Origin of the sequence: Vibrio sp. TH_r3 (assembly GCF_033101115.1) — a bacterium.
Lineage (GTDB): Bacteria > Pseudomonadota > Gammaproteobacteria > Enterobacterales > Vibrionaceae > Vibrio.
Genome location: NZ_JAWMPW010000022.1, coordinates 1 through 53,530, shown reverse-complemented (window position 1 = coordinate 53,530; position 53,530 = coordinate 1). Strand labels below are relative to the sequence as shown.

The window sequence follows — 53,530 nt, the reverse complement described above, 5'->3', positions numbered from 1 at the left end:
CAACGGCATATTTCATTTCTAGGACACAGGGTAGGTTAAAAAACATTCTGCTTCTTTTAACGCTTTTTCCTCTTTTAACCAATGCGGTTGTAAGAAGTATTTCATGGATGATTATTCTCGGATACGATGGCATTTTAAGTAGGCTGATACATGACTTAGGCTTTATAAGTGAACCTATTAGTTTTATGTACTCAAAGCTCGCCGTTATTATTGGTTCGACTTATATATTTCTTCCGCTCATGATTGTCTCTCTGATAGGTGTGATGGATAACATCTCAGAAGAGATAGAAGATGCTTCAATAAGTCTAGGAGCATCTAGGCTTCAGACCTTTTTTAATGTGATTATTCCAAATTCCGTCGCTGGCATTATTGTCGGTATTGTATTGGTGTTCACTGCAACTCTGACTGCATATACAACCCCTAATATACTCGGCGGAACAAGAACAGTGGTTCTTGCTACTTTGGTTCAACAGTATGGAACAACTCTTGGTCGTTGGGAATTGGTGTCTTCAATTTCTATTTTTCTGTTTGCTTTAACCGTTGTGGTTATAACCTTGGTTAATAAATCAGCGAGTTTGGTTGGAGGCAAAAATGAAGAAAAGTAAACTACTCACAGCGTTTGTCTGCCTTGTATTCTTTTATCTGCTTTTTCCTTTGTTTATCACGGTTGTCGCGTCCTTCAATAGTGAAGATATACTGACATATCCTATCGAAGGCTTTTCATTAAAGTGGTATGAAAATGCCTTCAATAGCAGTTATATATCGGGCTTTGCCATTAGTTTCCAAGTTGGGATTGTAGCAACAATCATTTCATTATGTTTTGGTGTGCCTGTCGCTTATGGATTAGCAAAATTTAAGGACCGATTTACCAAGTCGATAAAAAATGTTTTTTTCTCTCCAGTACTCATACCAGGTATTGTGCTGAGTTATTCCCTCTTTTTAGGTTGGGTTTTTATTGCGAAAGAGTTTGATATCAAGCTACCTAAATTACTGGTTCTGATGTCGGCTCACATTATAGTCTTGTTTCCTTATACCATTAGGGTTATTGGTGGTGCCTTTGACAAGTTTGATTTTACTATCGAAGATGCAGCTGAGAGCTTGGGTGCAACAAAGAAAGATTTTATTCTGCATATATTAGTGCCAAGTATTACTCCGGCCATAATATCGGCATCAGTCCTGTCTTTTATTACATCATTTAACGATATCCCTATATCCATTTTCTTGTATGGAAGAGGCTCGACACCACTCCCTATTATTATGATGCAAGATGTTGAAAAATATGGTGATCCCACTGTTGCAGCAGTGTCAGTGATCCTACTGATCATAACAATTGGAATAACATACCTAATTGAAAAGACTTTGGGTCTAAATAACTACGGAAGGTAGAAAAGTAATGGCAAGATTGGTACTTAATGATTTAAAGGTATCTTACGACGGTAAAGTTAATATATTGGAAGACTATAACCTTGAAATAGAAGATGGAAAATTAGTTTCTATTTTAGGCCCTTCTGGTTGTGGTAAAACGACTACCCTAAAAGCTGTTGCTGGATTTTTAGAGGCGGCTGGTGGAGAGATTCTTATTGATAATGAAGATTACTCCAAAGTACCTGTAAACAAGAGAAATTTCGGTATAGTTTTTCAATCTTACGCTTTGTTTCCAAATATGACAGTATTTGAAAACGTATCTTATGGGCTAAGATTAAGGAAAGTTCCGAAAGATGAAGCGAAGAAAATGGTTCTTGATATCCTTGAGACAGTAGAATTACTGTCATTAAAGGATCGAAAGCCTGAAAAATTGAGTGGTGGACAAAGGCAAAGGGTGGCTCTTGCTAGAGCATTGGTTATTTCTCCTAACTTGTTGCTATTAGATGAACCGCTTTCTAATTTGGATGCTAAGTTGCGAATTGAGATGAGATCTCAAATCAAAAGAATGCAGCAGAAGTTCAAAATAACAACCATCCTGATTACCCATGATCAGGAAGAATGTTTTTCTATCTCAGATAAAGTTGCCATTATGAATAATGGCAAGATAGAGCAGTACGATTCACCAGAAAATATTTACAGTAATCCCAAGTCTATTTTCGTTGCAGATTTTGTCGGCTTTAAGAATCTTTTCGATGTCACTAAAGTTGGTGATGGCGTATATAAACTGAGCAATGGCCAAGAGATAGAGGCCGAAGATGTTCAAAATGCCAAGAAAATTGCTATCAGACCTCAAAATATTGCAATAGGTCAGGGGAGCGGATCTTTCTTCGAAGGGGCCGTAACAGTGCGAACGTATTTAGGTGAAGACTATCAATATGAGGTCGCGACGGATTTGGGAGAGATTGTGGTAAACGCTGACAAGGAGGCCGCTTTCAATACTGGAGATATAATCAAACTGCATTTTCCAAAGGATAGTATTTGTGTATTAGCAAGTTAATAACAGTACTTACGTTTGGATCGAGAGATTGATATGGACATGTGGCAAAACGTATTCTAAAACATAGGTCACGAGTAATTACGGTGTTCAACCTTGGTTACTCGTGACAGATAAACCGCATCGTATTCATATTATTCACCAAGAGATTATTGCACAATGAATTGATGCCAACAGCGAATATAGCAATAATCGATGTGTAAGCTCCGATAAATCCACAGAAGTACGTACTTAGCTAAAATAGTAATAGAACAGTAAAATTAAAATTCAAAACTAGGGTTTACCCAAAGTGCTTTGATATTTTAGTTTAACGGTTAACCGGTAGATGTTTTTTGCCATTATCATAATAACGCTCCCATTCTTGCTTTGGCACCATGCTTCCTCCCGTAGCCCATACGATATGAGTCGAATTTTTCATTACTTTGGCAAGCTTTTCACTTGTTAAATAGTCGGAAGACTGCGTCGTTTTACAATAACCAAAAAAACCAGCGGTGGCAGAAGGTTCTAACTTAATGTTTTCAGTATCCCAAGCGAGAGTAAGATAAGGATGAAGCCTTGCATCATCGACTGTAACCACACCATCAATAAGTGGTCGCATTAACCTACAAACAAGACCAGACGGCCGACTAACTGCAAGGCCATCGGCGAGGGTTTTGCCCTCTAAACCATAATCTTTTGCACTGACATGTTCATCCATTCCAGAGCCGAGTCCAATCAGCACCGCTGGTGCTTGTGTTGGTTCAACAAAGATACAACGAACAGCATCGCCAAAAACCAGTTTTAACCCAAATGACACACCGCCAGGCCCTCCGCCAACGCCACAAGGAAGATAAACAAACAGTGGATGGTCAGAATCAATTTGCACATTTTGTTCAGCGAGTTGCTGTTTCAAACGACGAGCTGCAACGGAATAACCTAAAAACAGATCAATAGAGTCTTCGTCGTCAACGAAGTGGCAGTTTGGGTTGTTCGAGGCTTCATTACGGCCCTCAATAACGGCACAACCGTAGTCATCTGAATGCTCTATTACAGTAACGCCTTTTGAACGTAGCAGATCTTTTTTCCATTGACGTGCATCCGCCGACATATGGACGGAAACATTAAAACCCAAGCACGCGCCCATGATCCCAATACTCATTCCCAAGTTGCCAGTCGACCCCACAACCAGAGAATAGTGACGGAAAAATTGACGATATTTCTCTGAGGCAAATATGGAATAATCGTCGTCATCAGACAATAAGCCGTTCTCTATAGCCAGTGTTTCAGCGTGCTTTAACACTTCATAAATACCGCCACGAGCTTTAATAGAACCGGAGATAGGCAAATCACAATCTAATTTTATCATTAAACGGCCAACCGCTGGGAAACCGAACAACGACTCGATGGCTGCTTGCATATCAGGAGCATCAACGATAGCGGATTCAATCCTACCGTGAGCAGCTTTAGTTTCAGGAAAAACAGTTGCAATATAAGGCGCAAAGCGATCGAGCCTTTGTGCGGCATCTATTTCTTCTGCTGCGGTTAAATCGATTAACTGGCGCGCTTCTTCAAACGATATTTTTTCTGAATTCAGCCAAAAACATTCTTTCCCTGCCACGACGCTCTCTTGATTGGCAAAAACTTTTGCGTTTTTTAAACCTTCAGGTGTGTTAACACTCACTAATCAGCTCCATTTTATTCAACGTATTATGGTTTCTTTCATTTAAGAAAGAGAAGGTTGCTTCACAACCGTAATGCTATCTCAAGCCTAGCTGGTCGGCATAATTTCAATGCTTGTTAAGGTTGATGTAACTTGGTTATCAATTCAAAAGATGATATCGGCGATATCTTCCGGTTGAATAGAAAATAATCAACTGAAGCCACTGTTATGTCAATGGCGCGAAACATTAATCTATATTCTGATTAACAAGTGGTTACCGTACCTTTTTTAGTTATTAAGAACAGGTGAATCAATGTATAAACTGCTGCCAAATATCGCTAATTACAGGTAGGACAGATACAACTAATAACAACGACATTGAGAGATTAAACCAACGTAAATATAGATCATTTTGGAGGTAGTGGCGAAGCAATGAGCCAAACATTAACCAAATACCTACGCATGGAAATGAAATGACAAAAAAGGTAATCGCAATTGTTATATTTTGAAACACATAGTGTTCCCCAACGGTGGTAAATGCGGTAATAGCGCCAATAGCAACCACCCAAGCTTTAGCATTTACCCACTGAAATAAAGCACCTTTCAAGAAACCTAGAGGTTTGATTCGTTGGCTCTCTTGGTCAATATTGCGACTTGTTGCAATAAGTAAAGCTAAATACAGTAAATAGGCGGTACCGGTTATTTTTATGAGTAAGCTGAGTTTAGGAAATACATTAAATAGATGACCAAATCCGAATCCTACTAATAACAACATGATAGTAAAGCCGACACAAATACCTGCTAGTAAAGGTAAACTTTTACGAACACCAAAATTAAGTCCGGATGTCATGACCATTATATTGTTCGGACCCGGAGTTACCGAGCAAGAAATGGCAAATAGTACCACGGACAAGATATATTCCAATTTTAGTTCCTCTAGATAGCCGTTATTTGATGTCTTGTATTCATTTATACGATCAACTGAATGTATTGATAAAGCCAAAAGTCGCGATATTGAGTGTATATCAAGGTAACTGATCTCAATGTAATGATAAGAAAACAGGACTCGATTTTATATCGCTTTCTATAGCTTAGGATAGCGTTAGTAGCGTCCCTAAAAACATCGTATAATCAATTTGTTATTAAAAAATAATTCATACATTAAGATAGACGCAGATCTTTCTTTTATACCAATTAACGCAGATACTTACAAAGGGCGTTAACACTATTAGGACTAAACATGAATTTTAATCAAGATTTGGCATGGAACCAACGTCATATGCTACGCACTGCAAATGTCGTCTCACAGCTGCAAAATTGTGCAAACAAAAAGTTAGCCGTCAGTACGCACTTGGATATCAAAATGGTGTCGTTTTATGAAGGATATTTAAAGCAGGGTGGTCAACTATTTATCACAACCTGCAACCCAACTACCGTTCGAGATGAAGTTGTAGAGTATCTCGTTTCGATAGGAGCAGAGGCTAGCGCTTGGAAAAACATGAGTGAAAAAGACTGGCAAGCTTCTTTGCATATGGCTCTGGAATGGCAACCAACGCACTTATGTGAATTTGGTGCTCAACTCGGTGCTATTTATCACGGTAATTCACAATATAACGGTGTCCTGGCTAGCTTAGAAGGAACGGGGTCAGGAGTATCAGCACTAAACAAACTGCAATTAGAACACCCTGTGTTTAACTGGGATGATCTTGATGCAAAAGAGGGGTTACATAATCGCCATATGGTTGGATTGAGCGCATGGCAAGCCTTTATGGAACGTACTCATTTGTCACTTCACGAGAAAAAAGTCGTAGTAATAGGTTATGGCCTAGTTGGCCAAGGGTGTGCTGCGTCGGCAAAATCTTTTGGTGGACAGGTAATTGTGGCAGAAAATGATCCATCTCGCTCTCTTTTAGCCGCCTATGACGGATGGCATACTGCAACACTGAGTGAAGTGATTGATCAAGCTGATGTTATTGTCACTGCAACCGGAGTATCTGGGGTATTGAATGAAGCGATGTTAAAGCAGTTGAAACCTGGTACGTTTTTAATGAATGTCGGACACGTGAACCACGAGATTAGGCTCGATACTTTAACTCAATACCAAGTTGAAGAAATCATGCCAGAAATTTATGAATATCGTGATGGCGAGCATTATTTCTATGCGTTATCGAATGGTGCAATGTTCAATTTAACCGCTGGCTATGGTGACAGTTTGAATGCTTTTGATGTTTCTTTAGCATTGATGGGCGCTGGTGTTAAACACATGTTCGAACATAGTGATGATTTTACAAGTGGTATCCATATGCTGCCTGAGAAAGCTTGGAAACCGGTTCTATAATAGACTGAAAAGCAGACCAAGTTGGTCTGTTTATGGTACTGCCAGGTTACGTGATGCTTTGGCAGTACCGCTATAATAGTCACTATGACGTTCAGTCATTCTTCCCTTAAAAAATCTAATACGTAGTGTTTTAGCGTTATAGTTTTTAGTGTGTTTAGCAAAATTAAAATCGCTTGCGCGAGCTTACTAGGTGTCATTGCGAAAGGGGGGCTTTGGTAAGAAAGTCTATTCTAGTGAGAACATTTACAAGCATAAAATATACAAATGCACCATACTTCTTCAGTAAAACTTAAGAATTATGGTGCAGTATGCTGTAATCAAAATGTTGGGAACCTATATCAGATGAAGTTACTGTTAGTTGAAGACTCTCTTTCTCTTAGAAATAGTTTAAAAATTGGTTTAGAAAATCTGGGTTTTACGGTGGATGATACGGGAGATGGCTCCGAAGGATTAACAATGGCTTTAATGCAAGAGTATGATCTTATGATCTTAGACTTGATGTTACCCAATGTTGATGGGCTTACTATCTTAAAAACAATTCGGCGCAGTAAGAATGCTCTTAAGGTACTTATTCTTTCAGCAAAAGGCGAATCTGAAGATCGTGTTCAAGGACTGATGACTGGTGCTGACGACTATTTAGCAAAGCCATTTTCTTTTGATGAACTGCATGCTCGCCTGTTAGCGTTATCCAGACGGGGAGGGTTATTAACTAATGATAACGTTATTAAAATTAATGACTTTGTTTTAAATACTCATTTGGTCACGCTGTCTTACAAAGAGAAGCGGATCAACTTAACTCCTAATGAATACAAATTGATTGAATGTATTTTTAAACAAAAACATGTGGTGATGTCTCCCGAAAAATTAAGTGAACATATTGCTGGTCAATATGACACGATATCGAAAAATGCAATAGAAGCGCATTTGTCTTCCGCTAGAAAAAAAGCAAGGGCCGCGGGAGGAACGCTACCTATCATAAATAAACGTGGTTTTGGCTATATGGTCGCTTTAGAATCATGAATTCGATAAGAACCAATCTAGTCCGTAGTCTTTCTGTATCTTTATCTCTAATTCTTGCTTTGGTTATGTTAACCATTGATGTTGTGATTGATAGATGGGTCGATAATGAATTTGAGACAGTATTATTAAATAAAGCCTCTCTTCTGGTTACTTTAGTCGAAGAATACAAACACGGTTTGGAATTTGAGTTCTCAGGAGAGTTTATGCCTGAATTTGAAAGGAGCGAGAATCCTGAATATTTTCAGGTTTGGATTGAAGACCGTGTTTTTGAGCGTTCTCATTCGTTGTCTTATTTTCAACAAAAAGACCTGCCATTTAAAGACGTGAACGGCAACAAAAAAAATATCTTTGACATTGTTTTACCTGATGGTCGCGACGGTCGAATTATCTACTACTCTTTTAAGCCACAAGTTGACGCCTCTTTTCGTAAAGAGTTTTATTCCAATCTAGAGCAAAAAGGTATCGAGCAAAAGACGATGACACTTGCGTATGCGGCTTCTATTCAAAAAACAGAGAATATTCTACTTTTTCTCGATGCATTATTTGTATTCGCGACCATATTTGTTGTATTTATTGTAGTTCACGTGGTCAAACGTAAGGTTGATAAAGGTTTAAATCCTCTAAATAAGCTCAATAGTGAACTGAAAAAAATCAGTATCAGCGATACAAATTTAAAACTATCTCATCACGATTTGTCTACTGAACTACTGCCTGTCATGGATAGTATCAATAGTTTTATTGACAAGAATAAAGCGTTGTACCGAAAAGAAAAGAGATTAACTTCAGATATCGCTCATGAGCTAAAAACACCGATTACTGAATTGATCAGTTTGACCGAAGTAACAATGAAGTTTCCTAAAGATAATTTTGATCGTTTAAATTACCAACATGAAGTATTGTCGATTTCATACCGTCTCAAAAATATTATCTCCAATATTTTACTCCTCAATAAAGTCAACGATACAGGTTTACCCAAAAACGATATTTTTGATTATGGGCAAGTAATGACTGCTGTTTGTGATAGGTATGCAAGTGAGAACATAAAAACTTACATTTGTTGCGAGTTAGATCCTGTTGAAAATAACTTATTTGCTGTTGAAATGGTTCTAACTAATTTAATCAATAATGCATTAGAGTACAGTCCTAAAGACTCTATCGTTAACGTTTCTTTTAATGAGATAGATGGAAGCGCTATCATATCTATTTCTAATCAACTTGTAGACATTTTGTTATCTGAAGATTTAGAAAGAATGTTTGAGCCTATGTGGCAAAAAGATTCTTCGCGAACTTCTACTGAACATTTCGGTCTTGGCCTCACTATTGTTGCGTCACTTTGTAAAGCCATTGATGCCGATATTACCGTGTCAGCTATTGGTCATATTATTACGTTCAAAGTTACGTTTAATTGACGGTTTTAAATAATAAATAGACAGTAATGACTGAACATTAAGTTTACTTTAAGTAAACCTTAAGTCTTTGATGCGATTGTTCTTCTTATCTTTTAGAGGAAGTTATCATGCCATCGAAAAACCGAATGTTTTTTAATCGAAACTCACCGACTCTGTCGGTCGTTGTCCCTCTGTACAACGAAGAAAAAGTAGTACATCAATTTCATTTAAGACTTAACCAAGTCATAAAAACGTTAAATATTAAAACAGAAGTCATTTATGTAAATGATGGAAGTAAAGATAGTACCGCAGAACAAATAGGTAACCTTAAAAATTTAGAATACAGCATAGTACTCATTAACCTGAGTCGTAATTTTGGTAAAGAAGCGGCAATGTGTGCTGGTCTTGAAAGAGTGACTGGCGATGCAACGATAATTATAGATGCTGACCTACAAGACCCTCCTGAGCTAATCCCTACAATGATTTCAGCATGGCAAGAAGGGGCAGATGTTGTTGCTATGCAGCGCAGTAAGAGGCACGGTGAATCGTGGTTTAAAAAAACATCAGCGTTATTGTTTTATAAGATTCTCAATCAATTAGCAGATTGTGATATCCCTGAAAATGTGGGTGATTTTCGTTTATTAGACCGAAAGGTTGTGATTGAACTGATACAGTTGCGTGAGAAAAATATTTACATGAAAGGGCTACTTGCTTGGCCAGGTTTTAACCATGTTTTACTACCTTTTGAAAGAGATGAGCGTTTTTCTGGTGACTCAAAATGGCCACTAAAAAAACTCATTGGTTTAGCCATGGATGGAATCACTTCGTTTAGCACTAAGCCACTACAAATCGCGACTTATCTTGGTAGTGCTATTGCCATTTTTGCTTTCGTTTATGGCATTGGCATCATATTCAAAACATTAGTGTTTGGAGAGATGGTGTCAGGTTTTCCAACTATCATGGTTGCCATACTAGCATTAGGTGGGTTCCAGTTACTTTCAATCGGATTAATAGGCTCTTATATAGGTAGAATATATAACGAGGTTAAAAATCGACCTCGATTTATTGTCGCCTCTCAATTACAAAAGTCGGCTTTAGATAGTGAAAAAGTAGTTTCAATAATCGCCAATAGGAAAGAAAACTAATGATTAACCGGTTATCTTATCAGCTATTTTTTGCGATTATCGTTGTGGTTTTAATTCGAGTTCTTTCGCTTCAGTTGTATCCATTAATGGATACAACTGAAGCGAGATACGGCGAAATGGCTCGAATTATGGTTGAAACCAATAATTGGATAACTCCCCAGTTCGATTACAATGTTCCTTTTTGGGGCAAGCCACCAATGCAAACTTGGGTGAGTGCTATATCTGGAAAAGCATTAGGGATCAGCGAATTTTCTTTGAGGCTTCCGCATCTTTTAAGTGGTGTATTGACGTTAGCTTTCGTTGGCTACTTTGCCAAAGTTAAAAGGGTTTCGATCCTATTAACCATGCTGACGCTCGTTACCACCGTAGGTTTCTATATTGCAAGCGGTGCAATTATGACTGATTCACTGCTGACATTATCCATGACAATATCTATGCTAGGATTTTATCAAGCTTGGGAAAATGAAAATCGTTATTTTGCCTATTTAGGGTTTGTTGGCATTGGTTTAGGGTTACTGATTAAAGGTCCTATAATCATAGTATTGGTTGGTCTCACTGTATTGCCATGGATAATTGTTAACGAAGGGTTGTTCAGTGGTATAGCAAAACTATGGAAACGTATTCCACTTATTTCTGGTTTCGCTGTATCTGCACTTATCGCTGTTCCATGGTATCTATTGGCCGAGCAGACGACGCCTGGATTTTTAGATTATTTTTTGATTGGAGAACATTGGTCACGTTTTACCGTTAGTGGTTGGACTGGCGATTTATACGGAAGCGCTCATGATGAAGTCCGAGGTACCATATGGCTATTTTGGCTCTATACGGCGTTTCCATGGTCTCTATTGATTATCTACATGTTAGTAAGACCGTCTAAGCGACGTGCAGCGTTTAAAAATAAATCGGACAAACGTTGGCATTCCTTTTTGCTTTTTTGGCTTGTGTCACCGATGGCTTTATTCTCTTTTGCAGGCAACATATTACCCATGTATGTATTGCCTGGCGTACCTGCTTTAGCCTTGTTTATTGCCTCTGTACAGAAAAACTATGGCCGTGTTGAATATGTGCTCAGCAGCATTGCACCACTTGCAGTCTGTTTACTTATTATTTTTGGTTCAGCTTCATTAAAAGCCAAAAGTGACAAGTCTTTATTATCGAACATCGATAATTCTATTCCGGTTTATTACTTAAATAAACGTTCGTTTTCTGGGCGCTTCTATACAAAAGGGCAAGCTCAGTTGTGGAACAACGAGACTCATTTTGGCAAGTATCCTTATTTTATGGTTGTGACTAATCATCAATTGAAAGCCTCTGTTATTGAAATGGAAGGATGCGCATTACAGAAAAAAACAAGCAAAAGGTCTCTTTATCTATGTTTAGGTTAATAAGATGCCACCAACAATTTAGTTTTTTACTCGTCGGTGGAAGCGCCTTTTTAGTTGATAGCTTGGTGTTTTGGTTATTGTTTACGCTGGCAGAGGTTGGGATATATATTGCTCGTATTGTCGCGTTTAGCGTTGCAGTGGCGATTACGTGGTATGGTAACCGCACATTTACCTTCAAAGAACGCCAGAAAACTAGGGTAAAACAGCAATTGATACGAGCGTTTATTGGTGCTTTGATTTCGCTCGTACCTAATTTAGCCGTATTTTCTGCCTTAATGCCATTTTTCCAGTTCGGGCTGCTAACCTACATTCCTTTTTGCGCAGGTATTGTCGCGGGCACTGTTAGTAATTTTATTTTGAATGATAAATTTGTGTATAAGTGATGTTATGCATTAATACACTGAACTGTTTAACCTCGACATAATTTAATATTATAGAAGAGGTAACAGGTGGTTTTTAAAGCAGTATTGAATGATATTTGTCTTTCACTATAGAAAATAATGCTGAGGAAATAGAGCGATTAATTTTTATAAATCGCATACTTCATAGACACTACCAGGTTATTGATAGCAAGCTGTACCAATCAACATATTTACTAATCTATATTTACTATGCTTTAAATTTACCAATTGCACTAGCAAGTTCTGCTGATTGCATCGCTACAACCGACGCTGATTGGGTGTTGTCTGTCACTGATTGCACATTAATTGATGTTAAATCTCTTATGTTATTGACGTTTCTGGAGATTTCTCCGGAAACTTGGCTTTGCTCTTCCACAGCAGAGGAAATTTGGGTGCTATTATCTAAGATATGTTGCATCTCATTCATTATTTCTTGAATTTTTTTGTAGGCTGAATCGGAAGATTCCACACTTTTTTCGCCGTTTCCGCTACAGCGTTTCATTGTTGAAACCACAGTTTTGGTTTGTGCTTGAACTGAATCGATAATGGTTGATATTTCTTCTGTTGAGTTTTGAGTACGGCTAGCAAGGGTTCTAACTTCGTCTGCCACGACAGCAAAACCTCGTCCTTGTTCACCAGCACGTGCGGCCTCTATCGCAGCATTGAGTGCTAATAAGTTTGTTTGTTCAGCGATGCCTACGATTACTTCTAATACTGAACTAATTTGTTCAGATAAGGTTGATAGTTGATCGACTTCACTACTTGCAGTATGTAGGTCAGTAGACAATCCTGAAATGACATTTTGTGTATTTTCGATTTCTGATAATCCTAACTGAGCAATCTCGTAACTTTTTTGTGTATTTGTCGCTGCATTTTCTGTTGTTGCGGCAACTTCTCTGATTGTTTCACCCATTTCCGTTACGGCGGTTGCTACGCTATCCGTTTCTAACTGTTGCTGATTTAAAGATTGTTGTGTATCGCGACTACTGTTTTTCAGTTGAGTTGATACTGAACCAAGTTCATGAATGCTCCCCTGGACTTGGATGATTAACTTCTGAAGACTGATGAAAACTGTATTGAGTTGTTTTCCTATATCTGCAATTTCATCATTGGCTTCTACATTGGCTCGAATCGTTAAGTCATGGTTTTGTGATACGTTCAACATAACCTGACTGAGTTGTGAAATACTAGATTGTATATTGCGAATTATAAAATAAGAAAGGCTGGTAAGAACGACACCGACAACGATAAGAGAGAGCAAAATGAAGCGTTCAATCTCGTGTTGTGTTCTTTGAATTTCATTGTCCATTTGAGCTTCAACTTTATGGAAAATGGAGAAAATATCTTCGAATAAACGCTTCATTTCTGCTTGGATAGTATGATCTTGAGAGTTGTCGTTACCGAAAGTACGTACTAAGTTATGGAACGCTTTATCATACTGAGTGATTTCACGGCTGAGTTTAGGTAACTCTTTAACAATTATATCCAGTTCATCTAAACGATTATTTAGATGAGAGAACATGTCTTGGAAGTGCTCATATTCCTGTGAAAATTCATCTAATGTCGACGTGTTGTGCTCATTCAAAAACTCAAGTTCAAGTCGGTTAAGATCGAGTAAAGATATCTCTAAACTTTTAACTTCAATAAGAGTTTTTTCTAGCTTAATTAATTTTAGGTTACTAATTTCTGTAATGGTTACAACAACAATAAGCGCAAGGAAGGAAAAGGTAGTGAGGCCAATAAGTTTGTGTTTAATTTTCATATAGCTTATCCAATGAGACTAAATATGGTTAATGCGCATAACCACTTACCAATGATAGCGTTTCGCGGTTTAGGTGAAGAAGGAATTTCGAATCGCTTGTTCGCGTATTTCTTTCCATTAGAAGCAGAGAAATTAAGCCGAGAACTGATTTATAATGCGACTAAGCTAGGCAGTATTGAATTAGCACAAAGTGGTGTTACGACTTATGCTGATATGTATTACCACATGGATGAAATGGCCAAAGCGACCAAAGAAGTCGGTTTGCGTGCTGTGTTAGGTGAAACGGTCATTAAGTTCCCAGTTGTCGACGCTAAAGAACCTTATGGCGGGATTGATTATGCCAAAGGCTTTATCGAAGAATATCAAAATGATGAATTAATCACGCCAGCTTATGCGCCACATGCAGTATATACAGTGAGTAAGGATAAGCTGCAAGAAATTAATAAGCTATCCGCCCAATACGATGTGCCCGTGTTAATTCATGTGGCGGAATTTCCAAATGAAGAAAAGCGCATAAAAGATGCAACAAAAGCGACGTCGCCAATTGGATTTATGGATGAAATTGGTGTGCTGGATGAGCGAGTTGTCATCGCTCACGGTATTCATCTTTCAGAAAATGACCAAAAGTTACTGAAGCAAGCGGATGCTGGTATTTCATACAACCCAATGGCGAACGCTAAAGGTGCAACAGGCATTGCGCCTGCATGGGATATGTATAGAGCGGATATGAGAATAGGTTTGGGAACCGATGGCCCAATGAGCTCAAACCAAGTCGACATTATGCGTACACTAAGTTACGCGGCGAATATGCAACGCTTGAAATATTCCGATCGCACTATCATGATTCCTGAACAGGTTATTGAGATGGCGACCTTAGGTGGCGCAAAAGCGTTGCACATGGAAGACGAGATCGGGTCTCTGGAAGTGGGTAAAAAAGCAGATATTGTGATTGTAGAAACACAATCGGCCAACATGTTGCCAAGTTATAATCCATATGCAACGCTAGTTTATCAGGCGAACCCAAGCAATATTGATACAACTATCGTTAATGGTCAGGTCGTGATGGAAAACCGTGTAATGCAAACAGTTCAATTAGATGAAATTCGCCAAAGTGTTCAAGAGTTTGAAGCTGATATTAAAGTGTTTGCTAAAGAGTTAGCGAAGAAAGCGATTAAGTCAAAAAGCTTGATGGACTAGCTTAAAATAATCGATACATGTTAATCCGTTAAGGTGATGAAATAAAAAGGCCGACGTTAATGAAGTGATCCCATAACGTCGGCCTTTTTATCGATAGAATAACCCCCTCTACAAATAGTTACTTTAGATAGTTGACAACTAGAGTAAATAAGTCACATCTGTAATTTAATTATTAGCATGAGATTTATTGTTCAGTTTTTTCTCTAATTTCTTAGAATATGACCCCATTGAAAAACAGAAAATAAAAAATACCAATCCAACAAAAATATATCCTTCTATTGCGTAACCGAACCAGTCAGGATCGGAAGTTGTTGTGGTTACCATATTTAGTAGATCAAATAAGCCAATAACCAGAACTAAAGTGGTGTCTTTGAAAAAGCCAATAAACAAGTTCACTATTGGTGGGATCGATATTTTCAGTGCTTGCGGTAAAATGATCAGTCCCATGGTTTGCCAATATCCGAGCCCCATAGCAGAAGCCGCTTCATATTGACCTTTAGGAATAGCTTGTAATCCACCTCGAACAACTTCAGCCATATAAGCACCTGCAAAAAGAGTTACCGCGATGACCGTTCTGAGTAACTTATCTATTTCTACTCCTTCTGGCACAAAAAATGGAAACATAATTGATGCGACAAAAAGCACTGTAATCATTGGAACTGATCGTGAAACTTCAATGAATAGAGTAGATAAGATCGAAATAACGGGATAACTTGAGCGTCGTGCAAGCGCTAAAATGATACCGATTGGTAATGCAAAAGTGATTGAGCTAGCCGCGATAACAATTGTTAGGAATAGCCCTCCCCAAAGTCTTGTATCAACAACTTCTAATGAGAACACTCCACCACGAAAGAAAATAAGTGAAATGATAGGACAAAGTACAACCGCTGATATTACGAATTTGGTTTTGTGTTTTGCTGCAATAAAAGTATAGATAAGGAATAGAGTGACTGGCAGCAAAAGCCCTATTATAACTCGCCACCTCTCAGCATCAGGGTAACGGCCAAAAATAAAGTCGTCAAAACGAGCATAAATAAACGCCCAACAAGCGGCTTCTCTTGAACATTGAGAACCATGATCCGCAATAAACACTGCATCTAATACTGCCCATTGGATAAATGGGGGGATGACGGTAATTAACAGTAATAACCAAAGTAAAGATAAGACAATATTACTTGGTGAGGAAAAAAGGTTTTTCATTATTTTAGACATATTCTTCATTCCTAGCGCTCAATAACTTGTACACGGCGGTTATACATATTCAATATGAACGATACGAGCATACTGACTACAAAGTAAAAAAGCATCGCCATTAAAACCGTTTCCACGGCATTACCTGTTTGATTAAGTGTGGTACCAAGAAAGACATTGACCACTTCAGGAAATGCTATGGCAGCTCCTAAAGAAGAGTTTTTAAATACATTTAAGCTGTTATTAATGTAAGAAGGAATGATGACTTTCAGTCCTTGAGGGACAATGATTTCTCGCATTGTTCTCCAGGATGATAAACCTAACGCTAACGCGGCTTCTGTTTGTCCTTTATCTACAGATTGGAGGCCAGCACGAACATACTCTGCAACAAAAGCTCCATGATAAAGAGATAATCCTATCACTAAAGCGAAAAGCTCTGGGACAATATAAATACCACCGAAAATATTAAATCTCTCGGCTTCGGGAATTTGAATTTGGATAGTTATCCAATCGAAGTACCATAAAATAAAACCAGGAATGAAAGCCATTAAAAGAATAAAAGGGAAAATAATTTTTCTTTTTCCTGTTTTTTTTACATAGCGGCGTTTTTCTTTAATTTTGAAAGCGGTGATCAAAAATACGTAAATAAAAAAGCAAACCGATACGGCTGTTTCCATGCTGAATTCTACTGAAGGTAGATAGAGGCCACGCTGATTCATAAAAAAGAGTTCGAATAAATTCCAACTCTCCGATACTGAAGGGAAAGCATTCAAAATAATAAAATACCAGAATACAACATGAAGCAATAATGGAATATTTCGAACCGTTTCTACATATAATTTCGCCATAAACACGGTGAGTGGGTTATCTGATAACTGAGCAATACCAAAGAAGAATCCAAGTAAAGTGCAAAATAAGATCGAAGCAGCAGAAACAAACAGTGTATTGAGAATTCCGATAATGAATACTTTTAAATAAGTATCACTGGAATCGTAGTCTAGAAAAGAGAAGCCGATATCAAAACCAGCTGGTTGATTAAGAAAACCAAATCCCGTCGCTATGCCAGATTTAGTTAAGTTGTCACTCGTAGTTTTAAATATGAAATAGATAAAACATGCCACAATAGCGAGTATGGTGATCTGAAGAATTATTCCGTATATTCGCTTGTTCATATTTTCAGTTACTTACAATTATTAATGAGAAACCGTTTTGGTCACAACTCATATCCTCGTTGTGACCAAAAACGGTAAAACTTGTGTGTTAAATAATTTTAGGATTTAGCAAATCTAAATTAACGTGCTGGTGGAGCATACTGCATTCCGCCATCAGACCATAAAGAATTTAAACCTCGAGGTAATTTAAGAACTGAGTCTTTACCTACGTTACGATCAAATACTTCACCGTAGTTACCTACGTTTTTAATGATTTGATATGCGTAATCAGGTCGTACACCTAAAAGCTCGCCTAAGTTGCCTTCAACACCAAGAAAACGTTTAACAGAAGGGTTGGTTGTTGTCGCCATCATTTGATCAACATTTTTTGATGTCAGACCAAGTTCTTCAGCTTCAACAGAGGCATAGAATGCCCAAGAAACGATATCTTTCCATTTATTATCGCCATGTCTAACGAGAGGCCCAAGAGGTTCTTTTGAAATAATATCGGGTAGAACGGTGAACCCATCAGGGTTTGGTGCTTGAATGCGCAATGCTGCTAACCAAGAAGCATCGGAGCTAAATACATCGCAACGACCACTGAAAAATGCCGATCTTGCTTCCGATGATTTTTCAAAAACAACCGGATTATATTTCATTGAATTTGCTTTGAAGAAATCAGCAATATTCAATTCGGAAGAGGTACCGCTTTGAGTACATACAGATGCGCCATCTAGTTCTTTAGCTGATTTAACACCTAACTTAGAGTTTACAATGAAACCTTGACCATCAAAGTAATTGATTGCAGCAAAGTCAAACGCTAGCTTTGTATCTCGCGAGAGTGTCCAAGTAGTCACTCTTGATAAAAGATCAATATCGCCAGATTGTAACGCTGTAAATCGTTCTTTACTTTCTAAAGGATTATAGACCACTTTACTTGCATCGCCGAATATTGCCGTAGCAACCATACGACAAGTATCAATATCTAATCCTTGCCAAGAATTATCTTTGTTAAGATATGCAAAACCTGGTGTTCCTCCAGTACTTACACCACACTCCACATGTCCTCTCGCTTTAACATCCTCAATGGTGCTTGCTTGCGCAATATTTATCGCTGCAAGAATACAGCTAAAGCCTATAACTTTTATGACGTTTTTCATGTTTTTCCCTAACGTGTTTATTTTTTATTTGATAATTAAACATTTTTATTCAAAATGCACGCTTTGTCTTTTTTTTAATAAATCAATAAAAACATTGCATTACAATCGATTATTGGTTTTTATTTACCAATATAACTCGTTTTAATATGCATGGCATTAATATAGTGCACATTGTTGAGTTTAGATGCAAATACAAGTGGGGAAATAGACAATCAGGAGGCGTAAAAATATTTTAAACAGGTGATAAAAATAGGCAGTGAGATGGATAACTATCTAGGATCAAGTGTTAGAGAGTGGAAGATTAGTTTGAAAGGCTAAAATAGCCCTCTAACTATTAAAAAATAGCCAGAGGGAACCTTTGGTACTTACTGCGAAGCATTTTTACTGCACGGTATTTTTATGGTTAGGCACCAATTACACCACCATCTTTACGGGTAATAGCAATTACCGAGGAGCGAGGGATGCTATCCCCACCTTGAGGGAAGTGCGAGTCAGCAAGTTTTTCGCCGGGATGCTGAACGCCAACAAACATGGTTTTGTAGTCTTGTGAGAAGGTTAAGCCTGTAATTTCACAAGCGACTGGCCCTGTTAAAAAGCGACGAATTTCGCCTGTTTTAGGGTCACTACAAAGCATTTGGTTATTGCCCATTCCTGCAAAAATATCTTTGTCTTTGTAGTTGCCATCGGTTTGAATCCAAAGGCGACCAAAACGGTCAAAACCGATTCCATCTGGGCTGTTAAACATATTATCTTTGTTGATGTTATCAGTACCAGCCATTAAGCCTGATTTATGTACTTCTGGATTGCCGGCCAATACATAAATATCCCATTCGAATGTATTCACGATGTGATTTCCATTCTCTGGTCTCCAGCGGATGATATGCCCATAAGGATTTTCTTTTCGTGGGTTTGCTGCATTTAAAGGTTGTGACTCTTTTACGCCGCGGTATTTATTGTTGGTCAGTGTACAAAAGACCGAATGATTATCTGGGTGCACAGCAACCCACTCAGGGCGATCCATGGTGGTTGCGCCAACTTGAGTGGCGGCAAGACGTGCAAATACCATCACAGAAGCCGCATCTGGGAAACCATTTTCAGGAGTGAGGCCGTTCTTACCCCATGTCATCTCAAGCCATTCGCCTTGTCCTGCTTGTTCACCTTCTGTGCCATTGAATTTAGCCACATAAAGCGTACCATCTTCAAGCAGGTTGGCATTATCAGGCGAGTCCGCAACATATTTGTTTTTAGATACAAACTTGTACAGATGCTCTCCACGCTCATCATCACCCATATAAACGATAACATGACCAGATTCATCAATCGTTAACGCAGCATTTTCGTGCTTGAATCGACCTAATGCACTCCGTTTTTTGGGTGTAGAATTAGGGTTCATTGGATCAATTTCGACAATCCACCCCATACGGTGTGGTTCATTAGGGTGCTTAGCCATATCAAAACGGTCATCGTGTTTAAACCAATCATAGCCCCAATCTTCTTTTTTTAGACCGTAGCGGGCATAACTATCACCAAGGTCATTGTCAGCAGAAGAACCAAAGTAGCCATTGAAATTTTCTTCGCAAGTGAGATACGTTCCCCATGGCGTTTGTCCGTTGGCACAGTTGTTCATAGTACCAAGGATTTTCATTCCCGATGGATCGTTCTCTGTTTTTAAAAGTGCATGTCCGCGAGCTGGGCCGGTCATCTCCATCTCAGTAAACGCGGTGATTCTGCGGTTCACTCTTCCTTGTGGGTTGACGACCCATTTGCCATTTTTCTTGGTCAGTTCAACAACAGAAACACCGTGAGCTGCCTGTGCTTTTCGTACATCATCGGCAGAAATATTTTTACCCTGATGGGGGTATAAATACTCTAAATTCACGTATTCATTGTTTACCGCAAGAACCGCTCGGTCATTTGAAATAGGGAAAAATGTCATCCCATCGTTGTTATCACCGAATTGTTTCTCTTGAGCCATAGAATCATTTGACTGACTGAATTCAGGGGCACCGTTGATAATTGGGTCACCCCAAGAAATTAGAACATCGGCATCGTAACCGGCAGGTACCACAATGGTGTCAGCGGTCGATGCAGGAATTGCCTCAAAGCCCATAATAGTGGTTTCATCTTGCATAGAATTTGCAATGGCTTGACTAATTGGGCTAGCAGAAAAAAAAGCCACGGTGCTGGCAGCACCGGTGTTTTTAAGAAAATTTCTGCGAGACATTGCGGCTTCTATAAAACGGTTGAATTCGGGTTCCTGTTCTAGAGGACGCTGATCATCATCGTGGTCAAACTGTGTCATTGGCTGCTTCCTTTACGTGTTTATATTAGCCATTACGCGGCTGTTCATTATGCCAACACCATAGAAGTTTATTGTTGCAGTAAGATTGCACTTAAGTAACCGAAATGTGACTTTTTGGTTGAGCGGGGAGGGGGGGAGATTTTTGTTGATATGTTGAAGACATATACAACAAGATTACTTGCACGTAGTGATCGGTTTAACAGCCATTTATCGAGACAACTTAACCAGTTAAACACCATGACAGCGATTAACTGGCTAATTGATTACACTAACGTTTACCAAATATATCGCTAGCGGCGGCCTTCTTGAACCAATAGTCAGATTTTGCTTGGTTTTTAGCCACTCCCGTCCCTTCGAGATAGAATTTTGATGTTAAATATTGTGCTTCTATATCTCCTTGCTGAGCGGCTTTTCTAATGTACTTAAAGGCCTCGGTGTTATTCGTTCCATAAAACGTATAACCATACATTTTTTGACCTTGCGGATGGTTATCTCTTGCTGATTGTTCGAACCAGTAGGCCGCTTTATCAAAATCTTGTTCTATGCCTACCCCATGCATATACAACATAGCTACTTGAATTTTAGCCTCGCTATCACCCTTTCTAGCAGCGGTTATGAGTTGTTGATATGAATGTTTAATATTTAATTTATTAAGCGAGAAATTTTTCCCCGGCAGTAAATACACATTATTCCAGTTGGTTCTGTAGTTGGATTGTACCGCCGACTTTGTAGAGATTACTGCAGGTGCTTGTACTGTTTTCACTGTTTTTATTGATTCTTTATAGTGCTTTAATCCCCAATCACCGGTACTGAAGGAGTAGCTCAATTTGTCTGACACCTCAATGGTATATTCCTGTAGATCAAGAAGAATTCGATTAGAAGCTGAGGCAATATACAAACAGACTATTGGAACGATTAATGTCGTTACAATATAAGCCGTTAATTGCCTTTTGTTTTTAGTAAAAATGCCTAAAACGATTGCAATCCACACACACAGAATAATAAAGACGCTAATTTCACAATAATATTTAAGCGCACGAGGAATAATATCAGTAGCGAGCTCTTCAATATAATAACCATCTTTACTACCATGATAGGTAGGGTCGTAATATCTAGAGAAGTCATCCTCGAGGTTAAGCTTGTCAAATGTACCGGATCGCTTATAAAACTGATAAATCTCAGATGCTTGTTCTTTTACCCATAAAGGTTTGTTCAGTTTACGTTCATCTTGTTGCCATCCTCTGCTTTCTAATAGAAGTTCAGATAGTTTAACTTTCTCATAGATAACGCTATTTCCCAGTTTTGCTTGTGGATCATGAGGAAATAGGTGTAAGTCTGCGTTTAATGCAAATAATGAAGTCGCTAAGGTGAGCAAGCCAATAATAACGATGATCTTTGATGCTTTATAACTATCTCGTTTAAAAAGTCTCATTAATTTTGCAATAAAACTGTTTTGTGGTGATACAGCGGACATAATTGCAAACCAAAGCAGTAATGATACCCAGAAGACTAAAATATAAGGGAACACTGCTTGATAGATAAGCGAAAATGGGATTCGTTTTTTATAATCGATGTCTAGCAGGCCAACCAGAGAGGAGTTAGGCTGCATTAATGAGGTATCAGTAATACCAAATAGGGTGGGAAAGGTGAGTATTAGAAAGAATATAACCCCTAAAAAAATCACGACGTATCGAATAGCGGCTAATATTTTTCTAGCCATGCCCATCGAGTGGTCTATTTTTTCACTTCGTTTTTTAAGTCTGGCGAGAGTTTTTTGGTCAGATTGTACTGCAATGGCAACGTAAATAACCAGACAGTTGGTTACAAATGGTTTTAGAAAACCGTGAAATATTATAATAGTTGATGCGATAGCTACAACGGGAAGAAAAATGCCATCCATTGTATCCAAGCCCGTTTGTTTAAGTAGTTGGGCATTATCAGAACTAAGGATACGAACAAGACCCACTATGGATAGTAGGACTGAAAGGGCAATTGTACCAATGTAGATGGCTTTATATTGGTAGTGGCTGCCCATTGCTTGTACTTTAAGGCTGTTTTTTAATAATGTACCGAATACACAAATACCTAAAAAGACGGGCATAACATATGAACTGGATTCTACCGCCATTCCCACCATTGCCAAACTACTAAACAAACCAGAGATAAAGGCCAAAAATAGCAACAAGACCAGTGCAAATTGGGTTAAAACGAGCATCAATGCACCACAGCCTCCTTTTTGTACACTATCACTTTCTGCTGTAATGCTTAGCATTTTTAACAGGCCATAAAGTACACTAACAAGACTGACAACCACTTGAACGATTGCAGATATAAATGGCACAGAAGAAAACCACTGAACTAATTCATCATTGAATCGTGGTGAGATAAAACGCATTCCAGTGCGAACAAGTAGGGAAGGTTGGTCACTTATTTTTGCTTCTGACTTAGCTGAATTTGGTGCAGTCGATGGTTCAGGGTTTATAGTATTAGAAGTAGATTCTGATTTAGCAGTAGAAAAGTCAACGTTATCTTTTATCGTTTTATTGTTGGTAAATTCCTCATTGAAGTTATCCCTTAGCATCTCAATCGCATCTTGATTACCATGTTGACATGCATTCAATAAATGTTGTTTTGCTTTACCTCGTTCATTTTTAAAAACCAAAAAATGTACTGCAAAATTAATCTCATCTTGAGGGTGAGATTTAAGGTACTCTATGCTCCAATTGTTACTCGCAATGAGATCAATATAATAGAACAATTTACCATCCGCGCCATCAACTCCATCGAGAAACTTCTTGGACCAATTTTGAGCTGATTCAAATGTTTCCTCTTTTGTTATCCCTGCCATTACTTTCCTTACTTTTGGTTTATTAAATATCGAAATTATTTGAACACTGCCTGGTATTTAATCCGTTTTGAGTCGTATTTCGCCGAACGTATATATAAGACATTGATTCCTTTATGGTATTATCTAACATATCATACGATATTGTTACTTTTTTATCTTGATTATTAATAGGTTACAAATGTCCTAGTTCACCTAATTATGGTGAGTAATCGATGCAGGTATGTTTTGCTACATAATATAAGGAAAGGTGATGAGTAAAATTTACTTTATATGTGGTTTTATTGGATCGGGCAAAACGACCTATTCAAAACAGTTTGCAGCAAACATTGGGGCTTTTCGCTTTTCTATAGATGAATGGATGATTCCTTTGTACGGTGAGCATATGGAGCGCGACGTTTTTGATCGTCGTTTCGAAACGCTGACAACGTTATTTAAACAATCGGCACAGCAGCTGTTCTCGTTAGATGTACCTGTTATTTTCGATTTTGGTTTTTGGCGTAAATCAGAGCGAGATTCGTTTATTCAGTGGGCTTCAAATTTAGGTGTTGTCAGTGAAGTACACTACCTTGATGTGTCTTTTGAAACGTGTAAAAAAAGAGCATTAGCACGTAATTCCGATCTAGATGGTCAGTCTTATGAGATGACAGCAGAAATGTTAGATTTATTCTGGTCTTGGTTTGAGATCCCAGAATTAAACGAAAATGTGGTTCGGATTCAATAAACAAATGATGTGAATGTGTTTATAGTTTCAGGCTCTGGACTCCTTTCAAAAGCTTCTTTCAAAAGGTCACTCCATAAGAATGGTCAATCATAAGGTATAAAGGTGGTATTTAACCAAGTATTACTTCACTAACAGCACAGTAGTTGGTATTAATCGGCTAAAAATTTTTAGCATGTTTAATGTGTTAATTTTGTGCCAACCAAAGTGTAACCGGTTTTGTTGCATGTTATTATCTTTCTCACTAGCGGCTAGTTGTATATAAACTATTAATTAAAGAATAAAAGGGTGCTGATGAGTACTATTGTTGACGTTTGCAAGTTAGCAGGTGTATCTAAAGCCACAGTTTCAAGAGTGGTAAACGGTACAGGACAGGTTAAAGAGTCTACCCGTGAAGCCGTTTTTGCGGCCATGGAGCAGCTTGGATATAGACCAAATAAACTCGCTCAAGCATTAGCAACTAATCGTACTAACAGCATAGGCTTGGTGGTTTCTGATTTTGATGGTGTTCATTTTGGGTTATTGTTAAAACAAGCTGCAGCGAGTACGGATAGCGCCCATAAACAATTAATTGTGACTAACGGGAAAAATGATCCTGAACAGGAATATGAAGCGATTCGTCAACTTGAAGGACGTTGTGATGCGGTCATTCTTTATAGTCGAACACTGTCTGATGAACATATCAAAACTCTGAATAAACAACTGTCAATACCATTAGTTATATTGAACCGAAATTCCTCAGAGTCTTCTTATTATACGGTTTCTTTTGATCAAGAAGGTGCCATAACCCTAATGATGGAATATTTGATCAAACTTGGTCATAGAGATATTGCATGTATTACCGGCCCACTTGATAATCCAACTGGACAGGCTCGTTTGGCTGGTTATAAAAATGCATTAAAAGCTAGCGAGATCCCATTTCAGATGAATTTGGTTCAAACCGGCGATTATCATATGATGAGCGGATATACCGCGTGCAAAAAATTGCTTGCTCAAGGAGCCTCCTTTTCCGCCATCGTTGCATTTAATGACAACATGGCGGTGGGCGCTTTGAAAGCATTGAATGAATCAAGAATTAATGTTCCAGAACAAGTCTCCATCATTGGCATTGATAATGACCCGATTACCGAGTTTTTTAACCCTACTCTAACAACAGTAGAACTACCTATTGAAGATATGACAAAGCAAGCAGTCGACTTAGCATTAGAGCTTATTGAAACAAAACAGCGACTATCTTGTTCTCATCATCACTATGGAAAGCTTATTGAGCGTAATTCTGTAATTCCGTTCCAGGGACAAAAAAACAGTTAGAACGATAGGCTATGTTTATAATCGTGATATTTGTTGCGACTGCCTTTGTTTTTGCATAGTGACAAAATGATATACCGCACCAATTAGGCCATTGTCATTGTTGAATGATGTACTTTCGATAGCAACAAGTTCATTGAACTTGAGTTTATTGGCTACGGGAATTGCTGTGAGTAACTGTTCCATTTTACCGATCACATTAGGAATTAACTCTGACCTTTCACTAATAGCACCGCCAATGATAATTTTGTTAGGGTTGAGTATGAACGTTAAATTATGCAGTCCCACAGCAATGCTATTGTAAAATTCATCAATGATTTTGATGGCTATATTGTCGCCATTTTCCGCTAATGAAAAGATATCTTTTCCCGATATAAGTTCGAGGTTCGATATTCCTTTATCGTTCGCATAACGTCGTCTTAACCCGTCTCGTACTGAGGCGGTCATATTCATTGTTTCGTTAGCTTTATCCTCTGTTTCATGTGCATAGGTAATGAAGGTGTAACCAAATTCACCAGCGAGTGAGTGGTGCCCGCGTATTAATTGGTTGTTTATATAAATCGCTCCACCGATACCTGTACCAATAGTTATACAGACAAAGTTACTGATATCTTTGGCTTTCCCTAACCATTTTTCAGCTAATGCAACGCAATTAACATCATTCTCGACTTCTACCGCCAGAGAAAGCTTATCGGTTAAAATACGTTTAAAGTCGAATTCACTGAAATCGGAAATAGCGCCTCCGGATTTTAAATAGCCGGTTTCAATATTAACAAATCCAGGCACGGAGAATGCAGCACCAGAGACAATAAACTCCTGCTCCAACTCTTGTTTTATATTTACAATCGTTTGGATGATTTCTTTGCCGTTAGAGGCAGTTTTCACTTTTCCTCGGTGTAGAATATCTCCTTGAGCATTTACAATACCAAATTTAATGTCTGTACCACCAATATCAAACGACAGATAAGTTGCCATAGCGCTGCTTTTTCTCCAGTTTAGTTATTTTCACACGTCTTCATGGCGATTGGATATAACCTCTTTATACCAATAAAATGACGCTTTTTTCTTTCGTTGTAGGTTGTTGTTATGATCGACATAAATGAAACCATACTGCTTTTTATAACCATTCAACCAACTTAGCAGATCAATAGCGGACCACGCAAAATAGCCTTTAATATGCACACCGTGTTGGATCGCTTTTTTGACAGCAGCAAGATGTTCTTTTAAAAATTTAATTCTGGCTATATCGCAAATTTCGCCTTCAATAATAGGATCTTCATCGCCTAACCCGTTTTCGGTAATATAGATCTTAATTTGTCCATATTGCTCTTTTAGCATTTCAAGTCCACAGACAAAACCTTCTGGAGAGATTTCCCAATTCCATTTGGTATAACGTTTATCGTTCATTTTTACTGTTTGATAGACATTATCATAGCTTGTATCACCGGGAGAACCAGTTGCACTTGCACGTGTTAACTTCTGAGTATGAGTCTGTCCTTGAGCTTTCTGGACACGCATTGGTTGATAATAATTCAGCCCTATGAAGTCATTCAGTGGTGCGGCCTTTTCGATAGTCTCCAGTTCGTCGGCAGTCCAGTCAGGAAGATTACCTTCTTGCTTGAGTTGGCTTACAACATATTGTGGATATGTTCCTAGCAGGATAGGATCAAAAAACCAATTCATCTTAAACCTGTTGGCATGATCTTGCGCGAATAAATTATCTTCGGAATCGTCTACTGAAAACGCGGGATTAAAAACATGGCTGAGTCCGATTTCACCAAACTGATTCAATTTCTTATATTCTATGACGGCTTTCGCATGAGCATAAAAAACATTGTGCGTCGCTTGAAAATATTTTTTGGGATCATTCTGAATCCCAGGTGGGTGAGCACCACGCATATAACCAAGTGAGCAGAACACGACTGTTTCGTTAAATGTGATGAAATGTTTGACTCTGTCACCAAATTCGTTAAAGCAGAGTTTGGCATATTGGATGTAGGCGTCGGTCGTTTCTTTGCTCAACCAGCCGCCTTTTTTCTCTAAGGTTAAAGGCAAATCCCAGTGATAAAGAGTGATAAATGGAACCATTCCATATCTTAGACATTCGTTAATCAGGTTATTGTAAAAATCAATGCCTTTTTGATTTACTTTGCCTGTTCCTTCAGGAAATATCCTAGCCCAAGAGATAGAGAAGCGATATGATTCAAGGCCCATTTCCGCCATTAACGCGATGTCTTCTTTATAACGATTGTAATGGTCGATGGCGACATCGCCATTAGTATTTTCGAAAGTTTTACCTGGGATTTTGCTGAATTCATCCCAGTTTGTTGGGCCTTTTCCATCTTGATCCCAAGCTCCTTCAATTTGATACGAAGCCGTTGCTGCGCCTATTAAAAAATCATTAGCAAATTTCATTGTATGGGTATCCATTAAATTTAGTTCCTGAGACGGGAATTAATGCTCAGGAACACGGTAAAGGGAAGTACTATAATTTATTGTTTTCAATTAAATTTTTATACCAATGGAAACTTTTTTTCTTCGAGCGTTTCATTTCTTTGAGGTCAAATTCTTCTCTATCTACGTGAATGAATCCATACCGTTTAGAACAACCTTGATGAGTACTAACCAAATCGATAGCAGACCATGGGCAATAACCAAACACTTCAACTCCGTCGGTAATGGCGTATTGCACTTGTTCTATATGCTTATGTAAGTATTCAATGCGATAATCATCGTTAATTGAGCCATCTTCCTCTACTACATCAAAAGCGCCTAGACCATTTTCGGTCACAATAAGTGGTAATGCGTAACGTTCGTAGATTTCGCGCATTGTCGTTCTGAAACCTACAGGGTCTATTTCCCAGCCGAATTCATTTTTTTCTAGGTTTTCATTTCCTACACCTTTATATGCGCCAATTTCACCAATAGTGATCTGCTGGTCACCAGTGGAATTAATATCACTTTCATCACCAGAACTGGCTGCAACTGTTTGCGAGTTATAGTAATTAAAGGCGATAAAATCTGGTTTGGCCGATGCCATAATGGCCATGTCCTGAGGTTCGATAGTAGGAAGAGCATCCCTTTCTTCTAGGAAACGAAGAACGGTCTTGTTGTATCGACCATACACTGCCATATCTAGGTACAACCAGTTACGTAGAGCAGAAAATGTATTTGCCGCTAAAATGTCTTCTGGTTTTGCTGATGCTGGATAGATAACAGAGATATTAGGAGCAGGACCAATTTTCGCTTCAGGCAGTATTTGGTGGCATAGGCTCATGGCTTTCGCTTGTGCTAACAGCATGTGATGGTTTTGTTGATAGAGATCTTTCATTGGATTCTCGTCAGCGACATGCTTTGTTCCTAAGGCATCACCGTGTAAGATCATCATATTTTGTTCGTTAATTGTCAGCCAGTATTTCACTCGGTTGCCATAATGCTCAAACAGAGTTTTACTATATATTGCAAAAGCTTCAACCGTGTTTCTGTTAGACCAGCCTCCTTTTTCTTGTAGAGCATAAGGCAGATCAAAATGATACATGGTGACAATAGGTTCAATATTGTGCTTTAGTAATTCGTCAATTAGGTTGCTGTAGAATTCGATTCCTTTTGGGTTAATTTCACCATCGCCATTTGGAAATATTCTGGTCCATGCTATAGAGAAACGGTAGGCCTTGAGGCCAAGCTCTGCAAAGAGTGCAACGTCTTCTTTATATTTATGATAATGGTCGCTAGTGATTGTAAAATCTGTTGTACCTTGAACAACGTTTCCTTTATCGATGACAGACGGTCCTTTACCATCTTCATTCCACGCGCCTTCAACTTGATAGGCTGAAGTTGATGCTCCCCAGAAAAAATTGTCAGGAAAGTCTTTTAATTTTGTGTTTTGCATGGGTAGGTCCTGTAGTTATTTTTCTTATGCATCTTGCATAGTGCGGTGAATGTAAATAAGTTCTTCGATGAGTTCTCTTGCTAGCATTGAGGTCATGATATGATCTTGTGCGTGCACCATAATTAGGTTTACCGGTACTTTACCTTCGCCTTCATCAAGACCTATAAGCTCAGTTTGTACAGAATGCGCGCGTTTTGATGCAGCAGTAGATTGAGCTAACAGGTCATCAACTTCCTCCCATTGTCCTTTCTTAGCACTGGTTAATGCTTGCATTGCACAGCTTTTCGATTCACCTGCATTGATGATCAATTCCATAACAGTAGATTCAAGATCCATTGTGATACTCCGAGTCATTATTGGCGGGAAATGATTTCCCGCCAGAACAAATAATTAGTGTGTGTGATTAAGCGTAGTTAGGTGTGTTTGCGCTCTTTTCGTTTTCAGTTGGGGTTTCTTCTGCAATCAATTGTTTCTCATAAATTTTGAAGAAAGGATAATAAATAACCAAATCAAGTATAATTAGACCGATTACGAGTAAGCCGTTATTTATTTCCCAACCGGCTCCCCAAGCAGCACCAATTGGAGCTGGAGCAGTCCAAGGAACGAGTGAAATTGTTTTGCTAATTAAGTCAGTTTGTACTGCTATATAGGCAATGGTGGCATTTATCATTGGAGCGCCGACAAATGGTATAAATAGGACTGGATTCATTACAATTGGACTACCGAAAATAACAGGTTCGTTGATATTAAATAGTGTCGGTACCGCACATAATTTTCCGATAGAGCGTAAGTGAACAGATTTACTACGTAGATAAAGTAAGACAAGCGCAAAGGTAGCGCCTGAACCACCCAATGTAATAAAGAAGCTCCAAAATGGCTCAATAAAGGTTGCAGGTAATTCTGTGCCTGCTGCTAGTGCGTCTTGATTGAGCCCTAAGTTAACTAACCAGAAAGGCGCCATAATACCGCCGACGATTGCTGCACCATGAATACCAGCAAACCAAAGAGCATGAGCTAGGAAAGCAGCTAAAAGAATGGCGGGTAAAGAATCGGAGGCTGAAATTAATGGAGCAAATAATGACATGATAGCCGCAGGCAAAATCATATCTAGCTGACCTTGCAAGAATAGATTTAGTGGGTAAATGGTAAAAATAACAACCAGAGCTGGAATTAATAGATCGAATGATTGTCGGATTTTTTCTGGTACTTGCTCAGGTAATTTGATGCCAATGTTTCTCACTTTTAAGAATCGAGTCAGCTCCGTGACATAAATAGACAAAATAATGGTCGTGAATATGCCGGTGCCACCCATGAATGCGGCAGATAATTTTCCATCTTCCATAGGTGCGGCAACCAATAAAAAGGTCATGAGTGATAGTAAACCGGTAGGAAGCGCATCGAGTTTGTAGTGGTTTGCTAGGTTATAGGCAATGCCGACACTGATATAACAAGACATGATACCCATCGTCATATTGAAAGGTGTCATAATTTGGTCGAAATACTGTTGAGACATGCTGATCCACCACTGGCCAAACCCAAAAGATGTTTCTGCAGAGAAAGGAGGAAAAGCGAATACCAGTAAAAATGAACCTACTATCATAAAGGGCATACCACCGATAAACCCATCACGTATGGCACTGACATGACGTTGTGAGGCAAATGCACCAGCAACGGGTGCGATCTTATTTTCAATGAAATCAAAAAAGGGGTTAGACATAATTTTTCTCCATTATTAGACCAGTAGTGCCAAAGCATCATCGAGTATTTTTTCGCCTTTCATCATTCCGTAATCCATGGCATTTATTACGGCAACTGGTTTGCCGACCTTATCTGCTTTTAGTTTGAAGTCATTCAATTTGTATTTTATTTGTGGGCCTAAAAGAAAGCAGTCATAAGTATCTAGATTTGCATCAAATTCATCTAATCCGACCGCTTTAACTTCAACAGACAGATTTTTATTGGCGGCGGCTTCTTTCATTTTTTTTACGACCATACTGGTTGACATACCAGCAGCACAGCAGAGAAGAATTTTAGTCATATCGTTATCCTCAGTTTGTTTGATTTATTATCTTAGGTTAGGAATACATTTTGTTTCTAAATAACTGTAACCGGTTTCTGTAACCGGTTACAGTGCGTGATTGAATTTATGTGAGATGCTTCATTGTATTTTGGTTTTTAAGAGAAAAAACGGGATCGCATTACTGAATTTTTGTAACTGGATCACAAACGTCAGAATGATCAGAGAGAACGAGAGCACAGAGGGTAAACTGCGTTCTAAGTACAGTTTACCGTTGAAAGGATAGCGTCAATTGACTTGAATTGAGGATAGGTGCTAATTGATAATCGCACTGGTTACGAGCTGGCCGCTATTGTGTTTGACGAGATGATTTTTCTAGAGAAACGATTTTAATTGAACAAAAATTGATGAGCGAATTGATTAAAAATGGTAGAAAATAGCATGGATTTCTTATCATTGATTTTTGCTTTGTGTCGCTGCTCTTCGTTAAATTGATCTGTACGTTGTTCGAGTAGAGCATTAAAAAACGGTCCGTTAAACTCAGGGTGTCCCTGAACCGTTAGTACTTGGTCTTTGTAGCGAGTGATATAGTTAGGGCAAAATTGGTTTCCTGCCATTACTGCAAATTTGTTTGCTGGTTTCACTACTTGATCTTGATGAATCGATATTAACTTCATGTTTTGGCCTGCATTTAATTCGTCAATATTTTGTTTTAACTGCACGTGGTAAGAGCCTAATCCCCATCCTTGACTTGCTCTTTGTACTTCGCCACCTAGTGCATGATTAATGATCTGATGACCAAAGCAAATGCCAAATAGTTTTCTATTCGCTAAAAATGCTTGGCGAATAAATATGATTAAGTGATGAAGCCACACTAAATTATCATTTACGCCAGATGGGCTTCCTCCAATAACATAAGCCTCGCATTCATAAGCATCCTCTGGTAATTGATGCTGTTGGTAGACATTCCATACTTTAACTTCACCATATCGTTCTAAATTTAGCTGTGACTTTAGACAGTCGGTATAACATCCAAACTCATCCACTAATTCGGATGGCACATCACCACAGAGTAAAATTCCGATGGTCATTTTGTATTCCTTAAATTAATCATGGCCTGAATCGAAGTTTCAGGCCATACATTCGTTATCACACCTAAATTACATATTGAAAAAGTACGCCTGCTAAAACCGCAGTCGTTAGCACAATACCGACAAAAGCGATCACTGCTTTCGGTTTTAGAACAGAAGAAACTAGGGCAATTTCAGGCAAACTCGCGCCAGTACCACCGACAATTAGTGCCATGGCTGGACCGAGCCCCATCCCTTTAACGATTAATACGTTGAGTAGTGGAATAGCCATTTCAATTCTAAGATACAGTGGAACACCGATGACAGCGGCGATAAAGATAGACGACATATTGTCACCACCAACGTATTTTTCGACTAACTCTGATGGTAAGTAAGCTGCAGATAAGCCGCTGATTATTGCGCCCAGTAATACATAAGGAATGATTTTTTTAAACAAAGCCAAGGCAAAACGAAGCGCGCTTTGGGTTTTGCTTGGTTCGATTTCATTAATCGTGAGCATTCCCGTTGCACCACAAGCGAGGCTTACACTAGAGGTGTCGATTTGCGGTTGCGCATTACAAGAAGCGGTAACAGGTTGAGAATTTTGATTTTCTGTTGCTTGATTGCTATCACAACTGGAGGATGTTGGTGTTGATCCACAAGAAGGTACTTTGTTTGTTTCAAGTTCATCTTCTCGTTTAATTTCATTACGCCATGGAGTTTTAGTTATTAACCAGCCACCAATAACCGCAGAGCTAAACGTCACCGCGAGATAAGTAGCGGTAACTTTTAAGCCGAAAGTCGCGTACACCATAGCCAAAACGACAAAATTACACAGTGGAGCTGAAATTAAGAAGCTTAATACTGTACCTAGAGAGACACCCATTGTTGCCATTCCCATTGAGACTGGCACAACTGAAGCGCTGCAAAATGGCGTCAACATACCAAATAGTGAACCAAGGAGTGGCCCCCATTTTTCATGTTTAGCGAGTTTTTTTGTAGTTTGTCTTGTGGAATATATTCACGCATAAAGCCAGTAAGTATTGAGACGATTGCGATCACTATGATCAAGGCCCCTCCAACGTGAATAAATTCATCTAAAGCAATTGTTAGTTTTTCCATGTTCACGACATCACCCTTATATTTATTAGTAAATCCTAAAATTAGTTTGGATAAAAACAATACTATTAAATGCATAATCGCGCAAGTGTGTATTTATGTGAAAATCAGTACTTAACTGAATGCTATGAACCCTAGCTATTTAAGGTTTTGCATTGCTTCTAGTGGGTAGTCAGTGAAATAGAGTGATTTAAACTATGTAAAATAAGAATAAATTTCTGAGTTGACGTTGAATTTTGTATCGCAGCAGATAAAGAAGAGTAGGGGGTAACAGTTTACCGTTATATAACCCTATTTTTACTTGGTTTTTGTTTGGCTGTTGCTTAGTTATACTGTAACGCTTTTTAAACAATACTGATTTTACATGCTCTGGATTTACGTTCCAGCTCGCAGAGGAAGAACCATGTCCCAATATGTTGTATGCGCTTTATATAAATTTGTCACTCTGGATAATTACCAAGAACTTCGTCAACCTCTAACCGATCTTCTTGTGGCGAATAAAATTCGAGGAACGCTGCTGTTAGCGAGTGAAGGGATTAATGGCACGGTTGCCGGTACACGTGAATCTATAAATACGTTATTGGCATGGTTTGATCAAGATACTCGTTTAGCTAATGTTACTCATAAAGAATCGTTTAGTGACGTACTGCCTTTTAATCGTACTAAGGTAAAATTGAAAAAAGAAATAGTGACGATGGGAGTAGAAGACATTGATCCTCTTAAAGTTGTTGGGACCTATGTGAAGCCTGATCAGTGGAACGATCTGATTTCTGACCCCGAAGTATTATTAGTCGATACTCGTAACCACTATGAAGTGGATATAGGCACGTTTAAGAATGCAGTCAACCCAAATACTGAAACGTTCCGTGAGTTTCCACAATATGTTGCTGATAATTTAGATCCAGCAAAGCACAAAAAAGTGGCTATGTTTTGTACAGGGGGTATTCGTTGTGAAAAATCAACTGCTTACCTTAAAGAGCAAGGTTTCGACGAAGTGTATCACCTTGAAGGAGGTATTCTAAAATATTTAGAAGAAGTACCAGAAGATCAGAGCATGTGGGAAGGCGATTGTTATGTTTTTGATGAGCGTGTTGCTGTAAATCATCAGTTGCAGAAAAGTGATTATGATATTTGCCATGCATGTCGATTACCTATTACAGATGAAGAAAAACAATCTGAACACTTCGAGAAAGGGGTCAGTTGTCCCAAGTGTATTGATAAACATAGCGAAGAAAGAAAAGCACGTTTTCGTGAACGTGAAAAACAAATCCAATTAGCGAATGCTCGGGGTGAAACTCACGTTGGGTCAGAAGTCGTTCATCGAATGGAACAACGTACAAAAAAATAAGTTCCATCAAAAAGCCGCAATCATGATGTAGCAATTAATCCTCCGCTCTACCGTTATTGAAATGCTGCCAAGTCACTTAATACTGTGGCAGTATTTCAATTAGAGCTTGAGTTTAACGGTTCAGTAAATCAGCATTTTTAATCTTTCCTGTACAGTACAATTTATATTCCCGTTGTTCGCTATTTCGTTGCTACTCGTCAATAGACAAGTTATTGGGAAGCTGCTGCTATATCAATCAATCATTCACTTGCATATCACTACTCCCAGTATATTGAATAATATCAACATTATTGAAGGACTGATGGAAGCCATGTAATTATTTGAGGGAAAATCGTAATGACTCTTTCTTGAGGAAGGAGCTGATAATGTGATTGCACGTCACAAACAAGCGGTTGCAGCAGCGATAGCGCTGTATTGTTAATCTGTCGAGAAAACAGCCATAACCAGTATTGAGCGGTTGTAAACTCTTCCCTAATCTGAACTCTCTTTAAATGGTTGTCATTTACAAAGAGAGTTCATCGTAAATAATGGCTATTGGCACTCTTTAAGGCTATTGATCATAGCCATTAATAAGGTACTGTATTGATCTTTACCTACTGCAATATTGGCACCTAGCGGGTCCATTGTTCCGATAGTTGTTACAGTAGAATCTTCAAAAACCGTTTTAACCAATTGTGGGTTAAATTGCGGTTCAGTAAAGACACATGTCACGCCTAACTTTTTAACTGTTTCGCGTATTTCTGAAATTCGAGCTGGGCTTGGGTCAGAAGCATCAGAAATTGAAATTGCACCAGAAGCTAGAAGTTGGAAGCGTTGTTCGAAGTACTGATAAGCATCATGAAATACAATGAAATTGATGTCTTGTAACGACTTTGCCTGTTGTTGAATATCATTGCTCAGAAGCTGTAAGCGATTTATCGCTAGTTTAGCGTTATTTTTATACGCGTTTGCATGCTCACTGTCCGCTTCAGCTAATGTGTTTGCGATGGTTTTTACCCAAACTATTGCGTTTTGAGGGTCTAACCATACATGTGGATCGTGGCCTTCGTGATGATGTTCGTGTTCATCATGGTGCTCCGCATGTTCTTCATGATGTTCATGCTCACTTTCATCGTGATGTTCAGCATGGTCCTCATCATGTTCATGTTCACCTTTATCGTGCTGATCTTCATGGTGCTCATCCTGTTCGTGTTCAGCGTGGTGTTCATGTGCTTCGAATGTCGCCCCTTCACGGAAATCATAAAGCGTAACACCATCGCTTTCCATCATCTCAATTTTAGTTGCCGATCCAGCTAAACTAGATAAAGGTTTTTCCAACCAAGGCGTTAATCCTTCTCCAATCCAAAAAACAACATCTGCCTCCGATAGCGCTTTTGCTTCCGAAGGACGCAACGAGTATTCATGCGGAGAAGATTCTGGACGGATCAGTAAATCAGGTGTTCCAACACCATCCATTACTTGAGTGACGAGTGAATGTAGTGGTGCAATATCAACGGCGACCTGTGGTACTTGGGCGTAAACTTGTGAGGCTGAAGCCAAACTAACGAAAACACCAGTAATCGTTTTTTTGAGCATGATTTTCTCCTGATAGTGTCTTATTTACAGCAAATATGAACAGTAGTAATTGTAATTGTTATGTTATAACATATCCATCAATCGAGTATCTAGTAATAATTTTGGTTTAAAATAAGCCAGTTATAGCGAAAAAATTAAGCGAGAGTAGATGTTAATTTCATTACAAGCTTTGTCGGTAAAGTTTGGAAATCATCTTATATTGAACCGTATTAACATGTCGGTTTGCCAAGGTGAAATAGTGACGATTGTTGGGCCAAATGGCTCAGGTAAATCCACGTTATTAAAAACTGTGATTGGATCTATTTCTCCTGTCAGTGGCCATATTCAGCGCCATAAAGATTTAAAAATAGGGTATGTACCGCAACGTTTACATATTGATGAAACCTTGCCTATGACGGTATATCGTTTTTTAACGCTTCCTATCCGTCGCCCTAAAGACGTTATATTAAATGCATTAAAGAGAGCAGGTGTTCCTGCGGTCGAAAAGCAGCAGCTAATGTCGCTGTCTGGGGGGCAACTTCAGCGTGTTTTGTTAGCACGTGCCTTACTAGAAGAGCCGTCGTTGTTGTTATTAGACGAAGCCACTCAAGGTTTAGATCAGCGCGGAACGGCTGAGTTTTATCAGCAGATAGACGCTATTCGTAAAGAAACTGGATGTGCTGTCATTATGGTCAGCCATGATTTGCATGTGGTAATGCGTCGAACCGATAGGGTTATTTGTTTGAATGGTCAAATTTGTTGTGAAGGTGTGCCAGAGAAAGTGAGTAAGTCATCAGAATATAGAGCGTTATTTGGTATCGAAGATGATGTTTTAGGAATATATCACCACCATGCTTCTGTACCGAACAATGTTTCTGTACCTAACAATGTTTCTGTAGCAAGTAATGCTTCTGCAACCGTTAATAGCAAAGAGAGCGTTTTAGATGTTAGATGATTTTCTTTGGCGGGCTGCTTTGGCTGGCGTTGGAGTGACTTTGGCGGCAGCGCCTTTGGGATGCTTTATTGTGTGGCGTCGTATGGCGTATTTTGGCGATGCGACTGCTCATGCGTCAATGCTTGGTGTTGCATTATCTCTGTCTTTTTCGCTGCCCATTTTTCCTGGAGTGTTATTCATCACGCTATTAATGGCGCTTACCGTCGCGACGTTTAGTGGCCGAGGTTATGCGATGGACACATTATTAGGTGTAATGGCGCATTCTGCTTTAGCAATTGGTCTGGTTGCCGTCTCGTTCTTATCAGGAGTTCGCTTGGATCTTATGGCGTACTTATTTGGCGATATTCTAGCCGTTAGTAAGATGGATTTACTGGTTATTTGGACGGGTACGCTACTGGTTATTGGATTGATCATGCGCCGTTGGTCTGGATTGTTACTTACCACCTTAAACAAAGATTTAGCTTTAGCCAGTGGTTTCTCTCCAAAGAAAGAACAAATGATTCTTACTATTGCACTGGCGGTAGTCGTGGCGGTAGCAATAAAGGTTGTTGGCGTACTACTCATTGTTTCCATGCTTATTATTCCAGCGGCCACCGCACGACCCTTTAGCCGCACACCCGAAATTATGGTGCTTCTTGCCGCAGTGATAGGCAGTAGTTCTAGTGTTATTGGTTTGCGAACTTCTTTTGTGTTCGACACACCGACAGGCCCAACAATGGTGTGTATAGCTGCGGGATTGTTTGTTGTTTCAAGTATCGCATGGCGAGTGCTAGGCCGGACTAGGTAATAAATAATAGCAATTAACCTTTATGTAATCAGAGTGTGGTTTCTAATAAAAGTTATGCGTGTTGAATTGGACGTTTGTTTTGACTAGGGAGCGATAGTATGGGATTAAATTTAACAGTTGAATCTAAACAGTATGCGTCAGGTACGGAGGTGTTAATAGATTCTAGTTCACAGGCTATAAAGGCTAAGCCTTCTGAGCATAGAGCAAAGTTTATCGGTATCAATCCAACTGTTTTAACCAGTATTTATCAAGCACAACATAATATTTCGGTACTGCAACGTACGTTGCCAACGGATATGACACGTACTATTCAACAGATGCTTGATAGCGGTAAGTCACTCGCTTTAGTCGAAACCGTTACGCCAGATAATACCGCCCAGTGGATAAGAGATAAGTTATCTGATTATGCTTGTGCGGCGTCATTAAGTGAGGATATTGCTCTCATAGTTGATATGTTCTGTTGTCTGTTCGATTTGCCAAAAGTAGGGTTGAGACTCACCATTCTAGACAGACCAATGTGCCCTAAATTTCATGTTGATCATGTGCCATGTCGTCTTGTTACAACGTATGCTGGCTCATCTACTCAATGGCTAGATAGTAACAATATCAATCGAAGCAAATTAGGCGCAGGAGGCCTTGGTCAGCCAGATCACCTATCTGGATTATTCGAAAATGAGCGTGCGATAAACACTATGTCGCCAGGTGATGTTGCATTGTTAAAAGGCAGTGGTTGGGAAGGCAATGAAGATAATGGATTAGTACATCGTTCCCCTGAACTCGATTTAAATGAACGACGATTGTTACTTACATTAGATATGGTGTAGTTCATATGAATGATATTGACGCAATTATTCAACATGTAGAAAAAAGTTGTAAAGCTGGTGGTAAACAGTTGACGTCAAAGCGTAAATTGGTTTTACAAGCATTGATACACGCTAATAAATCGCTTTCCGCTTATGAGTTAGTCGAGTACTGTAAACAACATTTCAACCAGAATATTCAAGCAATGTCGGTGTATCGTATATTAGACTTTTTAGAGAGTGAGCACTTGGTTCACAAGCTTAAAGTGTCGAATAAATACATTGTTTGTTCTCATATTCTTTGCGAACACGACCATGGTACCGCGCAGTTTCTTATTTGTTCTAAATGCGACAAAATCAGTGAACAAATTATCGACCCTGCAATGATAACTGGTTTGCAATCTAATGCCAGAAAAGAAGGTTTTACTGTTATTAGTCCTCAATTAGAGATTAACTGTGTTTGTGACGACTGCACTGAGTAGCGTTTGCGATCGTCATTGTGAAATAGTGTTCATGGTTTAGTTTTCCGTTAATTTAAGAGAAATTAGTATGTTAAGAGCAAATCCTAATGGTGATCTTCCACAGGTATCAAAAGTGGCTTTAATTGGTTTCGTAGCCATGATTAGTCGAACATCGTTGTCGGCAAAACTATCGTAGGAGAACAATCAATGAATTCTGATAATCAGCCTATTTTAGCGGTTCCAACTAACATCATTACTGGTTTTCTTGGGGTCGGTAAAACAACGGCTATTTTGAATTTGATGGCGAATAAACCAGACAATGAACGCTGGGCTGTATTGGTTAATGAATTTGGTGAAATAGGCGTTGATGGAAGCCTATTCCAAGGGCAAAAAAATGGCGACAAGACACTTTTTTTCCGAGAAGTTCCTGGCGGCTGTATGTGTTGCGCTGCTGGCTTACCAATGCAAATTGCCATCAACCAACTGCTGTCTGAAGCAAAACCAGACCGACTTTTAATTGAACCTACTGGGCTTGGTCATCCGAAAGAAGTGCTGCAAGTGCTATCTACCGAATACTATCGTCAAGTGTTGTCACTGAAAAATAACATCACTTTGGTTGATGCCCGTAATTTATCGGATCCTCGTTATACCAATCACGAAACGTTCAATCAGCAGATTGCTATTGCAGATACGGTAGTAGGAAATAAAACCGATCTGTACCAACAGGGTGATAGAGAAAAATTACAAAACTATGTTGCTGAAGTGGGGCGAACCAATACTCGTGTGATTTTTGCACAGCATGGTGTGATCCCGTTTTCTGAGTTTGAAGGCGACACCAGTATTCATGAGAACCCAGTCAATCATCACTACCATCATCATAACAAGCCATTAGCGTCAGAAGCACCAATGCCAGAAAGTGGCATGATTAAAGCGATTAACGAAGGTGAAGGGTTTAAAAGTGTAGGTTGGCGATTTTCGCCAGAGAAGGTGTTTGATCGCCGTAAACTCATTACACTGTTAGTTGAGTTAAACGTTGAGCGCATGAAAGCTGTCTTTATTACTCAACAAGGTGTGTTTGGTTACAATCTTACTGCTGATGGCTTAAAAGAAATAGAATTGGATGATTGTACTGAAAGTAGAATTGAACTGATTTCTGATACGCTAGATGAAACGTTTGAGCAGAGTTTAGTCAGCATTTGTATAACGGACCAACAACAAGCATTTACAGTGTAAAGATAGTGGCGTAAACGGCATTTTAATTTGACTAGAAGTATTATGTTAATAAGGGAGCTTTCACTCCCTTATTTTGATTTTTGTAATTATAAAAATGCTCGATATGGCAATTCAGGATCATTTTTAAAGATATCAGCAAAACCACGGAAGTGTTGATAGTGCATACGCCCTTTGTCCGTTGGGTAAGTATATCTGCCACCTACTTGCCAGAAGAAAGGTGCGAATCCGTACTGAAGTCGTTCTTTTTTCATATTCCACAGCATTTCAATTTCTCGTGGATCATTTTGGAAGTTAGCCCAGATATCATGGTGAAATGGAACAACGACTTCGCAATTTAAAGATTCAGCAGCACGTAAAATATCTGAAGATGTCATTTTATCTGTCACACCGCGTGGGTTTTCACCATACGAAAGCAATGCAACATCGATTTGATGGTCATTGCCGTGTTTTGCGTAATAATTGGAGTAGTGAGAATCACCAGAGTGATAAACAGAACCACCAGTTGTTTCGACCAAATAGTTTACCGCACGGTCATCCATACCGTCTAAAATTTCTTTATCTAAAGAGGAAGTTCCTTCTGGAAGAGTTACAAGTGCAGTACGGTCGAAAGCATCTAGAACTTTTATGTTTATATCTTTAATTGTTATTTCATCACCAACTTTAGCGATCACACAACGATCTTCTGGTACACCCCATTTAATCCATAGTTCTACGCATGCTTTGGGACCGATGAATTTTACATGCTCTCCACAGTTCTGTAATACAGCAGCTGCAACGTTGATATCAATATGGTCACCATGATCGTGTGATGCCATTACAGCATCGATCTCTTTGATAGCGAATGGGTCTAGTGGGAAAATAGCAGTACGTAAGTTAGGTTGTAGTGCTTCTACCCCTCCCATTCGCATCATTTGATGCTGGTTTTTCATTTTTTGGACAGTTTGTGTTTTTTTGCCCGTTCCACACCAGAAGTCCATAGAAAGGTTTGCACCACCTTCAGATTTAAGCCAAATACCAGTGCAGCCGAGCCACCACATTGAGAACGTATTGGGTTGAACAACGGTTTGTTCTATTTCTTCATTTAACCAAGTTCCCCATTCAGGGAATGTGTTCAAGATCCAAGATTCACGAGTTATTTCATTTACATTGCTCATTTATTTATACCTTCAGTTTCTTAATGCTGAGTTTATTTAGGGTGTAGGGAACCCAGCGTCTTATTCTTAACTAAGACACGGCGTTATGTTTTGATTATTGGTGAAGTTTAGTAACCTCTATATCGATGTTGGTTAACTTTTATACCAATATGACTTTTGTACCTTGTTCTTCAATTTTTTTGACAACGTCGGGGTCTGCCTCTTTACCCGTGATGACGATGTCTATTTGTTTGGGAGTACAAAATAGCATGCCAGTACGTTGTCCAATTTTAGAGCTATCGACGACGACAACAAGTTTATCTATTTGTTCAAGCATTTGTTGTTCGGTTACTGCCGTGAGCATATCCGCTTTATATAATCCTGTTTCGGTCATTCCTTTACCTGAGGTAAACATCCAATTTCCTGCGTACCCACCTAATGAATTAGGTGCTGGATTTAAAAAGATATTTTGTGCTTTGTTGTACTGACCACCAATAATAATTACATCATCATGGTCCTCATTAATTAAGTAGTTAGCCAGAGGAAAGTAGTTTGTTACTATTTGTACATCCTCGCCACATAATTGTTGGCCAAGTAAAAAGGCTGTTGAACCACAGTTGATGACTAGGCTATCTCCTGGTTCGCAGAGGTTGGCTGCAGTTTGAGCTATTAAGGCTTTTTCTTCATAAAAGTCTGTGCTGTTTATATTGAGAGGCGACCACTTTCTCTTTTGATTTTCTAGACGTTCCGCTCCATTTCGGATTTTTCTTAGTTTACCTAGTTCGTCAAGTTTAGATATGTCGCGCCTCGCCGTTGCAGGTGAAACGTTGAAATTTTCAATAATATTAGAAACATTAATTGTCTGTTTTTCTTCTAGCAACGACAAAATACTGTTATGTCTTTGGACTTCATTCATATTTATCACTCGGTTTGTCATGATGACAATTTAATGATTATTTGTGATTTGTTTTGATTTTAATAATCATGAGTTTGATTGTCAATAAAATTGCTTTAAAAATTAAAATTATGCCTTTTGTTAATTTAAAGTATTGATTTATAAGTAAATATTATTTTTTGTGTGATCGAGTGCTCATTTGGAGATATTACAAGCACTATTAATTGATATAAATCAAAGTAGTCACAAGTGAGCATTGAATGATTGCTTTTGATTGGTAAAGTCTGTTCCGTGAGCAAAGTAAGACATCACTGAAACCTACGAACGATCAAAACTACAAACTATATTAGGGGTAAAGATATGACGTTTTTATACGATATCTTCTATATTTTTTACAGCCAAGTAATGACTAAAGCACCTTTACTGCTCGGTTTAGTTACCTGCTTGGGCTACATTTTATTGAAGCGTGACGCAACAACTGTAATCTCGGGTTCTATTAAAACGATTGTTGGATTTATGATCGTACAAATAGGAGCAGGTACTTTAGTTGCTGGTTTTAAACCTGTCATCCAGAAAATGAGCGAAATTCATGGTTTAACTGGTTCTGTAATTGACCCGTATACATCCATGATGTCTACCATGGAAACCATGGGAGATAATTACTCTTGGGTTGGATACGCAGTATTATTGGCGCTAGGACTTAATATTATTCTTGTTGCGTTTCGTCGAATTACTGGTATTCGAACTATAATGCTGACTGGACATATTATGTTTCAACAAGCTGGCCTGATTGCAGTATTCTATTTTGTGCTGGGTACAAGTATGTGGGAAACCATAATTTACTCAGCAGTATTGATGGCACTGTATTGGGGTATATCTTCAAATATTATGTTCAAACCTACCCAAGAAGTTACAGGAGGGGCAGGTTTCTCAATCGGTCATCAACAACAATTTGCATCATGGATTGCAACGAAAGTAGCACCTAAACTTGGCGATAAGAATGACAGTGTCGATCATATAAAACTACCCAAATGGTTACACATTTTCCATGACAGTATTGCAGCTACGACTTTGGTGATGACGGTTTTCTTTGGCATTATTCTTCTTTCATTCGGTCTTAATAACCTTCAAGAAATGGCTGGTAAAACACACTGGTTAATCTACATTTTTGAAACAGGTTTAAAATTTGCGGTTGCGATTCAAGTTATTGTTACGGGTGTACGTATGTTCGTAGCAGAACTGTCAGAAGCTTTCAATGGTATATCGCAACGCCTTATTCCAAACGCAGTCCTTGCAATAGATTGTGCTGCAATTTATGCATATTCACCAAATGCCATGGTATTTGGCTTTATGTGGGGAGCGGTTGGCCAATTTACCGCAGTGTTAGCTATGTTGGCTTTTGATGCTCCTATTATGATTATTCCTGGCTTCATCCCAATGTTTTTCTCAAATGCGACAATAGGTGTTTTCGCCAATCACTTTGGTGGTTGGAAAGCAGTAATGAAAATCTGTTTTGTCATGGGCATTATTGAAGTTGTTGGCTCTGCATGGGCGATACATATTTTTGCTCAATCTGGTACGGAATTTAATGGTTGGATGGGTATGGCTGACTGGGCACTAGTGTTCCCACCAATCATGCAAGGTCTTTCTAGCTCAAGTTTGTTTTTCTTTATTCTCATAGCACTGGCAGGTGTGTATATGTTTTTCGCATCAAAACAGTTGAGAGCAGAAGAAGATGAACAAGCACTTGAGACGATAACAGCGGTTACTCCAGAAGGTATTGAGATTGAAGTTACAACGGAAAAATCCTCACTTGAACAGCAGCCTTCAACGTCAGGGTCAAAAGTTACAAAAGTCAGTAATGTTGGAAGTCAAAATCCTGTTCGAGTACTTGTGTGTTGTGGTTCGGGTCAAGGTTCGTCCATGATGTGTTCGAAAAAAATTAAAGAATATCTCGATAAAAAAGGTATTCCCAGCACCACATTTAACAGCGCTATTACTGATTACAAATCACACCTAGGTTCATTCGATATCATTGTGACGTCGGTAGCTCTTGCGGCCAAAATTACTGGACTTCCAGAAGGTAAACAACAGCTAGCTGTTAAAAACATGATTATGGTTAAAACGTTTGGTGATGATTTAGTATCCATTATTAAAAACAATTTTCATCAGTGATGAATTAACCAACTGAGAAAAAATAAAGCTCGATGATTCTATCTCATCGAGCTCAAATAAAAATAATACGTGAGCAAAATTATGAACTTAAAAGAATCTCTTATTCAAAATAACTCAATTTTACTGAACGCTTCAGCCGCAGATTGGAAGTCTGCTATTAAACTAGGTACAAATGCATTAGTGCGAGCTGGTGTGGTAGAAGCTCGTTATTATGATGCAATTATCAAGGCTATTGGTGAAGAAGGACCTTACATTTGTATTCATGATTCGTTTGCACTCCCCCACTGTCGTCCTGAAGATGGTGTTATTAAAACGGGCTTTGCTTTAACTGTATTAGATAAGCCTGTCAAATTTGAAGGTGTTGATGAGCCTGTAGATGTGTTCATTACTCTGTCAGGAAAAGATTCAGAAGAGCACATAGAAGGTACGATGCAAGTGGCGAACTTAATTGAATTTGATGAAGACTTTTCTTTGCTTCGAGCATGTAAAACACCTGAAGATGTTGCTTGTTTAATTGATGCAGCACTAGCGCAAGCAGAAGCAGCATAAAAGGAGGAATTATGTCTGAGTGTATTGTATTGCCTCAATATGCAGAGTTAAAACAACGAGTATTAGAAGCTAATCTTCAGCTTCCTAAATATGGTTTAGTTACGTTCACTTGGGGCAATGTGTCTGAAATTGACCGTAAGCGTGATGTTATTGCGATCAAACCATCCGGTGTTGAATATAGTGATATGACCGTTAATGATATTGTCGTCATTGATTTAGAGGGTAACGTTTTGGAAGGAACGTTGAATCCATCGAGTGACACGGCAACACATATTGAGATTTATAAAGCGTTTCCTGCTGTAGGAGGAGTGGTTCATACGCATTCACGAAGCGCGACAATTTGGGCGCAGGCGGGAATTGATATACCTGCACTTGGCACAACACATGCGGATTACTTCTATGGTGATATTCCTTGTACTCGACGTCTTTCAAACTCAGAAATTACTGATGAATACGAAAAAAATACTGGATTAGTGATCATTGAAGAATTTTCTCGTCGGGGTATTGAACCGATGGCTGTGCCTAGCGTTATTGTCGCAGGACACGCTCCATTCTCATGGGGAAAGAATGCAAATGATGCTGTTCATAATGCTGTGGTGTTAGAAGAAATATCTGCTATGGCATTGTCTACTCGTGCTCTTAATAGTGGTATTAAGATTCAGCCTGAATTATCAAATAAACATTATTTACGCAAGCATGGTGATAATGCCTATTACGGCCAACGTTGAGCATGATGTGAAATTATAACAATAATATTTGAGAGGCTACTTTATGTACAAAGTGCTCGCGCTAGATCTTGATGGGACAATTCTAACTGATGATCACACTGTTCATCCGCAAGTAAAAAAAGCGATTCAAGAAATTAAGCAGTATTGTCGAGTAATAATTGTGACCGGTAGACATCATACAGCTGCTCGTCCTTATTACTATGAACTAGGTCTTGATACACCAATTATTTGTTGTAACGGTACTTATATGTATGATTATAAAAGTGAAACTGTACTTAAACAAAATGCGATTGAAAAGCATAATGCATTGAGATTTATAGAGAAATCTCAAGAGTTCAAATTGAAAATGGTGATGTATATAACCGATGCTATGACGTATTCAAATTACAACCCATTTACTTATATGCTGGCATTAGAGAGGTGGGCAGACTCGGCATCTGAGGAATATAAGCCCAACATTTATCGTGTGGATTCTTTCACTCAAACAGCAGAACAAGCAGAACATGTTTGGAAGTTTGTTGTAGAAGGGTCCTCAGCTTCCGTGAAAAGCTTGATGCAAGATTCTTGGGTTAAAGAGAATTTTAACGGTGAGCGTTCTTGGTCAAATAGAGTTGATTTTGCAGCTAGAGGAAACAGTAAGGGGCCACGTCTTGCTGAATATGTTAAATCACTTGGCTATAAAGCTTCCGACGTTATTGCTATTGGCGACAATCATAACGATATTTCAATGCTTAGTTATGCTGGATTTGGTGTAGCCATGCTTAATGCAGACAGCATAGTAAAGTCACACGTTCAAACCGTGTGTGCAACAGACAATAACCATGATGGTATTGCCCATCTAATACGTGAAAAAATTAAAGGATAATATTATGACTCAACCGATGATTCAAATTGCATTAGATCAAACAAACTTGTCTTCAGCGATTGAAGTTGCGAATAATGTAGAGAGCTTTGTCGATGTTATTGAAGTGGGAACTATTTTGGCTTTTGCCGAAGGAATGACTGCTGTATCAACATTACGTGAAAATCATCCTGATCATATTCTTGTATGTGATATGAAAACCACTGACGGCGGTGCCATCTTGGCTCGCATGGCATTTGAAGCAGGTGCTGACTGGATCACAGTTTCTGCTGCCGCGCATATTGCCACGATAAGTGCATGTAAAAATGTTGCTGATGAATTTTCAGGAGAAATTCAAATTGAAATATACGGCAACTGGACGATGAGAGATGCAAAATCGTGGGTCGATTTGGGAATTTCTCAAGCGATTTATCACCGCTCTCGTGACGCTGAATTAGCAGGAGTTGGTTGGACAGAAGAAGATCTTGTAAAAATGCGTGAGCTTTCTGCAATGGGCTTGGAGCTATCAATTACTGGCGGTATTGTACCTGAAGACCTATATCTATTTGAAGGTATTAAAGCGAAGACGTTCATTGCAGGTCGTGCGCTTGCAGGTGAGAAAGGTAAAGAGACAGCGGAAGCTTTAAAAGCGCAGATAACTCGTTACTGGAATTAGGAGGCAGCATGTACCAAAATCTAGTGCGTCATCGAATTGGTCTGTATGAAAAAGCTCTGCCTAACGATTTCAATTGGGAAGAAAAATTAGTTACCACTAAAGAGTTGGGATTTGATTTTCTTGAGATATCGGTTGATGAATCAGATGAACGCCGGAGTCGTTTAGATTGGCATGACGATGAGGTTTATGCATTACGTCGTCTTTGCGAAACACATGGGGTTCCATTGCATTCGATGTGTTTGAGTGCTCATCGCAAGTTTCCATTTGGGTCTGCGGATCCTGATATTCGTGAACAAGCTGTTATTCATATGAATAAAGCGATTTCATTAGCGTATAAATTAGGTATTAGGACGATACAACTAGCTGGTTATGATGTGTATTACGAGCCTGCCGATAAGTTGACGCATAAACGTTTTATTGAAGGAATGAAATTATCGGCTCAACTAGCTGAGCGATCAGGTGTTATGTTGGCAGTTGAAATAATGGATACGGATTACCTTAATTCTTTGAGTAAATTTGAGATACTCAATAGAGAGATTCGTTCACCATACTTTACTGCTTACCCTGATGTTGGAAATATTTCAGGCTGGAATTACGATATTGCGACTGAATTGAATTTGAGTAAGTCGCACATTACTCAAATTCACCTTAAAGATACTTATCGAGTGACTTCTGAATATAAAGGACAGTTTAGAGATCTGACTATCGGGGAAGGTGAGGTAGATTTTTGTGCTATTTTTGAGACATTGAAAGATACCCAGTGTGTAGTACCTTTAGTTATAGAAATGTGGGCACAAGATGAAAAGTGGAAAGATAACATTGTGATAGCGCAGAAATACCTCAATGAGGTTTGTATTCAAACTGGTTTACCGGTGTTATTCAACAGTTAACTGATCTCTTTTTTTATTATGATTATCTGGTGTCAAATGAAAAAATGCAGCGTATTGTACTCAATATGCTGCATTTATGCCGTGTTTTAAGTAAACACTTGCTTTACACTGCGATCGTTACATGATCTCGACCAACTTCAGCTATCTGGATAAGATAATCAGTGTGATATTTCTTTTTTATTACGATTTGGCTACCGATTTCAGCAATAATTTTGACTACTTCTAAAGCATCTGAAGGGTGTAATGAAGAGTCTTTGGAAATTTCGATATTAACGCCAAGATTCGCTAACTTAATGATGTCATCTGAATGCATTATTATCCTCAAAATAGTTTATTGGACTTAAATTTCTTCAGCTACTTTGCCTTCTTGTGTCATTAGAATCAACTTTTATGTATTAAAATCTTGGACTAAGTACACATAACTCAATGAACAACCTTCCACATTTAACGAACAAAGATGTTCTTAACCTTACAATGTCTTAATTTTTGTTTGCTTACCTTTAATAATAAAATCAATTAAATGCTTACTTATCAATGCCTTAAATTTAATTACGCTCTTGGCTTATTTTTCGCACATAGAATAATGAATTGTTTTTTCAATTATCCTATGGAGGGACCCATTATGACAATTCGTCAATGTGCAATATATGGTAAAGGTGGTATTGGTAAATCAACAACTACACAAAACTTGGTAGCCGCACTTGCAGAAGCTGGAAAAAAAGTGATGATTATTGGTTGCGATCCTAAAGCGGATTCAACACGACTAATTCTTCACTCAAAAGCACAAAATACCATCATGGAGATGGCAGCGGAAGCAGGAACAGTGGAAGACATTGAATTAGAAGATGTGTTGAAAATAGGTTACGGCGATGTGCGTTGTGTTGAATCTGGTGGTCCAGAGCCAGGTGTTGGTTGTGCAGGTCGAGGTGTAATTACCGCTATTAACTTCTTGGAAGAAGAAGGAGCCTACGAAGAAGACCTAGATTTCGTATTTTACGATGTGTTAGGGGACGTAGTGTGTGGTGGTTTTGCGATGCCAATTCGTGAAAACAAAGCGCAAGAAATTTATATCGTGGTATCTGGCGAAATGATGGCAATGTATGCTGCAAACAACATTTCTAAAAGTATTTGTAAATACGCTGCGACAGGTACAGTTCGTCTTGCCGGTCTTATTTGTAATTCACGCAACACTGATCGTGAAGATGAGCTTATTGAAGCTCTAGCTGACAAAATTGGCACACAAATGATTCACTTTGTTCCACGTGACAATATTGTTCAACGTGCAGAAATTCGTCGAATGACTGTGATTGAATATGATCCTACGTGCAAACAAGCTGATGAATACCGTACGCTTGCTAAAAAAATCATTTCAAACGAGTTCTTTGTCGTTCCAAACCCAGTCACTATGGATGAGTTAGAAGAACTGTTAATGGAATTCGGCCTTATAGATGAAGAAGATGAATCAATCATTGGTAAAACAGCAGAAGAAGTTGCTGCTTAATTTGTATTAAGCGGAATATTTTCACTGTCGTTTACCCAATTTTGGAGGCAGAAATGTCGATGAATAAAGAACAAGCACAAGCATTGATTGATGAAGTATTGGAAGTCTATCCCGAGGTCGCTCGAGAAAAACGTGTGAAACACGTGATCGTGAATGATCCAACCAATACCGATAGCAAATGCATTACTTCAAATCGCAAAACACTGCCTGGTGTCATGACCGTTCGTGGTTGTGCTTATGCAGGCTCAAAAGGTGTGGTTTGGGGACCAGTAAAAGATATGTTGCATATCTCACATGGGCCAGTTGGTTGTGGCCAATATTCTCGTGCTGGACGTCGTAACTACTACACTGGTACAACAGGTGTAGATAGCTTTGCTACATTAAATATCACTACCGATTTCCAAGAAAGAGATATTGTTTTTGGCGGAGATAAGAAACTATCAAATGCCATTGATGAACTTGAATCACTATTTCCACTAGCAAAAGGATTGAGTGTTCAATCTGAGTGTCCCGTTGGTCTTATCGGTGACGATATAGAAGCGGTTGCCAAAGAAAAAGGGGCAGAAATTGGTAAAACCATCGTCCCTGTTCGTTGTGAAGGTTTCCGTGGTGTATCTCAATCACTAGGACATCATATAGCCAATGACACACTACGTGACCATGTATTGAACAAGTCTTCGGAAAAGATGAGATGGGATTATAGTCTTTAAAATTAATTTGGATAAAAAGGCAATGAATGCATAAAAGTGCAACTATGTATTTATTGTCTTTTTTTGTGTATACTGTTTAGCATTACAAATGATTTGGAAAATTAACAATGAGAACGGCAATAAATAATTTAACCAAATGGTGTGCTTACAGTCATATGTTCAACGTGTTTTCTATTTTACTTAGTGGCGGTGATATTTCCGAACAAACGCGCACAGGGCGGAATATTGCTTTGCTTGGTGTGTTTTGTCCTTTCTTTTGGTATGCACTGTTTACGGGGGCGAGCAAAGCAGAATTAATTTTTCATGCAACGCATTCTAGCGTGGTATTTTTGATTGGTATGGTGATAATGTTGCTGAGTATGAAAAAGAACAAAGGAAAATAGATGGACGCCCAATACCTTGATGCATTAAAAGCTTTAGCTGAGCCTCATCGACTGAAGTTGTTTTGGTTGCTTATTCACGTAGACCAAAAAATTACGGTTGCCGAAGCAATGGATGTGACAGGAGAAACCCAATATAACGTGTCTCGTAACCTAAAAATGCTGTTTAAAGCAGGGTTACTTTTACAAGAAAAACGAGGTAAATGGGTTTATTACACTCTCGCAGATCACTCTGAAATGCATTGGATCGCTTTAGTTGATTCAGTACGACACTTACCTGAAGATGATTTTCAATATGTAACGAAGCGGTGCAAATTGAGATTAAATATACGGCTTAACGGTGAGTGTGTGGTGGGGCCAAACAGTGAAGAGTGGATCGCATTAACTAGTGAGCTAAAAGATTAGCGTTGAACTCGACGGACGCTAAGAGGAAAGAGGTCAGTAAGTGGCTGTCGATGTTATAATTTCAAATCTATATAGTCTAATCGGTACATTATTGCTAACAGGCAGTCAATCCGCTTTTTCTATCCCAACTCTCGATAAGTCGTATGGTTATTTCTTGGCGATCTTAGGGTCTATCTTCATGTTAGTTACTTTTTATCGCCTCAATTCAATAACATTTTTTCTATTTAATATCTTTTGGCTTCTAATTTCTATTTATGGATTGATGCGATTACTTGAAAATAATAAAAGCCATATAAGCCCAATGTTGCATCAATATAATACTGTCCAAATAGTCCACTTCTTCTTGCTGTTTTTAGTGTTAGTTGCTCTGATAGCTAATATTCTAGGTGATGATACTTGGGCATCAATTGCTGCGGTTTCTATTTTTACAGCCAGTTATACTGCTTGCTCTTACGGTGTTATTTCGCAAAGCAAATACGTCTGCTTAAGCGTGTTAGCTAATTTAGCATCACTGCAACATTTTATCGTTATCCAGAATTACGTCGCTTCTGTTCAGGTTTTCATTGTGGTGTTGATAGCAAGCTACGGTATGTTTACTCATTTATCGAGCCATCAAGAAGAGTGATGTTGACCCGCTGTCTTGGTAATAGAACTATTTTTTGACAGTTTTTTAGTGGTTATTTAAATAATTTTACCTTTTTAGTCTTATATATCACAAATCTATTGACCAAATCGTGTTAGACGCTAGTATGGCTGTCTGGACATCTAAACGTCTTTTAATTTTAAAATGGAGTTATCATGAAAAGCTACAAAAAAATCACAACATCGCTGTTGGCATTGGCACTTGTACTCGGCGTAGTAGGATGTGAGCAAAAAGAAGAGTCGGTTATCAAAATTGGTGCGACTGTTGGCCCACATGCACAAGTTGTGGAGGCGGTTGCTAAAGAAGCGGAAAAACAAGGGATCAACATTCAAGTCGTTGAGTTCTCAGACTACATCACTCCTAATGCAGCACTTAGTGATGGAAGCATTAACCTTAACAGCTATCAACATCAACCGTTTCTAGATAACTTTAATGATAATCACAGCAGTAACTTAGTCCCTATTGGCCGTTCAATTTTAATGCGAATGGGTGTTTACTCTAATAAATACAAAGCCCTTGACCAGATCCCTGAAAATGCACGAATTGCAATTCCGAACGATCCAACGAATGGTGGTCGCGGTTTATTATTGCTCGAAAGTGCAGGGTTGATAACTTTAAAAGAAAACGTAGGTTTTAAAGCTTCTTTGAATGATATAGCTAGTAATCCAAAAAACTTTGAATTTGTTGAAGTAGATGCGGCTCAATTACCGCGTACACTTGACGATGTAGACGCTGCCGCTATTACTATGAACTATGTGATGTCTTCTGGCCTCGATCCTAAAAAACAAGGCATCTACCTAGAACCAAAAGACGCACCTTTAGCGGTGATGGTAGTCGCAGCAAGAGAAGAAGATAAAGATAAAGAAGTGTTCAAGAAAATTATGTCTATTTATCACTCCGAAGAGATTAATGATTTCTTAACGGAGACCTTCAAAGGAACGATAGAAGCAGCAAATTAAGTTTAGCTACTCATCATCATTTTAGTCTTGGTAGAATCTATTTTCTCACCTTGCAGGACGTCAAGAGGATCAGTTCTGATCCTCTTTTCATAGAACAATCAAAAGAATTACAAAATGAAATGAAAGTCGTATCTAAATATTAATATTATCAGTTATATATTACGTGCATATGATAGAGGTGGTTTAATTTAACCGACTATTTATATTTTAGTTATATAACCTTATTTTTAGTTAGGTAAGCAAGGCTATTTGAAAAATATTCAATTATTTTTGGAGTGAAGCATAAAATTATTCCTGTCCCCCTGTGTCAGACTTGTTGTCACCCCTAGTTTTCATCTAATTACTATGACAGGGAGCGGTAACCTAGGTTGTAATGAATCTATATTCTCCAGAGAGAAAAGAAGCGGTTTTGAGCAAAGTTCTTCCACCTCATTCGAGAT

The 53,530-nt window shown here is 38.7% G+C and carries 48 protein-coding genes and 2 pseudogenes; 30 read left to right on the top strand and 20 right to left on the bottom strand.

What is annotated here, in order from left to right; translation table 11 throughout:
• The 3 genes from R3X26_RS15430 to R3X26_RS15420 form a co-directional block, all read left to right on the top strand.
• On the top strand, nt 1-605 hold a 605-nt coding region (locus R3X26_RS15430; protein WP_317718219.1), incomplete at its 5' end, for an ABC transporter permease.
• Nucleotides 592-1,386, top strand: coding sequence for an ABC transporter permease (locus R3X26_RS15425; protein ID WP_317718218.1), 795 nt, complete (start codon nt 592-594; stop codon nt 1,384-1,386). The genes R3X26_RS15430 and R3X26_RS15425, both read left to right, overlap by 14 nt.
• A gap of 7 nt (nt 1,387-1,393) precedes the next feature.
• Complete coding sequence (locus R3X26_RS15420; RefSeq protein ID WP_317718217.1) at nt 1,394-2,422, top strand: ABC transporter ATP-binding protein; 1,029 nt, start codon at nt 1,394-1,396, stop codon at nt 2,420-2,422.
• 304 nt (nt 2,423-2,726) lie between these two features.
• Here R3X26_RS15420 and R3X26_RS15415 read toward each other — a convergent pair whose 3' ends face one another.
• Both R3X26_RS15415 and R3X26_RS15410 read right to left on the bottom strand, forming a co-directional pair.
• Nucleotides 2,727-4,079 (bottom strand): D-serine ammonia-lyase, encoded by a 1,353-nt coding sequence (locus R3X26_RS15415; protein ID WP_317718216.1) that lies wholly within the window; start codon nt 4,077-4,079, stop codon nt 2,727-2,729.
• Nucleotides 4,080-4,368: 289 nt separating this feature from the next.
• On the bottom strand, nt 4,369-4,983 hold the full coding sequence (locus R3X26_RS15410) for a LysE family translocator (protein WP_317718215.1): 615 nt from the start codon (nt 4,981-4,983) through the stop codon (nt 4,369-4,371).
• 315 nt (nt 4,984-5,298) lie between these two features.
• Between R3X26_RS15410 and R3X26_RS15405 the strand changes: the two genes are divergently transcribed.
• The 6 genes from R3X26_RS15405 to R3X26_RS15380 all read left to right on the top strand — a co-directional run bounded on the left by R3X26_RS15405 (nt 5,299) and on the right by R3X26_RS15380 (nt 11,717).
• Complete coding sequence (locus R3X26_RS15405) at nt 5,299-6,396, top strand: NAD(P)-dependent oxidoreductase (protein WP_317718214.1); 1,098 nt, start codon at nt 5,299-5,301, stop codon at nt 6,394-6,396.
• A gap of 342 nt (nt 6,397-6,738) precedes the next feature.
• On the top strand, nt 6,739-7,416 hold the full coding sequence (locus R3X26_RS15400; protein ID WP_317718213.1) for a response regulator transcription factor: 678 nt from the start codon (nt 6,739-6,741) through the stop codon (nt 7,414-7,416).
• Nucleotides 7,413-8,825, top strand: coding sequence for an ATP-binding protein (locus R3X26_RS15395; RefSeq protein WP_317718212.1), 1,413 nt, complete (start codon nt 7,413-7,415; stop codon nt 8,823-8,825). Before R3X26_RS15400 ends, R3X26_RS15395 begins: the two co-directional genes overlap by 4 nt.
• A 107-nt stretch (nt 8,826-8,932) precedes the next feature.
• Nucleotides 8,933-9,949 carry a glycosyltransferase family 2 protein gene (locus R3X26_RS15390; protein WP_317718211.1) on the top strand — a complete coding sequence of 339 codons (1,017 nt, stop codon included), beginning with the start codon at nt 8,933-8,935 and terminating at the stop codon, nt 9,947-9,949.
• Complete coding sequence (locus R3X26_RS15385; protein ID WP_317718210.1) at nt 9,949-11,334, top strand: glycosyltransferase family 39 protein; 1,386 nt, start codon at nt 9,949-9,951, stop codon at nt 11,332-11,334. The genes R3X26_RS15390 and R3X26_RS15385 overlap by 1 nt, the downstream gene beginning before the upstream one ends.
• On the top strand, nt 11,322-11,717 hold the full coding sequence (locus R3X26_RS15380) for a GtrA family protein (protein ID WP_317718209.1): 396 nt from the start codon (nt 11,322-11,324) through the stop codon (nt 11,715-11,717). The genes R3X26_RS15385 and R3X26_RS15380 overlap by 13 nt, the downstream gene beginning before the upstream one ends.
• A gap of 226 nt (nt 11,718-11,943) precedes the next feature.
• Here the strand turns inward: R3X26_RS15380 and R3X26_RS15375 are convergent, their stop codons facing one another.
• Nucleotides 11,944-13,497 (bottom strand): methyl-accepting chemotaxis protein, encoded by a 1,554-nt coding sequence (locus tag R3X26_RS15375; protein WP_317718208.1) that lies wholly within the window; start codon nt 13,495-13,497, stop codon nt 11,944-11,946.
• A gap of 24 nt (nt 13,498-13,521) precedes the next feature.
• Between R3X26_RS15375 and R3X26_RS15370 the strand changes: the two are divergent.
• Nucleotides 13,522-14,694, top strand: a pseudogene (locus R3X26_RS15370) (amidohydrolase); the annotation flags it as partial.
• A 165-nt stretch (nt 14,695-14,859) separates the two neighbouring features.
• Here the strand turns inward: R3X26_RS15370 and R3X26_RS15365 are convergent.
• The 5 genes from R3X26_RS15365 to R3X26_RS15345 all read right to left on the bottom strand — a co-directional run bounded on the left by R3X26_RS15365 (nt 14,860) and on the right by R3X26_RS15345 (nt 23,346).
• Nucleotides 14,860-15,906, bottom strand: a complete 1,047-nt coding sequence (locus tag R3X26_RS15365; RefSeq protein ID WP_317718207.1) for an amino acid ABC transporter permease — start codon at nt 15,904-15,906, stop codon at nt 14,860-14,862.
• Nucleotides 15,907-15,917: 11 nt separating this feature from the next.
• Entirely contained in the window at nt 15,918-17,057 is a 1,140-nt protein-coding gene (locus tag R3X26_RS15360) for an ABC transporter permease subunit (RefSeq protein WP_317718206.1), read from the bottom strand.
• Between the two features lie 119 nt (nt 17,058-17,176).
• A complete protein-coding gene (locus tag R3X26_RS15355) occupies nt 17,177-18,196 on the bottom strand; it encodes an amino acid ABC transporter substrate-binding protein (protein WP_317718205.1) in 1,020 nt (339 codons plus the stop codon).
• A 403-nt stretch (nt 18,197-18,599) separates the two neighbouring features.
• The gene (locus R3X26_RS15350) at nt 18,600-20,498 is read right to left on the bottom strand and encodes a PhoX family phosphatase (protein WP_317718204.1); all 1,899 of its coding nucleotides are present in this window, start codon (nt 20,496-20,498) and stop codon (nt 18,600-18,602) included.
• A 268-nt stretch (nt 20,499-20,766) separates the two neighbouring features.
• Nucleotides 20,767-23,346, bottom strand: coding sequence for a tetratricopeptide repeat protein (locus R3X26_RS15345; protein ID WP_317718203.1), 2,580 nt, complete (start codon nt 23,344-23,346; stop codon nt 20,767-20,769).
• Between the two features lie 250 nt (nt 23,347-23,596).
• On the opposite strand from R3X26_RS15345, the gene R3X26_RS15340 reads away from it, so the two are divergent.
• Both R3X26_RS15340 and R3X26_RS15335 read left to right on the top strand, forming a co-directional pair.
• Nucleotides 23,597-24,067: an ATP-binding protein gene (locus R3X26_RS15340; RefSeq protein ID WP_317718202.1), complete on the top strand. Its 471-nt coding sequence runs from the start codon at nt 23,597-23,599 to the stop codon at nt 24,065-24,067.
• A 291-nt stretch (nt 24,068-24,358) separates the two neighbouring features.
• The gene (locus R3X26_RS15335) at nt 24,359-25,375 is read left to right on the top strand and encodes a LacI family DNA-binding transcriptional regulator (protein ID WP_317718201.1); all 1,017 of its coding nucleotides are present in this window, start codon (nt 24,359-24,361) and stop codon (nt 25,373-25,375) included.
• A gap of 15 nt (nt 25,376-25,390) precedes the next feature.
• On the opposite strand, the gene R3X26_RS15330 is transcribed toward R3X26_RS15335, so the two are convergent.
• The 8 genes and pseudogenes from R3X26_RS15330 to R3X26_RS15295 form a co-directional block, all read right to left on the bottom strand.
• On the bottom strand, nt 25,391-26,347 hold the full coding sequence (locus R3X26_RS15330) for an ROK family protein (RefSeq protein WP_317718200.1): 957 nt from the start codon (nt 26,345-26,347) through the stop codon (nt 25,391-25,393).
• Between the two features lie 30 nt (nt 26,348-26,377).
• Nucleotides 26,378-27,787 (bottom strand): glycoside hydrolase family 1 protein, encoded by a 1,410-nt coding sequence (locus R3X26_RS15325; protein WP_317718220.1) that lies wholly within the window; start codon nt 27,785-27,787, stop codon nt 26,378-26,380.
• Between the two features lie 70 nt (nt 27,788-27,857).
• Nucleotides 27,858-29,261, bottom strand: coding sequence for a glycoside hydrolase family 1 protein (locus tag R3X26_RS15320; RefSeq protein WP_317718199.1), 1,404 nt, complete (start codon nt 29,259-29,261; stop codon nt 27,858-27,860).
• 24 nt (nt 29,262-29,285) lie between these two features.
• Entirely contained in the window at nt 29,286-29,597 is a 312-nt protein-coding gene (locus tag R3X26_RS15315; protein WP_317718198.1) for a PTS lactose/cellobiose transporter subunit IIA, read from the bottom strand.
• Nucleotides 29,598-29,664: 67 nt separating this feature from the next.
• Nucleotides 29,665-30,978, bottom strand: coding sequence for a PTS sugar transporter subunit IIC (locus tag R3X26_RS15310; RefSeq protein ID WP_317718197.1), 1,314 nt, complete (start codon nt 30,976-30,978; stop codon nt 29,665-29,667).
• A gap of 15 nt (nt 30,979-30,993) precedes the next feature.
• A complete protein-coding gene (locus tag R3X26_RS15305) occupies nt 30,994-31,299 on the bottom strand; it encodes a PTS sugar transporter subunit IIB (protein ID WP_317718196.1) in 306 nt (101 codons plus the stop codon).
• A 368-nt stretch (nt 31,300-31,667) separates the two neighbouring features.
• Nucleotides 31,668-32,369: a type 1 glutamine amidotransferase gene (locus tag R3X26_RS15300; RefSeq protein ID WP_317718195.1), complete on the bottom strand. Its 702-nt coding sequence runs from the start codon at nt 32,367-32,369 to the stop codon at nt 31,668-31,670.
• Nucleotides 32,370-32,433: 64 nt separating this feature from the next.
• A pseudogene (locus R3X26_RS15295) lies at nt 32,434-33,470 on the bottom strand (permease).
• A gap of 400 nt (nt 33,471-33,870) precedes the next feature.
• On the opposite strand from R3X26_RS15295, the gene R3X26_RS15285 reads away from it, so the two are divergent.
• Nucleotides 33,871-34,815, top strand: coding sequence for a rhodanese-related sulfurtransferase (locus R3X26_RS15285; protein ID WP_317718192.1), 945 nt, complete (start codon nt 33,871-33,873; stop codon nt 34,813-34,815).
• Between the two features lie 531 nt (nt 34,816-35,346).
• Here the strand turns inward: R3X26_RS15285 and R3X26_RS15280 are convergent.
• Nucleotides 35,347-36,390, bottom strand: a complete 1,044-nt coding sequence (locus tag R3X26_RS15280) for a zinc ABC transporter substrate-binding protein (protein ID WP_317718191.1) — start codon at nt 36,388-36,390, stop codon at nt 35,347-35,349.
• Nucleotides 36,391-36,538: 148 nt separating this feature from the next.
• Between R3X26_RS15280 and R3X26_RS15275 the strand changes: the two genes are divergently transcribed.
• From R3X26_RS15275 to R3X26_RS15255, 5 genes are all read left to right on the top strand, one after another.
• Nucleotides 36,539-37,324: an ATP-binding cassette domain-containing protein gene (locus tag R3X26_RS15275; RefSeq protein ID WP_317718190.1), complete on the top strand. Its 786-nt coding sequence runs from the start codon at nt 36,539-36,541 to the stop codon at nt 37,322-37,324.
• Nucleotides 37,314-38,111 (top strand): metal ABC transporter permease, encoded by a 798-nt coding sequence (locus R3X26_RS15270; protein WP_317718189.1) that lies wholly within the window; start codon nt 37,314-37,316, stop codon nt 38,109-38,111. Before R3X26_RS15275 ends, R3X26_RS15270 begins: the two co-directional genes overlap by 11 nt.
• Nucleotides 38,112-38,209: 98 nt before the next feature.
• Nucleotides 38,210-38,935, top strand: a complete 726-nt coding sequence (locus R3X26_RS15265) for a DUF1826 domain-containing protein (protein WP_317718187.1) — start codon at nt 38,210-38,212, stop codon at nt 38,933-38,935.
• Between the two features lie 5 nt (nt 38,936-38,940).
• Nucleotides 38,941-39,393, top strand: a complete 453-nt coding sequence (locus tag R3X26_RS15260; protein WP_317718186.1) for a Fur family transcriptional regulator — start codon at nt 38,941-38,943, stop codon at nt 39,391-39,393.
• Nucleotides 39,394-39,579: 186 nt separating this feature from the next.
• Nucleotides 39,580-40,605, top strand: coding sequence for a GTP-binding protein (locus R3X26_RS15255; RefSeq protein WP_317718185.1), 1,026 nt, complete (start codon nt 39,580-39,582; stop codon nt 40,603-40,605).
• A gap of 86 nt (nt 40,606-40,691) precedes the next feature.
• Here R3X26_RS15255 and ulaG read toward each other — a convergent pair whose 3' ends face one another.
• Together ulaG and ulaR are read right to left on the bottom strand one after the other, a co-directional pair.
• On the bottom strand, nt 40,692-41,759 hold the full coding sequence (gene ulaG / locus R3X26_RS15250) for an L-ascorbate 6-phosphate lactonase (RefSeq protein WP_317718184.1): 1,068 nt from the start codon (nt 41,757-41,759) through the stop codon (nt 40,692-40,694).
• 139 nt (nt 41,760-41,898) lie between these two features.
• Nucleotides 41,899-42,654, bottom strand: a complete 756-nt coding sequence (gene ulaR, locus R3X26_RS15245; protein ID WP_317718183.1) for an HTH-type transcriptional regulator UlaR — start codon at nt 42,652-42,654, stop codon at nt 41,899-41,901.
• Nucleotides 42,655-42,993: 339 nt separating this feature from the next.
• On the opposite strand from ulaR, the gene R3X26_RS15240 reads away from it, so the two are divergent.
• From R3X26_RS15240 to R3X26_RS15215, 6 genes are all read left to right on the top strand, one after another.
• Complete coding sequence (locus tag R3X26_RS15240; RefSeq protein WP_317718182.1) at nt 42,994-44,808, top strand: PTS ascorbate-specific subunit IIBC; 1,815 nt, start codon at nt 42,994-42,996, stop codon at nt 44,806-44,808.
• Nucleotides 44,809-44,889: 81 nt separating this feature from the next.
• The gene (locus R3X26_RS15235; protein ID WP_317718181.1) at nt 44,890-45,357 is read left to right on the top strand and encodes a PTS sugar transporter subunit IIA; all 468 of its coding nucleotides are present in this window, start codon (nt 44,890-44,892) and stop codon (nt 45,355-45,357) included.
• A gap of 11 nt (nt 45,358-45,368) precedes the next feature.
• A complete protein-coding gene (locus tag R3X26_RS15230) occupies nt 45,369-46,085 on the top strand; it encodes an L-ribulose-5-phosphate 4-epimerase (RefSeq protein ID WP_317718180.1) in 717 nt (238 codons plus the stop codon).
• Between the two features lie 43 nt (nt 46,086-46,128).
• The gene (locus R3X26_RS15225) at nt 46,129-46,950 is read left to right on the top strand and encodes a Cof-type HAD-IIB family hydrolase (RefSeq protein ID WP_317718179.1); all 822 of its coding nucleotides are present in this window, start codon (nt 46,129-46,131) and stop codon (nt 46,948-46,950) included.
• A 4-nt stretch (nt 46,951-46,954) separates the two neighbouring features.
• The gene (locus R3X26_RS15220; protein ID WP_317718178.1) at nt 46,955-47,602 is read left to right on the top strand and encodes a 3-keto-L-gulonate-6-phosphate decarboxylase UlaD; all 648 of its coding nucleotides are present in this window, start codon (nt 46,955-46,957) and stop codon (nt 47,600-47,602) included.
• Between the two features lie 8 nt (nt 47,603-47,610).
• Nucleotides 47,611-48,492, top strand: a complete 882-nt coding sequence (locus R3X26_RS15215; protein WP_317718177.1) for an L-ribulose-5-phosphate 3-epimerase — start codon at nt 47,611-47,613, stop codon at nt 48,490-48,492.
• A 103-nt stretch (nt 48,493-48,595) separates the two neighbouring features.
• Here R3X26_RS15215 and R3X26_RS15210 read toward each other — a convergent pair whose 3' ends face one another.
• A complete protein-coding gene (locus R3X26_RS15210; protein ID WP_317718176.1) occupies nt 48,596-48,805 on the bottom strand; it encodes a hypothetical protein in 210 nt (69 codons plus the stop codon).
• A gap of 309 nt (nt 48,806-49,114) precedes the next feature.
• Between R3X26_RS15210 and nifH the strand changes: the two genes are divergently transcribed.
• The 6 genes from nifH to R3X26_RS15180 all read left to right on the top strand — a co-directional run bounded on the left by nifH (nt 49,115) and on the right by R3X26_RS15180 (nt 53,090).
• On the top strand, nt 49,115-49,993 hold the full coding sequence (gene nifH / locus R3X26_RS15205; protein WP_317718175.1) for a nitrogenase iron protein: 879 nt from the start codon (nt 49,115-49,117) through the stop codon (nt 49,991-49,993).
• Between the two features lie 53 nt (nt 49,994-50,046).
• Nucleotides 50,047-50,703 (top strand): nitrogenase component 1, encoded by a 657-nt coding sequence (locus tag R3X26_RS15200; protein ID WP_317718174.1) that lies wholly within the window; start codon nt 50,047-50,049, stop codon nt 50,701-50,703.
• A gap of 107 nt (nt 50,704-50,810) precedes the next feature.
• Nucleotides 50,811-51,086, top strand: a complete 276-nt coding sequence (locus R3X26_RS15195) for a hypothetical protein (protein WP_317718173.1) — start codon at nt 50,811-50,813, stop codon at nt 51,084-51,086.
• Nucleotides 51,087-51,488 (top strand): metalloregulator ArsR/SmtB family transcription factor, encoded by a 402-nt coding sequence (locus R3X26_RS15190; protein ID WP_317718172.1) that lies wholly within the window; start codon nt 51,087-51,089, stop codon nt 51,486-51,488.
• 40 nt (nt 51,489-51,528) lie between these two features.
• Nucleotides 51,529-52,113, top strand: a complete 585-nt coding sequence (locus tag R3X26_RS15185) for a hypothetical protein (RefSeq protein ID WP_317718171.1) — start codon at nt 51,529-51,531, stop codon at nt 52,111-52,113.
• 173 nt (nt 52,114-52,286) lie between these two features.
• Entirely contained in the window at nt 52,287-53,090 is an 804-nt protein-coding gene (locus tag R3X26_RS15180) for a MetQ/NlpA family ABC transporter substrate-binding protein (RefSeq protein ID WP_317718170.1), read from the top strand.
• The last annotated feature ends 440 nt before the right edge of the window (nt 53,091-53,530 follow it).

Excerpts from the sequence above, each read along its gene's own strand:
- R3X26_RS15425 (WP_317718218.1), top strand. The coding sequence starts at position 592 with ATGAAGAAAAGTAAACTACTCACAGCGTTTGTCTGCCTTGTATTCTTT.
- R3X26_RS15420 (WP_317718217.1), top strand. The coding sequence starts at position 1,394 with ATGGCAAGATTGGTACTTAATGATTTAAAGGTATCTTACGACGGTAAA.
- R3X26_RS15405 (WP_317718214.1), top strand. The coding sequence starts at position 5,299 with ATGAATTTTAATCAAGATTTGGCATGGAACCAACGTCATATGCTACGC.
- R3X26_RS15400 (WP_317718213.1), top strand. The coding sequence starts at position 6,739 with ATGAAGTTACTGTTAGTTGAAGACTCTCTTTCTCTTAGAAATAGTTTA.
- R3X26_RS15395 (WP_317718212.1), top strand. The coding sequence starts at position 7,413 with ATGAATTCGATAAGAACCAATCTAGTCCGTAGTCTTTCTGTATCTTTA.
- R3X26_RS15390 (WP_317718211.1), top strand. The coding sequence starts at position 8,933 with ATGCCATCGAAAAACCGAATGTTTTTTAATCGAAACTCACCGACTCTG.
- R3X26_RS15385 (WP_317718210.1), top strand. The coding sequence starts at position 9,949 with ATGATTAACCGGTTATCTTATCAGCTATTTTTTGCGATTATCGTTGTG.
- R3X26_RS15380 (WP_317718209.1), top strand. The coding sequence starts at position 11,322 with ATGTTTAGGTTAATAAGATGCCACCAACAATTTAGTTTTTTACTCGTC.
- R3X26_RS15375 (WP_317718208.1), bottom strand. The coding sequence starts at position 13,497 with ATGAAAATTAAACACAAACTTATTGGCCTCACTACCTTTTCCTTCCTT.
- R3X26_RS15365 (WP_317718207.1), bottom strand. The coding sequence starts at position 15,906 with ATGTCTAAAATAATGAAAAACCTTTTTTCCTCACCAAGTAATATTGTC.
- R3X26_RS15360 (WP_317718206.1), bottom strand. The coding sequence starts at position 17,057 with ATGAACAAGCGAATATACGGAATAATTCTTCAGATCACCATACTCGCT.
- R3X26_RS15355 (WP_317718205.1), bottom strand. The coding sequence starts at position 18,196 with ATGAAAAACGTCATAAAAGTTATAGGCTTTAGCTGTATTCTTGCAGCG.
- R3X26_RS15350 (WP_317718204.1), bottom strand. The coding sequence starts at position 20,498 with ATGACACAGTTTGACCACGATGATGATCAGCGTCCTCTAGAACAGGAA.
- R3X26_RS15345 (WP_317718203.1), bottom strand. The coding sequence starts at position 23,346 with ATGGCAGGGATAACAAAAGAGGAAACATTTGAATCAGCTCAAAATTGG.
- R3X26_RS15340 (WP_317718202.1), top strand. The coding sequence starts at position 23,597 with ATGAGTAAAATTTACTTTATATGTGGTTTTATTGGATCGGGCAAAACG.
- R3X26_RS15335 (WP_317718201.1), top strand. The coding sequence starts at position 24,359 with ATGAGTACTATTGTTGACGTTTGCAAGTTAGCAGGTGTATCTAAAGCC.
- R3X26_RS15330 (WP_317718200.1), bottom strand. The coding sequence starts at position 26,347 with ATGGCAACTTATCTGTCGTTTGATATTGGTGGTACAGACATTAAATTT.
- R3X26_RS15325 (WP_317718220.1), bottom strand. The coding sequence starts at position 27,787 with ATGAAATTTGCTAATGATTTTTTAATAGGCGCAGCAACGGCTTCGTAT.
- R3X26_RS15320 (WP_317718199.1), bottom strand. The coding sequence starts at position 29,261 with ATGCAAAACACAAAATTAAAAGACTTTCCTGACAATTTTTTCTGGGGA.
- R3X26_RS15315 (WP_317718198.1), bottom strand. The coding sequence starts at position 29,597 with ATGGATCTTGAATCTACTGTTATGGAATTGATCATCAATGCAGGTGAA.
- R3X26_RS15310 (WP_317718197.1), bottom strand. The coding sequence starts at position 30,978 with ATGTCTAACCCCTTTTTTGATTTCATTGAAAATAAGATCGCACCCGTT.
- R3X26_RS15305 (WP_317718196.1), bottom strand. The coding sequence starts at position 31,299 with ATGACTAAAATTCTTCTCTGCTGTGCTGCTGGTATGTCAACCAGTATG.
- R3X26_RS15300 (WP_317718195.1), bottom strand. The coding sequence starts at position 32,369 with ATGACCATCGGAATTTTACTCTGTGGTGATGTGCCATCCGAATTAGTG.
- R3X26_RS15285 (WP_317718192.1), top strand. The coding sequence starts at position 33,871 with ATGTCCCAATATGTTGTATGCGCTTTATATAAATTTGTCACTCTGGAT.
- R3X26_RS15280 (WP_317718191.1), bottom strand. The coding sequence starts at position 36,390 with ATGCTCAAAAAAACGATTACTGGTGTTTTCGTTAGTTTGGCTTCAGCC.
- R3X26_RS15275 (WP_317718190.1), top strand. The coding sequence starts at position 36,539 with ATGTTAATTTCATTACAAGCTTTGTCGGTAAAGTTTGGAAATCATCTT.
- R3X26_RS15270 (WP_317718189.1), top strand. The coding sequence starts at position 37,314 with ATGTTAGATGATTTTCTTTGGCGGGCTGCTTTGGCTGGCGTTGGAGTG.
- R3X26_RS15265 (WP_317718187.1), top strand. The coding sequence starts at position 38,210 with ATGGGATTAAATTTAACAGTTGAATCTAAACAGTATGCGTCAGGTACG.
- R3X26_RS15260 (WP_317718186.1), top strand. The coding sequence starts at position 38,941 with ATGAATGATATTGACGCAATTATTCAACATGTAGAAAAAAGTTGTAAA.
- R3X26_RS15255 (WP_317718185.1), top strand. The coding sequence starts at position 39,580 with ATGAATTCTGATAATCAGCCTATTTTAGCGGTTCCAACTAACATCATT.
- ulaG (WP_317718184.1), bottom strand. The coding sequence starts at position 41,759 with ATGAGCAATGTAAATGAAATAACTCGTGAATCTTGGATCTTGAACACA.
- ulaR (WP_317718183.1), bottom strand. The coding sequence starts at position 42,654 with ATGAATGAAGTCCAAAGACATAACAGTATTTTGTCGTTGCTAGAAGAA.
- R3X26_RS15240 (WP_317718182.1), top strand. The coding sequence starts at position 42,994 with ATGACGTTTTTATACGATATCTTCTATATTTTTTACAGCCAAGTAATG.
- R3X26_RS15235 (WP_317718181.1), top strand. The coding sequence starts at position 44,890 with ATGAACTTAAAAGAATCTCTTATTCAAAATAACTCAATTTTACTGAAC.
- R3X26_RS15230 (WP_317718180.1), top strand. The coding sequence starts at position 45,369 with ATGTCTGAGTGTATTGTATTGCCTCAATATGCAGAGTTAAAACAACGA.
- R3X26_RS15225 (WP_317718179.1), top strand. The coding sequence starts at position 46,129 with ATGTACAAAGTGCTCGCGCTAGATCTTGATGGGACAATTCTAACTGAT.
- R3X26_RS15220 (WP_317718178.1), top strand. The coding sequence starts at position 46,955 with ATGACTCAACCGATGATTCAAATTGCATTAGATCAAACAAACTTGTCT.
- R3X26_RS15215 (WP_317718177.1), top strand. The coding sequence starts at position 47,611 with ATGTACCAAAATCTAGTGCGTCATCGAATTGGTCTGTATGAAAAAGCT.
- R3X26_RS15210 (WP_317718176.1), bottom strand. The coding sequence starts at position 48,805 with ATGCATTCAGATGACATCATTAAGTTAGCGAATCTTGGCGTTAATATC.
- nifH (WP_317718175.1), top strand. The coding sequence starts at position 49,115 with ATGACAATTCGTCAATGTGCAATATATGGTAAAGGTGGTATTGGTAAA.
- R3X26_RS15200 (WP_317718174.1), top strand. The coding sequence starts at position 50,047 with ATGTCGATGAATAAAGAACAAGCACAAGCATTGATTGATGAAGTATTG.
- R3X26_RS15195 (WP_317718173.1), top strand. The coding sequence starts at position 50,811 with ATGAGAACGGCAATAAATAATTTAACCAAATGGTGTGCTTACAGTCAT.
- R3X26_RS15190 (WP_317718172.1), top strand. The coding sequence starts at position 51,087 with ATGGACGCCCAATACCTTGATGCATTAAAAGCTTTAGCTGAGCCTCAT.
- R3X26_RS15180 (WP_317718170.1), top strand. The coding sequence starts at position 52,287 with ATGAAAAGCTACAAAAAAATCACAACATCGCTGTTGGCATTGGCACTT.